Origin of the sequence: Paenibacillus sp. B-A-8, from assembly GCF_048572915.1 — a bacterium.
In the GTDB taxonomy this organism is placed as follows: Bacteria; Bacillota; Bacilli; order Paenibacillales; family Paenibacillaceae; genus Paenibacillus_AQ.
The window spans coordinates 4,844,407-4,900,511 of record NZ_CP183882.1 but is presented as its reverse complement, the minus strand read 5'-3'; the positions used below and the strand labels follow the sequence as shown (position 1 = coordinate 4,900,511).

At 50.7% G+C, this 56,105-nt stretch carries 72 protein-coding genes (2 of these 72 only partly in view); 66 read left to right on the top strand and 6 right to left on the bottom strand.

Annotation, left to right across the window (positions count from 1 at the left end; all coding sequences use genetic code 11):
* From ACN6MV_RS22195 to ACN6MV_RS22165, 7 genes are all read left to right on the top strand, one after another.
* Positions 1-214, top strand: partial view of a hypothetical protein gene (locus tag ACN6MV_RS22195; RefSeq protein ID WP_419884878.1) — the 3' portion only. 8 nt of this gene lie to the left of the window's left edge; 214 of the gene's 222 nt are visible here — the last part of the coding sequence; its start codon lies beyond the left edge, outside the window; the stop codon is at positions 212-214.
* Complete coding sequence (locus ACN6MV_RS22190; RefSeq protein WP_419884877.1) at positions 186-623, top strand: hypothetical protein; 438 nt, start codon at positions 186-188, stop codon at positions 621-623. Before ACN6MV_RS22195 ends, ACN6MV_RS22190 begins: the two co-directional genes overlap by 29 nt.
* Positions 624-668: 45 nt before the next feature.
* Positions 669-866 (top strand): hypothetical protein, encoded by a 198-nt coding sequence (locus ACN6MV_RS22185; protein ID WP_419884876.1) that lies wholly within the window; start codon positions 669-671, stop codon positions 864-866.
* Positions 867-910: 44 nt separating this feature from the next.
* On the top strand, positions 911-1,693 hold the full coding sequence (locus tag ACN6MV_RS22180; RefSeq protein WP_419884875.1) for a DNA replication protein: 783 nt from the start codon (positions 911-913) through the stop codon (positions 1,691-1,693).
* 427 nt (positions 1,694-2,120) lie between these two features.
* Positions 2,121-3,275 carry a DnaB-like helicase C-terminal domain-containing protein gene (locus tag ACN6MV_RS22175; protein WP_419884874.1) on the top strand — a complete coding sequence of 385 codons (1,155 nt, stop codon included), beginning with the start codon at positions 2,121-2,123 and terminating at the stop codon, positions 3,273-3,275.
* Positions 3,276-3,378: 103 nt separating this feature from the next.
* Positions 3,379-3,846 (top strand): helix-turn-helix domain-containing protein, encoded by a 468-nt coding sequence (locus ACN6MV_RS22170; protein ID WP_419884873.1) that lies wholly within the window; start codon positions 3,379-3,381, stop codon positions 3,844-3,846.
* 391 nt (positions 3,847-4,237) lie between these two features.
* On the top strand, positions 4,238-4,954 hold the full coding sequence (locus ACN6MV_RS22165) for a toprim domain-containing protein (protein WP_419884872.1): 717 nt from the start codon (positions 4,238-4,240) through the stop codon (positions 4,952-4,954).
* 42 nt (positions 4,955-4,996) lie between these two features.
* Here the strand turns inward: ACN6MV_RS22165 and ACN6MV_RS22160 are convergent, their stop codons facing one another.
* Complete coding sequence (locus ACN6MV_RS22160; protein WP_076179439.1) at positions 4,997-5,239, bottom strand: helix-turn-helix domain-containing protein; 243 nt, start codon at positions 5,237-5,239, stop codon at positions 4,997-4,999.
* 131 nt (positions 5,240-5,370) lie between these two features.
* On the opposite strand from ACN6MV_RS22160, the gene ACN6MV_RS22155 reads away from it, so the two are divergent.
* The 27 genes from ACN6MV_RS22155 (at position 5,371) to ACN6MV_RS22025 (ending at position 25,456) form a co-directional block, all read left to right on the top strand.
* Complete coding sequence (locus ACN6MV_RS22155) at positions 5,371-5,994, top strand: hypothetical protein (protein ID WP_419884871.1); 624 nt, start codon at positions 5,371-5,373, stop codon at positions 5,992-5,994.
* Between the two features lie 214 nt (positions 5,995-6,208).
* The gene (locus ACN6MV_RS22150) at positions 6,209-6,367 is read left to right on the top strand and encodes a hypothetical protein (protein WP_155986541.1); all 159 of its coding nucleotides are present in this window, start codon (positions 6,209-6,211) and stop codon (positions 6,365-6,367) included.
* Positions 6,364-6,930, top strand: coding sequence for a hypothetical protein (locus ACN6MV_RS22145; RefSeq protein WP_419884870.1), 567 nt, complete (start codon positions 6,364-6,366; stop codon positions 6,928-6,930). The genes ACN6MV_RS22150 and ACN6MV_RS22145 overlap by 4 nt, the downstream gene beginning before the upstream one ends.
* 133 nt (positions 6,931-7,063) lie before the next feature.
* On the top strand, positions 7,064-7,867 hold the full coding sequence (locus tag ACN6MV_RS22140) for a hypothetical protein (RefSeq protein WP_419884869.1): 804 nt from the start codon (positions 7,064-7,066) through the stop codon (positions 7,865-7,867).
* 123 nt (positions 7,868-7,990) lie between these two features.
* Positions 7,991-8,452, top strand: a complete 462-nt coding sequence (locus ACN6MV_RS22135) for a hypothetical protein (protein ID WP_419884868.1) — start codon at positions 7,991-7,993, stop codon at positions 8,450-8,452.
* 69 nt (positions 8,453-8,521) lie between these two features.
* Complete coding sequence (locus tag ACN6MV_RS22130) at positions 8,522-9,973, top strand: hypothetical protein (protein WP_419884867.1); 1,452 nt, start codon at positions 8,522-8,524, stop codon at positions 9,971-9,973.
* A gap of 216 nt (positions 9,974-10,189) precedes the next feature.
* Positions 10,190-12,262 (top strand): DNA polymerase, encoded by a 2,073-nt coding sequence (locus ACN6MV_RS22125; RefSeq protein ID WP_419884866.1) that lies wholly within the window; start codon positions 10,190-10,192, stop codon positions 12,260-12,262.
* Between the two features lie 2 nt (positions 12,263-12,264).
* On the top strand, positions 12,265-12,918 hold the full coding sequence (locus tag ACN6MV_RS22120; RefSeq protein WP_419884865.1) for a hypothetical protein: 654 nt from the start codon (positions 12,265-12,267) through the stop codon (positions 12,916-12,918).
* A gap of 198 nt (positions 12,919-13,116) precedes the next feature.
* Entirely contained in the window at positions 13,117-14,031 is a 915-nt protein-coding gene (locus tag ACN6MV_RS22115; protein WP_419884864.1) for an RNA ligase family protein, read from the top strand.
* A gap of 187 nt (positions 14,032-14,218) precedes the next feature.
* Positions 14,219-15,091 carry a hypothetical protein gene (locus ACN6MV_RS22110; protein ID WP_419884863.1) on the top strand — a complete coding sequence of 291 codons (873 nt, stop codon included), beginning with the start codon at positions 14,219-14,221 and terminating at the stop codon, positions 15,089-15,091.
* A gap of 267 nt (positions 15,092-15,358) precedes the next feature.
* On the top strand, positions 15,359-15,580 hold the full coding sequence (locus tag ACN6MV_RS22105; RefSeq protein ID WP_419884862.1) for a hypothetical protein: 222 nt from the start codon (positions 15,359-15,361) through the stop codon (positions 15,578-15,580).
* Positions 15,477-16,115: a crossover junction endodeoxyribonuclease RuvC gene (locus ACN6MV_RS22100; protein WP_419886793.1), complete on the top strand. Its 639-nt coding sequence runs from the start codon at positions 15,477-15,479 to the stop codon at positions 16,113-16,115. The genes ACN6MV_RS22105 and ACN6MV_RS22100 overlap by 104 nt, the downstream gene beginning before the upstream one ends.
* Positions 16,112-16,312, top strand: a complete 201-nt coding sequence (locus tag ACN6MV_RS22095; RefSeq protein WP_419884861.1) for a hypothetical protein — start codon at positions 16,112-16,114, stop codon at positions 16,310-16,312. The genes ACN6MV_RS22100 and ACN6MV_RS22095 overlap by 4 nt, the downstream gene beginning before the upstream one ends.
* 296 nt (positions 16,313-16,608) lie before the next feature.
* Entirely contained in the window at positions 16,609-17,532 is a 924-nt protein-coding gene (locus tag ACN6MV_RS22090) for a hypothetical protein (protein ID WP_419884860.1), read from the top strand.
* A complete protein-coding gene (locus tag ACN6MV_RS22085) occupies positions 17,532-17,849 on the top strand; it encodes a hypothetical protein (protein WP_419884859.1) in 318 nt (105 codons plus the stop codon). The genes ACN6MV_RS22090 and ACN6MV_RS22085 overlap by 1 nt, the downstream gene beginning before the upstream one ends.
* A gap of 98 nt (positions 17,850-17,947) precedes the next feature.
* Complete coding sequence (locus tag ACN6MV_RS22080; RefSeq protein WP_419886792.1) at positions 17,948-18,478, top strand: dUTP diphosphatase; 531 nt, start codon at positions 17,948-17,950, stop codon at positions 18,476-18,478.
* The gene (locus ACN6MV_RS22075) at positions 18,475-18,696 is read left to right on the top strand and encodes a hypothetical protein (RefSeq protein WP_419884858.1); all 222 of its coding nucleotides are present in this window, start codon (positions 18,475-18,477) and stop codon (positions 18,694-18,696) included. Before ACN6MV_RS22080 ends, ACN6MV_RS22075 begins: the two co-directional genes overlap by 4 nt.
* 82 nt (positions 18,697-18,778) lie before the next feature.
* On the top strand, positions 18,779-18,949 hold the full coding sequence (locus tag ACN6MV_RS22070) for a hypothetical protein (protein ID WP_419884857.1): 171 nt from the start codon (positions 18,779-18,781) through the stop codon (positions 18,947-18,949).
* Positions 18,946-19,200: a hypothetical protein gene (locus tag ACN6MV_RS22065; protein WP_419884856.1), complete on the top strand. Its 255-nt coding sequence runs from the start codon at positions 18,946-18,948 to the stop codon at positions 19,198-19,200. Before ACN6MV_RS22070 ends, ACN6MV_RS22065 begins: the two co-directional genes overlap by 4 nt.
* 124 nt (positions 19,201-19,324) lie before the next feature.
* Positions 19,325-20,857, top strand: coding sequence for a hypothetical protein (locus tag ACN6MV_RS22060; protein ID WP_419884855.1), 1,533 nt, complete (start codon positions 19,325-19,327; stop codon positions 20,855-20,857).
* Position 20,858: 1 nt separating this feature from the next.
* On the top strand, positions 20,859-21,071 hold the full coding sequence (locus ACN6MV_RS22055; RefSeq protein WP_419884854.1) for a hypothetical protein: 213 nt from the start codon (positions 20,859-20,861) through the stop codon (positions 21,069-21,071).
* Positions 21,071-21,643 (top strand): adenylate kinase, encoded by a 573-nt coding sequence (locus ACN6MV_RS22050; RefSeq protein ID WP_419884853.1) that lies wholly within the window; start codon positions 21,071-21,073, stop codon positions 21,641-21,643. Before ACN6MV_RS22055 ends, ACN6MV_RS22050 begins: the two co-directional genes overlap by 1 nt.
* Positions 21,643-22,422: a DNA-methyltransferase gene (locus ACN6MV_RS22045; RefSeq protein WP_419884852.1), complete on the top strand. Its 780-nt coding sequence runs from the start codon at positions 21,643-21,645 to the stop codon at positions 22,420-22,422. Before ACN6MV_RS22050 ends, ACN6MV_RS22045 begins: the two co-directional genes overlap by 1 nt.
* A 1-nt stretch (position 22,423) precedes the next feature.
* Complete coding sequence (locus ACN6MV_RS22040) at positions 22,424-22,591, top strand: hypothetical protein (RefSeq protein WP_419884851.1); 168 nt, start codon at positions 22,424-22,426, stop codon at positions 22,589-22,591.
* Between the two features lie 328 nt (positions 22,592-22,919).
* Positions 22,920-23,276 (top strand): sigma factor-like helix-turn-helix DNA-binding protein, encoded by a 357-nt coding sequence (locus tag ACN6MV_RS22035; RefSeq protein WP_419884850.1) that lies wholly within the window; start codon positions 22,920-22,922, stop codon positions 23,274-23,276.
* A gap of 3 nt (positions 23,277-23,279) precedes the next feature.
* A complete protein-coding gene (locus ACN6MV_RS22030) occupies positions 23,280-24,062 on the top strand; it encodes a hypothetical protein (RefSeq protein WP_419884849.1) in 783 nt (260 codons plus the stop codon).
* Positions 24,062-25,456, top strand: coding sequence for a DNA methyltransferase (locus ACN6MV_RS22025; protein ID WP_419884848.1), 1,395 nt, complete (start codon positions 24,062-24,064; stop codon positions 25,454-25,456). The genes ACN6MV_RS22030 and ACN6MV_RS22025 overlap by 1 nt, the downstream gene beginning before the upstream one ends.
* 7 nt (positions 25,457-25,463) lie before the next feature.
* Here the strand turns inward: ACN6MV_RS22025 and ACN6MV_RS22020 are convergent, their stop codons facing one another.
* Positions 25,464-25,658 carry a hypothetical protein gene (locus ACN6MV_RS22020; RefSeq protein ID WP_419884847.1) on the bottom strand — a complete coding sequence of 65 codons (195 nt, stop codon included), beginning with the start codon at positions 25,656-25,658 and terminating at the stop codon, positions 25,464-25,466.
* A 195-nt stretch (positions 25,659-25,853) separates the two neighbouring features.
* On the opposite strand from ACN6MV_RS22020, the gene ACN6MV_RS22015 reads away from it, so the two are divergent.
* The 4 genes from ACN6MV_RS22015 to ACN6MV_RS22000 all read left to right on the top strand — a co-directional run bounded on the left by ACN6MV_RS22015 (position 25,854) and on the right by ACN6MV_RS22000 (position 27,713).
* A complete protein-coding gene (locus tag ACN6MV_RS22015) occupies positions 25,854-26,012 on the top strand; it encodes a hypothetical protein (protein WP_419884846.1) in 159 nt (52 codons plus the stop codon).
* Complete coding sequence (locus tag ACN6MV_RS22010) at positions 26,009-26,893, top strand: hypothetical protein (protein ID WP_419884845.1); 885 nt, start codon at positions 26,009-26,011, stop codon at positions 26,891-26,893. The genes ACN6MV_RS22015 and ACN6MV_RS22010 overlap by 4 nt, the downstream gene beginning before the upstream one ends.
* 449 nt (positions 26,894-27,342) lie before the next feature.
* Positions 27,343-27,498: a hypothetical protein gene (locus tag ACN6MV_RS22005; protein ID WP_419884844.1), complete on the top strand. Its 156-nt coding sequence runs from the start codon at positions 27,343-27,345 to the stop codon at positions 27,496-27,498.
* A gap of 5 nt (positions 27,499-27,503) precedes the next feature.
* Entirely contained in the window at positions 27,504-27,713 is a 210-nt protein-coding gene (locus tag ACN6MV_RS22000; RefSeq protein WP_419884843.1) for a hypothetical protein, read from the top strand.
* A gap of 303 nt (positions 27,714-28,016) precedes the next feature.
* On the opposite strand, the gene ACN6MV_RS21995 is transcribed toward ACN6MV_RS22000, so the two are convergent.
* On the bottom strand, positions 28,017-28,574 hold the full coding sequence (locus ACN6MV_RS21995) for a recombinase family protein (RefSeq protein ID WP_419884842.1): 558 nt from the start codon (positions 28,572-28,574) through the stop codon (positions 28,017-28,019).
* Between the two features lie 443 nt (positions 28,575-29,017).
* Between ACN6MV_RS21995 and ACN6MV_RS21990 the strand changes: the two genes are divergently transcribed.
* The 16 genes from ACN6MV_RS21990 to ACN6MV_RS21915 all read left to right on the top strand — a co-directional run bounded on the left by ACN6MV_RS21990 (position 29,018) and on the right by ACN6MV_RS21915 (position 43,957).
* Entirely contained in the window at positions 29,018-29,452 is a 435-nt protein-coding gene (locus ACN6MV_RS21990) for a phBC6A51 family helix-turn-helix protein (protein WP_419884841.1), read from the top strand.
* A gap of 483 nt (positions 29,453-29,935) precedes the next feature.
* Complete coding sequence (gene terL / locus ACN6MV_RS21985) at positions 29,936-31,228, top strand: phage terminase large subunit (RefSeq protein ID WP_419884840.1); 1,293 nt, start codon at positions 29,936-29,938, stop codon at positions 31,226-31,228.
* Positions 31,229-31,246: 18 nt separating this feature from the next.
* Positions 31,247-32,806: a portal protein gene (locus tag ACN6MV_RS21980; RefSeq protein WP_419884839.1), complete on the top strand. Its 1,560-nt coding sequence runs from the start codon at positions 31,247-31,249 to the stop codon at positions 32,804-32,806.
* The gene (locus ACN6MV_RS21975; RefSeq protein ID WP_419884838.1) at positions 32,803-33,633 is read left to right on the top strand and encodes a phage minor capsid protein; all 831 of its coding nucleotides are present in this window, start codon (positions 32,803-32,805) and stop codon (positions 33,631-33,633) included. The genes ACN6MV_RS21980 and ACN6MV_RS21975 overlap by 4 nt, the downstream gene beginning before the upstream one ends.
* A gap of 104 nt (positions 33,634-33,737) precedes the next feature.
* Positions 33,738-34,700 carry a hypothetical protein gene (locus tag ACN6MV_RS21970; RefSeq protein ID WP_419884837.1) on the top strand — a complete coding sequence of 321 codons (963 nt, stop codon included), beginning with the start codon at positions 33,738-33,740 and terminating at the stop codon, positions 34,698-34,700.
* 287 nt (positions 34,701-34,987) lie between these two features.
* Complete coding sequence (locus tag ACN6MV_RS21965) at positions 34,988-35,476, top strand: hypothetical protein (protein ID WP_419884836.1); 489 nt, start codon at positions 34,988-34,990, stop codon at positions 35,474-35,476.
* A gap of 62 nt (positions 35,477-35,538) precedes the next feature.
* Positions 35,539-36,657 (top strand): SU10 major capsid protein, encoded by a 1,119-nt coding sequence (locus tag ACN6MV_RS21960; protein WP_341001371.1) that lies wholly within the window; start codon positions 35,539-35,541, stop codon positions 36,655-36,657.
* 49 nt (positions 36,658-36,706) lie between these two features.
* Positions 36,707-37,090 (top strand): hypothetical protein, encoded by a 384-nt coding sequence (locus tag ACN6MV_RS21955; protein ID WP_419884835.1) that lies wholly within the window; start codon positions 36,707-36,709, stop codon positions 37,088-37,090.
* A 253-nt stretch (positions 37,091-37,343) separates the two neighbouring features.
* Positions 37,344-37,694: a hypothetical protein gene (locus ACN6MV_RS21950; RefSeq protein ID WP_419884834.1), complete on the top strand. Its 351-nt coding sequence runs from the start codon at positions 37,344-37,346 to the stop codon at positions 37,692-37,694.
* On the top strand, positions 37,694-38,014 hold the full coding sequence (locus tag ACN6MV_RS21945; RefSeq protein WP_419884833.1) for a hypothetical protein: 321 nt from the start codon (positions 37,694-37,696) through the stop codon (positions 38,012-38,014). The genes ACN6MV_RS21950 and ACN6MV_RS21945 overlap by 1 nt, the downstream gene beginning before the upstream one ends.
* Complete coding sequence (locus ACN6MV_RS21940; RefSeq protein ID WP_419884832.1) at positions 38,014-38,394, top strand: minor capsid protein; 381 nt, start codon at positions 38,014-38,016, stop codon at positions 38,392-38,394. The genes ACN6MV_RS21945 and ACN6MV_RS21940 overlap by 1 nt, the downstream gene beginning before the upstream one ends.
* 64 nt (positions 38,395-38,458) lie before the next feature.
* The gene (locus ACN6MV_RS21935; RefSeq protein ID WP_076105275.1) at positions 38,459-38,986 is read left to right on the top strand and encodes a hypothetical protein; all 528 of its coding nucleotides are present in this window, start codon (positions 38,459-38,461) and stop codon (positions 38,984-38,986) included.
* 64 nt (positions 38,987-39,050) lie between these two features.
* The gene (locus tag ACN6MV_RS21930; protein WP_419884831.1) at positions 39,051-39,488 is read left to right on the top strand and encodes a hypothetical protein; all 438 of its coding nucleotides are present in this window, start codon (positions 39,051-39,053) and stop codon (positions 39,486-39,488) included.
* Between the two features lie 77 nt (positions 39,489-39,565).
* Entirely contained in the window at positions 39,566-39,790 is a 225-nt protein-coding gene (locus ACN6MV_RS21925) for a hypothetical protein (RefSeq protein ID WP_076315831.1), read from the top strand.
* Positions 39,791-39,797: 7 nt separating this feature from the next.
* Positions 39,798-40,199 carry a hypothetical protein gene (locus ACN6MV_RS21920; RefSeq protein ID WP_076315832.1) on the top strand — a complete coding sequence of 134 codons (402 nt, stop codon included), beginning with the start codon at positions 39,798-39,800 and terminating at the stop codon, positions 40,197-40,199.
* A complete protein-coding gene (locus ACN6MV_RS21915) occupies positions 40,196-43,957 on the top strand; it encodes a hypothetical protein (RefSeq protein WP_419884830.1) in 3,762 nt (1,253 codons plus the stop codon). The genes ACN6MV_RS21920 and ACN6MV_RS21915 overlap by 4 nt, the downstream gene beginning before the upstream one ends.
* 657 nt (positions 43,958-44,614) lie before the next feature.
* On the opposite strand, the gene ACN6MV_RS21910 is transcribed toward ACN6MV_RS21915, so the two are convergent.
* Positions 44,615-44,812, bottom strand: a complete 198-nt coding sequence (locus tag ACN6MV_RS21910; RefSeq protein ID WP_419884829.1) for a hypothetical protein — start codon at positions 44,810-44,812, stop codon at positions 44,615-44,617.
* A 146-nt stretch (positions 44,813-44,958) separates the two neighbouring features.
* Here ACN6MV_RS21910 and ACN6MV_RS21905 point away from each other — a divergent pair, with 146 nt between their 5' ends.
* From ACN6MV_RS21905 to ACN6MV_RS21850, 12 genes are all read left to right on the top strand, one after another.
* Complete coding sequence (locus ACN6MV_RS21905; RefSeq protein ID WP_419884828.1) at positions 44,959-45,510, top strand: phage tail domain-containing protein; 552 nt, start codon at positions 44,959-44,961, stop codon at positions 45,508-45,510.
* Between the two features lie 74 nt (positions 45,511-45,584).
* Positions 45,585-45,989 carry a phage tail fiber protein gene (locus ACN6MV_RS21900; RefSeq protein ID WP_076297448.1) on the top strand — a complete coding sequence of 135 codons (405 nt, stop codon included), beginning with the start codon at positions 45,585-45,587 and terminating at the stop codon, positions 45,987-45,989.
* A gap of 22 nt (positions 45,990-46,011) precedes the next feature.
* Positions 46,012-47,757 (top strand): hypothetical protein, encoded by a 1,746-nt coding sequence (locus ACN6MV_RS21895; protein ID WP_419884827.1) that lies wholly within the window; start codon positions 46,012-46,014, stop codon positions 47,755-47,757.
* Positions 47,758-47,830: 73 nt separating this feature from the next.
* Positions 47,831-49,027, top strand: coding sequence for an acyltransferase family protein (locus tag ACN6MV_RS21890; protein ID WP_419884826.1), 1,197 nt, complete (start codon positions 47,831-47,833; stop codon positions 49,025-49,027).
* 106 nt (positions 49,028-49,133) lie between these two features.
* Positions 49,134-49,655, top strand: a complete 522-nt coding sequence (locus ACN6MV_RS21885) for a phage distal tail protein (RefSeq protein WP_419884825.1) — start codon at positions 49,134-49,136, stop codon at positions 49,653-49,655.
* 33 nt (positions 49,656-49,688) lie between these two features.
* Positions 49,689-51,818 (top strand): phage tail protein, encoded by a 2,130-nt coding sequence (locus ACN6MV_RS21880; RefSeq protein ID WP_419884824.1) that lies wholly within the window; start codon positions 49,689-49,691, stop codon positions 51,816-51,818.
* 75 nt (positions 51,819-51,893) lie between these two features.
* Positions 51,894-52,454 (top strand): hypothetical protein, encoded by a 561-nt coding sequence (locus ACN6MV_RS21875; RefSeq protein WP_419884823.1) that lies wholly within the window; start codon positions 51,894-51,896, stop codon positions 52,452-52,454.
* Positions 52,455-52,527: 73 nt separating this feature from the next.
* Positions 52,528-52,722 carry a hypothetical protein gene (locus ACN6MV_RS21870; RefSeq protein ID WP_419884822.1) on the top strand — a complete coding sequence of 65 codons (195 nt, stop codon included), beginning with the start codon at positions 52,528-52,530 and terminating at the stop codon, positions 52,720-52,722.
* Complete coding sequence (locus ACN6MV_RS21865) at positions 52,722-53,033, top strand: hypothetical protein (RefSeq protein WP_419884821.1); 312 nt, start codon at positions 52,722-52,724, stop codon at positions 53,031-53,033. The genes ACN6MV_RS21870 and ACN6MV_RS21865 overlap by 1 nt, the downstream gene beginning before the upstream one ends.
* 2 nt (positions 53,034-53,035) lie before the next feature.
* Positions 53,036-53,761 carry an N-acetylmuramoyl-L-alanine amidase gene (locus ACN6MV_RS21860; protein ID WP_419884820.1) on the top strand — a complete coding sequence of 242 codons (726 nt, stop codon included), beginning with the start codon at positions 53,036-53,038 and terminating at the stop codon, positions 53,759-53,761.
* Position 53,762: 1 nt separating this feature from the next.
* Positions 53,763-53,972, top strand: a complete 210-nt coding sequence (locus tag ACN6MV_RS21855; RefSeq protein ID WP_419884819.1) for a hypothetical protein — start codon at positions 53,763-53,765, stop codon at positions 53,970-53,972.
* 73 nt (positions 53,973-54,045) lie between these two features.
* Positions 54,046-54,249, top strand: coding sequence for a hypothetical protein (locus ACN6MV_RS21850; protein WP_076106522.1), 204 nt, complete (start codon positions 54,046-54,048; stop codon positions 54,247-54,249).
* 381 nt (positions 54,250-54,630) lie between these two features.
* On the opposite strand, the gene ACN6MV_RS21845 is transcribed toward ACN6MV_RS21850, so the two are convergent.
* Both ACN6MV_RS21845 and ACN6MV_RS21840 read right to left on the bottom strand, forming a co-directional pair.
* Positions 54,631-55,008, bottom strand: coding sequence for a hypothetical protein (locus ACN6MV_RS21845; RefSeq protein ID WP_419884818.1), 378 nt, complete (start codon positions 55,006-55,008; stop codon positions 54,631-54,633).
* Between the two features lie 111 nt (positions 55,009-55,119).
* Positions 55,120-56,105: the 3' portion of a tyrosine-type recombinase/integrase gene (locus ACN6MV_RS21840; RefSeq protein ID WP_419884817.1), read on the bottom strand. It continues 46 nt past the right edge of the window; 986 of the gene's 1,032 nt are visible here — the last part of the coding sequence; its start codon lies off the right edge, out of view; it ends in the stop codon at positions 55,120-55,122.

Here is a 56,105-nt window from a genome sequence, read left to right as displayed (position 1 = left end):
GTGCGGGGATGACTGTATTGCAGCGTGTGATTACTGCGTGTTCTTTCATCGCTATATCGACGGAGACGGAGTTTTTAACAATCCGGACAATGACGGACGCTGCTTACGGACTTATGAAGAGATCGAGAGTTGCGCGGGATACTGCGAAGAGTTTGTATGCGTAGGATACGAGGAGGTGAACGCTGATGACTCCACGCAAGAAAGCGCCCGCTAAACCGAAGATTACCGCCGACCAACGCAAGGACTGGCGCAATCTACCTCTCGCGGATTGGAACGTTCTCACTTGCCACGCGATGATTATCGAATTGAACGCGGAGAGATTCGGCGTAGAGAAATACGTACCGATGCGCGGTTGGCAATTCGAACAAGGCGTACTCAAGCGCTCATTAGCGGATTATGGTGCGCCAGCTTTACGCGAAACTATCGAGCGTGCATTTACGGAGTATAAGCCGACGCGGGAATATCCGCAGCTTACCGCCGGATTCCTAGTAGCGTATCTCTTGCCGCGCATAATGCCGCAAGTCCTTGCGAACGGGCAACGTAAGGAACGGGTAAAGGCAGCGCAAGAGACAGCGGTAGTAAATGGCGGGATGACGGCGGAGGAATTGGCGGAGTTTTTATAAACGAGGGATAAATAGTAGACGTAAACTATGAAGGAGTGATGGATAATGGGGACGTTTAATTCAAAAAATGAAAATGCCGATGCGATAGTCTGCCCTCATTGTGAAAATGTGCATGGTAATTATGATGAGTACCTTGAGGTAGGGGACATGAGTGGAGAATTTGAGATGGAATGTGTGAAATGCGGTGAGAATTTTAAAGTCGATTTTTATAGCGTCGTTTGGTTCAAAACCGAAAAGGCCTGATGTGTAGTACGGAGAATACGTATATTACGTAAAGGAGGAACGCTATGTCACACAACGCGCATTCAAAAAACTGCATACTATCCGCGCAGTGTACGCTAGCCGACACCGCCAAGTGCAACGCACGTTGTCCGTCCTTCATTGCCGTACATGGCGCGAATATGAACGGCGGACGCGTAGGCGCAGCGAATATACCTGCGGACTATAAAGGCATCACGCTTGCCAATTCGCCAGCACGCGTAGGCCAGGAAGCAGCGTATAAACTGGCGGAGCCGTACGTAAAGACTTTTATGCGGCAATTCGGTGATGCTGCGGAGAATAAACGTATCAAGTCGCTGTATCTGTATAGCGAGTCGCCAGGCACCGGTAAGACCACGATGGCTGCCGCGCTGACTCACGAGTACATCGTGCGCCATTACATCGGAAGCATCCAACGGAACGGGCAACCGTTGGAACGTCCGGCATACTTTTGTGACGTAAACGCCTGGCAGACGCTATTCCTCGGATTCAACCGAGCGCATGTACCGCCTGCGACCGCCGAACCGTTAGCTGCCGAATACTACGCGATCGAACACCGCACAAAAGTCGCCCCATTCGCGGTCCTCGACGATATCGGCGTACGTAGCGCCAGCGAAGCCTTCCGTGCGGACTTGCATAGCGTCATTAATCATCGGGTGGCTAACGGATTGCCGACGGTGTACACGAGTAACGTGATGCTCGCGGATCTGGCGCAAGTGTTCGACGCGAGGTTGGCTGACCGCATACGCGAGCAGTGCGTAGAGATACGATTTGTCGGCGAGAGTAAGCGAGGTCTGCGCAAAACGGCGTAAATAGGCGTTAAGATGGGATTTCGGGAGAACGTATGGTATAGCGTAATAATCGCGGCTATATTCGACAAATTGCGCTATGATAACGCACTGAGAATACATTAACGTGCTTAATTATTTCCTAATGCTGTCCAATAATTTATAAATAATCCCAACTATGTCGAATGAATATCGTCTTATATGGGAGTTGGGTGTTAGGTTAAGCGAGAGTAAAATAGGAGGTGTACCTATGGCGGCGCACGGTCAGCAATTACTATCAAAGATCGTAGACACCGGCGATGTCCTGGCGTTAACGCGGCTCGGCATTAAGCGAACAGACTACGCCACGGAAGGCGAACAGCGCGCGCATGACTTCGTTGTTAAGTACGCGGCAGATAACGGCGGAGTAGCGCCATCGCTATCGACTTTCGTAGCGGAATTTCCGGACGAGGTGTGCGCATATATACCGGGCGTTACGGACTCATTCGATTACTTAGCGCGGGAGTTAAAGGATGCGGCGGGCAAACGTGCGACAGCGAAGCTACTAAGTGATCCAAATATGCAACGCGATTTCGACACGAAGACAACGGAAGAGTTTGTCGCATCATTGACGAAACAGCTCGAACGGATTAAACTGGAAACACGAACAAATATTCGTACATTTACAGACGTTTCCAGTGAAGCGGATAAGTTCCTGGCGGAGTATCGAGCGCGGAAAGCCGGTACGTCATTTCGTATCTGGCGCAGTAAATTCGCATCTATTAACGATCAAATTGGCGGTTATTTCTCCGGCAACACTTACGCTTGGTATGCGCGATCTGGCCGCGGTAAATCCGTTCTCGTAATGGAGGACGGCGCGATCGAAGCAGCGTTTCGGGGCGCAACCGTACTCGTATGGGCGCTAGAAATGTCGGAGTTCGAATGGATGGCGCGTGCATACTCGTCGATTAGCGCAAGACTCGGTCTAGTAACCGCTAAGATTGACGGAGTGGATTACGCGGCCGGCTTCGAGAATAAGGCGCTGCTTATGGGGCGCTTGACGGACGAGTTCGAGGCGGAGTTTGAAACGTTCCTGTGTACGCTTAACGAAATGATTCCGGGGCGCATTATACTCCGCGCTGCAGATAGCGAAGGCTTTACGGAACGCGGCATAGCGCAATTAGAGGCGGACATTCGCGAGACCGAGGCGGACGTTGTCGTAGTCGATCCGATATATCTTATGGATTACGAGGCGAACACGTCGCGTGTGGCTGGCGGTGATGTGGCGGCGACTAGCGTTAAGATTAAGAGACTCGCGGGTCAGACGAAGACCGTCATCCACATCGTGACGCAAGCGGATGAAGATGCGTCAGAAAAGGGCGAAGACGGCGTGCGCGAGCTGAAGCCGCCGAAGCGTGCGGAGATAAAGAAGTCGAAAGCGATTCTTGAGGATGCCGCGAATGTGTTCGGAATAGATACGTTGGCACACGAAGGGCGCGGCGTGATCGAGCTCGGTAAAGGGCGCAACGGTGGCGAGGATACGCGTGTCGAGATCGTGTACCTTCCGAATTGGGGCATCGTACAGGAAACGGATTTAGTGGATGAGGCTGCGAAGTTTGTGGCGTGATTTTAGTGTCTGTATTATTTTAATGAACAGTGTATTGACGTACTAAACAAGAAGGGGTATTATTGAGCCATAGCAGGATTTGGTAGAAAGGAGTAGTTAGGCTATGGCTGAGTTTTCCAATTTAATGCTAAGGGCCCGAGAGTCTGCCGATAAATCACTACGAGAACTTTCATCAATCGTAGGAGTGAGTGCGGGGCAACTTTCTAATTACGAGCGCGGAGTAAGCGTTCCGAAAAGAGAGGTAGTAATCGCAATCGCAGACGCACTTGATATTCCAACAGATTTCGCACTAATGGTTGCGGGTTACGCGCCTGTATATTACAACGCGGCGGACCAAGAGGCAGCACAGGTTGCAGAAGAACACTCTAATTATTTTACAAGAATTTCATCCTATGAGGACATAGTTAACTCAATCGACGACCTAGTAGGGAGTGTCCAATTTCGCGAAATTCAGGCAGCAGTGCTTAACGCAAAGGTACTACAGCCTAGACTGTCTGCTGAAAAAGTTGCTACCTTTACAAAATTAGAGATAGCAATAAAGTTGTTCAAAGAGGCTCAAAGCGAACTTTAGGATTGCTACCGTTTATCACTATCGCCGGGACTCTATTCGCTGAACCGATCGCATTTCCTTATATTCGAGTAAGCCGCGGAGTTCGCGCTGAGTAATTCCACGCTCTTCCTGAAGCTGTTTAATACGATGCCTTAAAACGTTTACATACGGAGGTTAATATATGAACGCTATTAATCACGAACTCTTTCTCGCGGCCATCGAGCGGTACCCCTGGCGCAGCCTATCGTATGTTCGCGGTCGCCTAATCGCATCGTCACCGTGGCGCATCGATAATACGCCGACATTCTCAGCGGTAATTGATCCACAGGACGAGGCGTTCGGTTGCTGGAATGACCCTGGCGCGATAGATCCGGAGTGGGCGCGCGGCAGCCCAGTTAAGTTATATGCGTTTTTGCGCAACATTACGCTGCGTGAAGCGTTTGAAGAGTTAACGGTTACTGACGTGGACGAGCGTCCGACGCTACGTATCCGACTTAACGCGCCCGAACCGCAAGCTGCCATACGTAAGCCGATCGATATGTCCCCGTACATACAACGAGAGATAGACTACTTAACTAATCGAGGGATATCGCCAGTCATACAGCGGCTTTACAGATGCGGCTATGACGTCGCGAAGAATGCGGTAGTTATGCCGTGGACAAGCCCGGTCGGAACGTTTCTTAACGCGAAGTGGCGGTCAACTTACGGTAAACAATTCTGGTATGCGCGTGGAGGGTCTCCGGTAAAGTCGATGATTTACGGAATAGATATCGCTTATCGGAGGAATATCAAACGCGCGGTCATCGGTGAGGCTGAGATCGACGCAATGACGGCGAGTACTGCGGGGACTTTCGGATTAGCGGTCGGCGGATCGGAGTTTACGGAGGAAAAGGCGAATCTACTGCGGCGTAGTCCGATCGAGGAGCTGCTGATTGCGGGGGACAACGATGCCGCCGGCGAAAAGCTGCGGTGGGAGATCGAAAAAAAGATGCGCGGGTACGTGCGATTATACAACGTAGAGATTCCGAACAGCGCGAAGGACTTTAACGCGGCGGGGATTGCGGCAACTAGAGAAGCATGCGAGGCAGCAAAGCGGATAGATGCGATTCGCGTGCGTTTGTGTACGTAGGTTGTCGTCAAATTTGACGACTTTGCGTCGGTACGAACGAAATTAATCGTCCGTTGCCTTATCGGGTGCGGTCTCCCAATGGTACAAGTCGTACGGGGAGTCAAGACCGAGAACTTCCGCAATCGTCCGCGCTTTGTCGAGGCCCATAACGCCCACACGTTTCCGGTCGTTTATCCAGTGACCGATTTGTGAACGGGAGTACCCGGTCCTACGGCTAAGCTCAGCCTGCGATAGCTTACGTTCCTTGAGTAGCGCCCGAAGTCGGCATTCACCGACAACGTACATTTATGCGCCTCCTACATTATTAGTGCAGTCAAAACATTTTAACATATTTTTCTTCAAAAAGTGTGCGGGGAATATACCTAGCACGTTGAAGTGTATGTAAGGCAAATAGAACAGAAAAGAAGGTGTAGCTTTTGAGCTTTGAACAATTGAATAAGGCAGCGGACACATACTATGCAACCCGCAGCCAAGACGCATTCCGAGCGCTTTATAGTGAAGCGCAGCGTGTGTTCCAAACGCAGAATCGCCGCAGAGTTTGCGCATCAGGTTATGGAGATCGTAACGACGCCGATTCTATCTTGGACGATGTTATCCTTAAGTTAATCGGAAAGGATGCGCTTAACGGCTTCGGACTATGGATGGCGACAGCACTTAAAAACGCTAGAATAGACTGGCTGCGTAAAGAACAGACACGCGGTAAGCGCTATGAACTAACCATCAATAAAGACGATGAGGATGCGCCAACATCCGAAATTGCGGACGAGCTTACAACGGAAGATATCGTTATACAACGTTACAAAAAGAAAGAAGCCGACCAGCGCCAACTGATCGACTTCCTCTCACGGTCCGCCAAGACCGATACTACGACGACCACAATCGTCACAGCATATTTGTTCGCGCCGCTAGACGCTAAACCCACGGAGATCGCAAGATCACTTGGGATACACCATGAGACAGTTAAACGTAAGCTTCGTAGACTTGCTCGCCGTTACGACGCCAATCGCTTTGGTGATGTCCACGAATACTTAGCTGTTTAACTAATTTATGAACGGGCTATCGGGCATGATGTCCGTTCCACTATCAATTATATCACAAAGATTTAAAGATATTTCGGTGGTATTAGTTACCTTATGTATGTTATTTCCTAAATATATCCAATCCATACTTCACGTTTTCAATATTACGCAAAAAATTTGCGGTTGTCAACGCTTATTTAACTGCGCCCACTTTTAATAACCGGAGGTTAACGCCATGAATCGTATAAAAAACGTTACTCATATAAATACACGCAATCCCCACGTTTCAAACAGATTGGTCGATCGCATCTATAACGGAGGCTTCGAAAACTACGAAGATACAGCGGATTATATCGATATTCGCAGCGTTATGAAGGGGCGTGTCATCGCATGAGTGTTGCGATTGATCCGCAAGCCGGCACGCATTTTATCGGAAAAATCTTCGTCAGCCCACACGCTTGCGACCGCGCCGTCGAGCATTTTGGTATCGACCGCTCGAAAGCGCCTATGTACGTAATGGATATGCTTCGCAAGGCTACGCTAGTTTCACCGCTAGTCGTCGATGAGGACGGTAAGCCTGCGCGTATGTTCGCTTATCGCCGGATTGCGTTTCTCGTACATCCGACGGAGGCTACGGTCTTCACATTATATCCGCAGCACAAAGCGTCCGAATCGCTGCGTAGTCCGATTGAGCGGATTATTCAACGGGCGGTCAGCGCAGCGGAGCGCAAGGAAAAACGCGAGTTAAAACGGATTAGCGTCCGTAAAGCGGAGTTGTCCGTAGAGCGTGCGCAACTTGATCTCCGCCGTGCTAAGTCGGAATCCACACGTGTAGCTGCGGAAATGACTGCGAAAATAGCCGGAATCGACGCGGAAATGGCGCGCCTGGAACGTGAGTTATTGGAAATTCAGCGTGAGAAAACGACGCTAATGAAGAGCGTTGTAGCGTATGTCTGACGATGAGCTGCGCGTATATCCTACGCCAGCAACGCGGTATTAACGGCGGATAACAACGATATAAGCTCGTTAGTGCCGTGTTGCGGACGTAGGAAACTATAGTCCGAAATAAACCGAAAAGGAACGTGATCGAATGTCGATGTTTACGAAGGTAGGCGCAGAGGCAGCGGCGGCAGGTAACAACGAAGGAGGCGCGAAGGAAAGTCCGATTACTTCGTTTAAATCCGGAACAACGCTTAAGGTTGGCGTCAAGTCGATTAACGACGTGGCGGAGTATTACGGATACAGCATCTTCAAAAAAGTTAACACGTTCGTTCCGAAGAATCCCGCAACACGTAATGCTCGCGGCTATATCGACGCTAATCCGACCGTATGGGATCAAGCGGCTGCGCTCCTTTATAAAGAGGCGGACACAGCGAAGAATGCCGGCGCCAGTGAAGACGCGGTTAAGAAGATTACGGATGAAGCGTATTTGTATCGCGGTAAGAAACGTTTTCTTCGCGCTTTCTTCGACTTAGCGACCGGTAAGGACGTAGTAGTCGATTTGAGTCCGAAGCAAGAGGAAACGCTCAAGGCCGTAATCAAGAAATACGAGAAGAAGCTCGGAACAATCGCGTTCGAACTCGCGAAGACCGGATCGAGCACAAACGCAGTCGTCGCGTTGTCTCCGATCATTGACATGGACGAAGACCTCACGCCGGAAGAACGCGCTAACTTCGCTAAGCTCGGGGCGGCTCCGTTCGAACTCGCGGACTTCGAAACGTGCTTATACGTAGCCGATGACGCGGAGCAAACGAAGAACCTCGTAGTCGCGGGCTTTGATATCGGACGACTCGGACTGTCTATCGGAGCGAGCGCGGGAAATAATACACAGACTCCTCCGCCAGCTGACGACGGGGCTCCTATTGATATATCCGAAGAGTATTTACCTTTTTGATCGTGTGTCCCGAACGGCCGCAATACGCATCTACACAGACGTTAATTTCCGGTAACAACGGTAATAAGCCGCCAGTCCGCGTGTTGGTTGCGCTGGCTGGCGAACATTATAACGAGAGAGGACGTGGTTCAGACGGCACATATTTCGGAAGTCGTAGGTAAGTATTCGGAGCTCGCCGCTAGATTAGCGTTATTGGCGAACGGATGGACTGTACATCAATCGGAGACGGACGAAGCTTACGACGTCCTGGCGCAAGATCCCGTAAGCGGAGATTATGCGCGGATTCAAGTGAAGACGATTAGGCAGCGGATGGATCGCGGTGGCGACCTCGTAGTCTACGCGAAGAAAGGCAACGGAACTATATACGACCTGGCCGACGCTGATTACATTATTGGCGTATGGGTGATCGAGGGCGAAGTGCCTCGCGTGTACATGTTCGAGAATCGTTGCCTTACGGAGTACTGGTGCGGAGAAGCACGTGCGGCTGAGCGTTGGGTGGAGTTGCCTCTAGCGCTTAACCGCGACATCTATACGGTTTCGACCGCTGTGATCGCGGAGGAATTACCGCTACCGACCGCTGTCTAAACGTAAGATTAACGCATTATCGGGGCGGAGGTTCCTCGCGAACAGTCCCAACGAAGGAGACCCGTATAAATGACGAAATTAAATGTAGTAATTCCGGCTGTAAACGTAACTGTTGACGGAGTGGAGTTCCGCAAAGTTGACCGGAAGGCGCAGGCGGGCGATATCGTTAGATTTAACGCGGAGTGCTGGCGGAGCTTTACCGAGGATGCTTTCTACGCAGTTATCAACCACGATGATGGTCTGTGCGTTGTTGATGACGACGGGGATAACCGTTTTCTCGTCCTCACACAGTATACTTACATGTTCGAAGTCTACGCGCCAGTATTCGCCGATCCCTCCGCTGAAATCACGTTCGACAACGCTAAGTACCGCAAGGTCGACCGCTCAGCCCGCGAAGGTGACGTTATCGTGTTTACGGACGAGGACGAAATTGAGCGCTTCCTTACGTTAGGGAAGCCGTACGTTGTGACCGAGATTGACTGGGCCGGCGATCCTCAGATTACGGATGACGACGGAGATGACTTCGATGCTTGCGGTTGTGACTTCGACGTGTACGAAAAGATCAGCGTAGAATATCGCGAAGTCAAGCGTAAGGCCGCCGTAGGTGAGCGGATTAAGATCGTTAATACGTCTGATCACCGCTGGACTAACGGTGAGGAGTTCCCGGTTATGGACGCCGATTCCGACGGAGATGTTTATGTCAAGCATCCGGAAGGAAAGCGTCACGGAGACGGATATGCGCTGGTGGGCTTACGTCAATACGTCGTACTCGAACCGGTCAACGCGCAAGTTAAAGCGCAGCCTGAACGTCTGACGGTCGGAGATTACGCGAAGATTATTGCAGACGCCGCAGGTCTTGCGAAAATTGGCGCGATCATTAAGATTACGAAGGACCGCGCAGATAATTCAGCGCCGTATGACGGTGAGTATGCGGACGGAATGGCAACTCCGGTATATTTCCGCGAGTCTGAGCTAGAGCCCGCAACCGAAGCGGAGTTCCTTGCGCAACGTAAGCCGGCGGAACCGAAGTTCAACGTAGGGGATAGCGTTAAGCTTACGATCGCCGACGGAGAAAAACCGTGCTACGGATGGGGCTCGGTAAGCAACGGAGATATCGGAAAAGTAACGCGGGTATTTGGCGCCTCTCTTCGCGTAGATTTCCCGAAACAACGTGGTTGGGACGCTAAGCCGGAAGAGTTGGCGAAAGTTACCGCGGAGGAAATCGCCGCTCTAGCTTCTATCGAGAAGGAAGCGCAGGAAATCGCTAAATGGGCGAAGCTCGGCCGTAAGGTCGGCGAGTTTAAGCGTGGGGATATCGTAGAGGCTAAGCGCGTTATGGACGATTGTTCGCGGGTTTACGGACAGGTAAAGGACGAGCCTATGCCGCAAGGTTCCGGAAGCGGTGCGTATATCGGCATGGGGTTACGCCTTCCAGACGGCGGTTACCGCGCCGTAACTACGGATGGTGCGACGCTCATCGTACCGGTCGAACAGCGCTTCGACACGCAGTCAGCCGCCTAATAACGAAAGGAGTGAGCGGATATAGACGTTAAATTAACGCTTAATCTACGCAGTCCGACCGTAACCGAAGCGCCGGAAGACGTAAGTGAGCGCATAGCCAGCGCGACCAAACGTAAGAAAGCGGCGGAGGAAACGATAGAGGACGCATGGGCGCGCATATTAGCGCTAAAGAATACGGATACCGATCGCGAAAAGTTAATCGCGGTAAAAGACGCAATGGATACGGGTGTGACGGGCAGACACCCGTCCAGCGTCGGCAAACGGTTCAGCAAGGCGGAGGCTATGCGGATTTACGAGGACTTGCGCGTTTCAATCCGCGAGGAGAGACTGCGGAGTATGGTCGCGTATACTCCGAAAAACTACTTCTTGATTAATAACGCGAAGCTACTGGCGCGACTCAACGAGAGACTACACAAAGAAACGGAAGTAGCGGTCGATACGGAAACTACGGGAGTTGACGTTTACACAGACGTGATAGTCGGACTGTCATTAACGTTGCCGTCCGTTAGTATTCCGCCATTAGCCGAAAAAGGAATGCACGTTTATATTCCGGTTAGTCACGATGACGGCGAACAGCTATCGCGGGATTACGTACTGCAGGAATTGCGTTGGTTTCTATATAGCGCGGATATCGGGAAAATCCTCCATAACGCCATATTCGATATCGCGATGTTCCGGAGACACGGTTCGGATCTACGCGGAGTAACGTGGGATACGATGGTAGCGATGCACCTACTAAACGAGAACGAACCGTCGTTCCGCTTAAAAGACCTGGCGCCTAAATATCTCGGAGTGGAGTCGGATACATTCGCGGAACTATTTGGTAAGACTCCGTTTAATGAAATGACGCTAGACATTGCGTTGGCATACGCGGCTAAGGATACCGATCTCACCTGGCGCTTATATCAGTTCCAGCGCGGTCACTTCGCTACATTACCGACGGTACTCGAATACTACCGAACGGTCGAGGTTCCGTTGCTTTACGTAATCGTAGATTTGGAGGCTAACGGATATATCCTCGATTTAGACTTCGCGAAGGAATACGGTGAGCAACTGAGCGCTCGCGCCAAAGAGCTGCACGCTAAGCTTATCGGAGTCCTCGCGAAACATCACGAAGGTGACGCGGAACTTAACCTTAACTCGACTCCGCAGATGAAGGCGGTGCTATCGAAAGAGATCGGCCGCGATATCCCGAATATGGACGCGAAGAAAACGTTAAAACCGCTAGGGCGCGAGTTTACCATTATCGCGGATCTACTTGAATATCGCAAGATAACGAAGCTCAGCGGAACCTATATCGACGCGCTTCCGCTAAAGCAGAATCCGACGACTAAGCGCTGGCACTCGCGGTTTAATCCGATGGGAACCGTAACCGGCCGATTCAGTTCCGGCAAGGACGAAGATGCTGCGGACTCAAACCAATTTAACGTTCAGAATCAGCCGGAAGACGCGCGTAAAATGTTCGTAGCACCGGCGGGGAAAGTACTAGTATCGGCGGACTTTAAGGCGCAGGAAATACGCTGTACCGCATACCTATCCGGCGAACCCGTCCTAATCGAAGCGTTCGAAAAGGGAATCGATCCGTACGCAAACATGGCGAGCATGTATTACAAGCGCCCATATCACGAAGTCTATAAGCTGCCGAACGGTGAGGATACGCCAGAACGTAAAGCGATGAAAGTCGTATGGCTCGCGACTCTATACGGTATGAGCGACTTCTCACTAGCGGACATGCTCGGATTAAAGAAACCGGAGGCGACCGCTTTTAAAGAAGAGCTATTCGGGAGCATGCCAAAATTATCCGCGTGGCTTAAAGCGAACGAAGAACACGTAGCCAAGTACGGTTTTGTATGGGCGGATAAACAGCAACGTAAACGGCGCTTGCCTGACGGGAAACTTAAGCGCAAAGAAATCCCGTTCGGTAAGTGGAGCGATCCTAAATACGAAGAGTGGCGCAAGCATAACGGTAAGATTAATCGGGCCATGCGCCAGGGTACTAACGCTCGCGTACAGGGAACTTCCGCAATCCAAACGAAAGTTACGATGATCGAGGCGGATAAGGAATGCAAGAAACACGAAGGGTGGGCGCTTTGGGCTCCTGTGCATGACGAAATTGTGTTCGAGCTACCGGAGGATTTTACGCGTGAGGACATCGCGATTATCGAACGGATTATGACGCAATCGTATATTTTCGGAGAAGTCGCCAACGGAACGGACATCGCGATTATGAGACGTTGGGGTAGGGGAACCGCGCCGGAAGACTGGTTTAAAAATAAGGAGGCTGCGTAACTATGGCGATATCACAAGCGAAGAAACTCGAACTTATCACGAAGCACGCGAAGAAATTTACGGTTAAGCCGGGCGGAGGAACTCCCGTATTAGAGGGCGTACGCTACCTTGAAGACGGTTCCGTAGTCGCAACGGACCGCCATACTTTGCTGCGGATTGGCGGAGCGCATAACTTTGCGGAGGCATTTACGTCTCACGCCAAGACCGGCGCGCCCGTTGACGGAACATATCCGGACACCTCGCGATTAATTCCACAGGAGTTTACGTCGCAACTTACGCTGATTGAATCGGTTCAGCGGGCGGATTTAAAGGACACGATTGCCTGCGTAAAGGTGGCGTTAGAGACCGCGAAACTATCAGCAGGCGATAAGCGTAACCTCGCACTACTTCGCTACGCGGGCAATACCGCCACACTCTCCGTTACGAGAGACACTCCTTCGCTGACATTTAACGCCGGAATCAACGCGGATTTAAGCGGGCCGGACATGGCGGTAGCGTTTAACGCGGAGTATCTGCTTAACGCGCTGAACGTATTCAAGGACGCGGGATCTCAGCGCGTAATTATCGGACTTAGCGGTAATCTGCAGCCGATCGTACTCCGCGATGAGGATAACGCTATTGACGTAATCGTGCTTCCGTATCGGATTGCGTCGTGAGGGCGCCTTTACTCACCGAAGACGACTACGCCGACCTCCACGCAGCCGTCCGCCAATACGTAAGTTGCGCGATTGAGAACGGAGATTACCCGGAATATCCGGATGAGGCAGCGGAAACATTCTGCGCAGACTACCGCGTGGATTACGCACGGCTCGGCGATATGGTCGAGCGTATTATAAACGAGGAGGTACGGAGATATGAGCGGAAATGACGTTAAGAAATATACGGATATTGTGCGTATGGGACACCGCGAAACAGTCGGCGTTGTTAAAGAGGGCGATTACATTACGGTATACGAAAAGCTCGACGGTGCTAACGCGTCATTCACGGCAGGCGCGGAAGTATTGGCGTTCTCTCGCAATACGCAACTCTCTGCGGAAAATAACCTGCGCGGATTCTATGAGTTTACACGTAAAATCGACCCACAAGCGTTGGTTCCGAACGCAATCTATTACGGAGAGTGGCTCGTTAAGCACAAAGTAGATTACGGCGATAAGGCCGGCGTTTTCTACCTCTTCGATATTTACGATAAGGTTACGGAAACCTATGCGCCGACACACGTCGTAGTACAGGAGGCTGCACGCTTAGGACTCGCTATTGCGCCGATTTTATACGCCGGCCCTTACGTTTCATTCGAGCATCTGCAGGCGTTCGTCGGACGCTCAGCTTACGCAACTAAGGCGGATTGCGGCGAAGGAATCGTAGTCAAGAACGTTAATTTCCGCGATCGCTTCGGCAAGCAAACGTTCATCAAACTGGTATCAGAGGGATTCCGCGAGATACAGCCGCAGAAAGCTCCGCGGGATCCCAATGCGCCAATATCCGCCGAAGCTGCGTTCGTGCAGACGTTTATGACTGAGGGCCGCGTCGATAAGTTATTACGTAAACTCGTAGATGAGGCGTTAATTCCGGAAGAGTTCGGACTCGAAGACATGGGCGCAATTTTACGGGAACTTGGCGGACGTGTTTACGAAGATATGCTCAAGGAGGAGCGCGAGTCGTTGCCAGAAGAGTTTGAAGAACGCGACATCCGTAAGTCTATCGGTAAGAAACTACCTCTTATTGTGCGCTCGATAATCACCGAATCATCCAATTTGAAGGAGGCGGCTTAATATTACGAGAGCAGAAACGCTAGTTAACGATTTCCTAACGCAGATGGATTCGTACTACTCCTCGCCGGATACGTCATTTTACGATAGCACTATTGAGCGCAAGTTCTACGAACAGAAGCTCCGCCACATCGGATACAAGCCGTACCCTAACGACGGACTCATAACGTTCGGCGCTTCCGGTACGAATATGTGCGATCGGCAACTCTACTTTAAGAACGATAAAGGAACCCGCGCAGAGAAGTCCGCAGATATCCCGTTCAGAGGACGCCAACGACGCCAGGGTACAGCGGTCGTCGATTACGTACAGCTCGATATCCTGCATACGCCGAAACGCCTCGGTAAGTCCGCGCTGCTTACGATGTCCGTCCGCGATGACGGCGATTGGGACTTCGAAGATGCGGCGCAGGAACGACGTGTGATCACGCACCCACATCCGGAGACAGGCGAGCTCATATCGTTCGCGATTACCGCTAAGCCGGACGGTAAATTCGATTATGCTCGGGACGGCTCCCGTATTATATTCGAGTATAAAACGAAGGCGAGCGGTCTGCGTCCGATGAACGGTAAACTCGACTTTAAAGGCGCGCAAGACGATCATAAACGCCAAGTCGTAGCGGAGTCCCTCGTATTCGGAATTGACGAAGCGCTCATCGTTTACGAGTCTACGCATAAGCCATCGTGGTTTTCGGATGAAGAATCGTCGTCTGTTACGAAGGGGCAGAAAACGTGGAAAGAAGGCGCTCCCCTCACGGACATGCGCGCATTCTACGTACGAATCACGGACACAATGAAGACGCAACTTCTCGATAGCCTAGCGCGTCAGGCTGCGCTTGTATACGCCGGCGAAGTACCGTCCGTTACCGTAGAGATGACGGATAAATGCGGATTCTGCGCATTCCGTGGGCATTGTGCGGCTACACTTAGCGCGGATAACTTAGCGCTACTACAGCGGGCGGAATCGGCGATGGCTCGCGGATCAATGGCGGGGAAAGCCGCGCATAAGAGTCTGCGGAATTATCTCGCAGGAGTGCCGGAAACTAACGAAGGGGAGGCCGCCTAACTTGCAGACACCGCAATCATACGTTATTGAATCCGTACGCAATCTCGACGGTAAACCGCACGAACGCGAGGTCCGACGTAAAGGTCAACGCGTAGAAATCTTACGCTGTGATATCGGCGCGCCCATGCTCGTATGTTACCGCGATGACGGCAATAAGATCCTGCGGACGTCGGCGGTCGCGAACGTAGGAGGTACGCGGAAGTATCCGGGCGGGCTCGTTGTTACTACGAATAATACCGTTTACACATTCGGAAAGGCGGCGGAATAATGGCTAAACGTATTGCTAACGGGATCCTCTACGTATTACTTATTGGCGCGTTTATGGTCGGCGGCATGGTGTGGTTCTCGCTATTAACGTGCGGACTATTGTACGTCAGCGTTATATCTGCGCTTCTCATCGTTTGGTCGTTCATACTCGGATTTATATCGGAAGGAGGCGGAAGCGATCGTAAAGAAGACGGAGTCAGCAAGGACGAAGACAACGCATAGCAAACCGCCTAACTTCCGCGTACTCGGACTCGACTTATCGCTAAGTCCCGGAATAGCTGCGGTAGAGGTGCGGAATAGAATCCCGTACCTAATCGCATGTGATTCCGTAGCGACTTCGACCGCCGATACGGACGCCGTACGCAACTATACGGTCGAAACGTTCACCGCCGCCTTCCTTCGTGAACATCGTCCGTTCGATATCGTAGTCCGCGAAGACTTTACGTCCGGACGGAATAAACGCGCGACTCAGACGATATTTAGCGCATGGGCAGCCGCAGACAAAGCGCTCGCGGCGTACGGTTACTACGCGGAGGATCTTAAACCAGCGCTCGCCCCTACGTCGGTTAAGAAATACGTAACCGGCAACGGGAAGGCGGAGAAAGACGCTGTAGCGGAAGGTGTGCGGAGATACTTGCGGCTAGATCCCGTGTTTAAATTCCGCACGGGTTACGATGACAGCGATGCGGCGGCGGTTTGCCTGGCGTATTTATTACGCGAGAATCTAATCGATGAAATCGGAGGGATTGCGGCATGAAATCGCTAAATAACGCAGAGTTAGCGGATATTATCGAGGACGAAGGAATCGGATACGCAGTAGAGGAATACGTGGATATTGAGCGGATTGCTGATCCGAGGACACGCGAGCTGTGGACGCAAGCTCGTTGGCTGCTTGGCGAAATATCACAGCGTTGTTTTCGCGCTAGAGCAGCGCTTGAGGATTCGCAGACATGACGCGCGAACCTCTCGCACATGACCGCCTAACCGCGCAACTCGAACGCGCCCAGCTTGCCGAGATCGCGGAACTTGAACGCGCGGTCGAAGCGTATCGCGGACTGGCGGCGAAGTATGAACGGAAACTAGCGGAGGCTAAACGGAGATATAAACGGAGTAGTTAGCGATTAATTTCGCCGACTCTCCGTTTTTTTTATTTTATTTACGTGAAAAGTGTGCGGGCGGCTATGCGGTCACGTTGAAGTGTATGTAAGGCGCGGTTGGAGCGCTTAAATCACGAAGGAGGCGGTTTAGTAATGGCAAACGTACAATATCGCGAAGTTAAACGTAAGGCAGCGGTGGGAGAGCGGATTAGAGTAGTTAAGGCGGGCTACACGATGGGACGTTACAACAACGGAGATGAGTTCGTGGTCAATCACGTAGATAGAGACGATGATGTATACGTAAGCATCGAAGGTAAAGACCGCCTTATCTGCTTGTCGGAGTTCGTAGTCCTCGAACCTATCGCATCCTCACCGCTAACATCCGATCCCCTCTACGCAGCCTTCCGCCAGTTCGTCGCGGACAATGCGGATGAATTGCGCAGGTTACTTCCGGAGATTGATCCGCCGGGAATTAGCGTAGGCGGCATCGTAGGCGCTCCGGTTACGGTCGCGGATTCCGGCGCAGTTGTAGCGCGCACTCCGAAGTTAACCCGCGCAAAGGTTATCACAAAGGCGACCGCTGACGTTGCGGAGTTGCTGCGGATTGGAAACACGCCTTTCACACGATTACCGGAACAGGGACCGTTCTTTAGCGACTTCTTCACGGTAAGGTTTCATGTTAACCGTACTAAACGGACGGTAACAACGCTAGTATACCGCGGTCTGGGCGAGACGCGTGTACCTGACGCTAAGTTCACAGCAAAGTGTTCGCCAGCCGACGTATTCCACGCGGAAATCGGCAAAGCGATCGCGCTGCGTAAGGCGCTTGGGCTGACGGTGCCGACCGAATATACGGACGCGCCGCAACCGGATAAACCGCGAGTAGGCGCACGTGTGTCCGATGATATGGGAACGGGCGTAGTCACGGAATTTGATGGATATCGCGGAATTGAAGTAAACGGAGGACCCTGCGGCGGCGGTTTCTGGACGTACACAGACGGGTATCACGGAGCAACAACGCTCGACGACACCGACGTTGACTATGGCGATGTCTCCGCGAAAGGAGTTGCCGCCTAATGGACGTACTGAATACGTATGGTGGCGGCGTTGATGCCGCGGGAGTAATCATCGGAATATTCGTGCTATGTGTCGCAGCATTTACTCTCTACGCTTTCTTGTTTGCGCTAAAAGAGCGTGTTTACTGGGCGGCGTTGCTCTTCGTACTATTCGTGGTGTTGCAGGGATGTCTCGCAGTCATCGCTTTTACCTCGCCGGAACCTATCCGCCACGAAGTCACACTCCGTCCGGGCGGCGTTATCGACGCGGTGAAATACGATATCATCGAACAGCGCGGCGCAATATTCGTAATTGAAGAACGGACGCCTGCGGAATGAGAGCGCAGCACATCATTGACCGCCCGCAAGCCGAAATCATGGCGGACAGAAAGCGTAAGCGTACGGAGTTACTCGATAGATTACGGAGGGGTGAGCGGATGGAGCGTAGTAACGAAGTTAACGTTAAGATAACGCTATTACCTGGCGCAGAGTTACCGCAATACGCTAAGCCAGGCGACAGCGGCTTCGATTTAGTGGCGCAAGAGGATTACGTAGTCGAACCGGGTCAAACGGTTAAGGTGCGCACGGGTATCTGCGTAGAGCTGCCGGTCGGCTACGAATTGCAGGTGCGTCCGCGTTCGGGAATCAGCGCTAACACGAAGCTGCGCGTAGCTAATTCGCCAGGCACCGGAGACAGTTCGTATCGCGGAGAGATTTGCGTATTGATTGATAATATAGCGCAAGCATTCCGATATGACAGCGTGCGGTTCTACGGACTTGACGGATATCTGACGTCGGATAAACGTATTGTCCCCGGAGCCGATAATACGTACCTCATCCGCAAAGGAGATCGCGTGGCCCAAGCGGTAATCGCGCCAGTCTACCGAGCATCATTCGAAGTTGTCTCGGAATTAGCGGAGAGTGAGCGTGGGGCTGGCGGATTCGGCTCGTCAGGAGTCCGCGTATGAGCCGCCCGAAGGAACATTACGCAATCTTACGCGACGGCTATCCGCTAGGGATTTCCGCTAACAACCGATTTATGCGTACGTTTAAAACGCGGAAGGATGCGGAGAGGTCAGCGCGTGATAAAGCGGCTGATGACGTTCGCCACGGACGGGAACCACGCACGTACGAAGTAGCGCGAATTATATTCGCAATTAAATCGGAAGGGGCGGACGCCGAATGAGACGCTTAACGTGGATCGCCGTTCTCGTCCTTTGCGCCGCGTTCTGGTTCACGGTCGGCTATTACGTAAAGGAGGCGTTGTTTTGACCGCGAAACCACCACTAGGACTCAGACCGCGTTACATTGCGGAAGCACAGCGCATGGACGAAATTAAAGACGCCGTTAAACGCTATATGGACGCCGGCTATCCGTTACCTGACGAATGGATCGCGGAGTATAACGAGATCGCTAAACGAAGGGAGGCGCTAACATGACCGAACCGCGCGTAGCAGAAATAATCCCGTTCCCATGCGTACAGAACGAAATCGCCGCCGCATTCGACGTAATGGCAGCGCAGGCACGCGCCGGCTTAATAACCGGAGTCATGTTCGCAGTTAGCGGACCAAAAACCGCAATTATGACGGGATGGCACGGCGTTGATATGGCGGAGCGCTCCGTAATGCTGACGCGTATGCAATTCGATTTGATCGACGCTTATATCGGAGAAAATTACGGAGATGAGTAACAACTAGCACAGGACTCACGGATGTAACGGGGCATTTGGACGAAACGGGCAATCGTCTAATAGCGCAAGTGGATTTCGGAAGGTGAGCGGTGCAAATACGGAATTATAAAGGAGACGGTTATTAATGGAGAAAACGACAAAGTATTTACGGTGTCACACGGCGGGAACAAAGCGTGATATCACGGAAGGCAAGCGTTATGAAATCGTTGATACTGCGGCTTTTCTCGGCAATGAATGTTACGTAATTATTGATGACGCCGGCGACCGTAGTGCTTGGCCGATCGAAATCGACGAAGACGGCGAAAGTTACCGCGATTGGTTCACGCTCGAAACGGACGCCGACAGCGCGCCCACTACGCTCCGCCCCGACGAATCGCTCGGCGGTGTCTTACGCGAATATCGCGAGGTTAAGCGGAAGGCGTGCGTAGGTGAACTCGTTAAGATTGTGGACGCTGGCTGTTCGTTCGGCCATTACGACGACGGCGACGTGATTACTATTACGGAAGTTATCGCAGGCGATCCGTACTTCCCCGTTAAAAAGAACGCGGATAATCCGGACGGCACGTTCTTCCTTAACGATGAGGAATACGTTGTCCTCGAACCTACGGAAATCCTCGTAATCAACACGTCAAAAGGCGACGGAGGAGCTGAGCGCTTCCGAATGGTCGACCGTAAGGCTGCGGTAGGAGAGCGCGTGATTATCATAAAGACTGACGATCTAAACGGCGATGGGTACGGAAATGGAGCGCTCTTTACCGCGGATGTTGATGACGGAAGTATGTGTATCGACACTACGGACGGCGTAACGTTATTTCACGAGGAGTATCGCGTACTCGAACCGCTAACCTCCGTGGAACTAGCGCCGACTCCTACGCCCCTATCCGAATTACCACTCGCCGACCAATACGCGGAGAACATTACGGTGCTCACACGTAAGATTGCGCAATTAGAAAAGCGCAATACCGCGCTTGAAGGGCGCATACTCGCGCTCGAAACGGACAGCGCACCGGCTATCGTCCCTTCTTACGCAAAAGTCGCGTCCGGTCCCGTTGATAATACGTATCCTTCGTACGTTAAGACTCCGCAAATGATCCGCGACGAAATCGTTGAGCGTGCGAAGGCTGACGTTAGCAATCCGTACAAATTCAGCGGTACGGAGATTCCGGGCGATCCTGACGGGATTTCATTCTGGCCCGAGGGTAGTCCGTCCAAAATGCACGAAGTCACGTACGTTGTCAATCGTGAGAAGCGCACAGTTGTCGCTCTTATTCGCTGCATAAACGACGGGTTTACGGTACGCGGAACCGCAAAATGTGCGCCAGGCGAAACGTTCAACGCGCATATCGGACGAGCTATCGCGTTATATAGAGCGCTCGGGTTAGACGTTCCGGCGGAGTATCTAACGTGTCCACAGCCGGAGGAAGTGCGCATCGGCGACGTTGTTGCTGGCGGAGTTGTGTACGCAGTCCGTCCGACTCACCGCACAGTTGGCGTGAGCGTACCACAGGCGTTCACAGGCGTCGAGTTAGGTTATACGTACATTGACAAATACGGACTAGAGATGTGGGCGCACATCCACCACGCGACTATTACGGACGACTCACGTGAGGACGGCGGAGTTTCCGCTGCTTCCTCCGCGCTGAAAGGAGCTGCGTAATATGCCGACGGAAGTATATGCGATTATACGTAAAGCTACCGGAGCGCTGGCGTGGAAACGCGCAGTTTATGCGGACGCTGGCGGTGCTAAACAAGCAGCGCGCAGGACCTGCGGTAATTGGATCAATGAGTACGCGATTGTACGGATCAGTGGTAGCGTAACCCCGGCTTGGGATACGGACGCTAACGGAAATTGGACGGAGGTGGGCGCCTAATGATGTTACCTAACATCGGATTAATCGGCAAGCTCCGTTCGGGCAAGTCCGCTGCAGGCGATTACCTCGCGTCAAAGTACGGATATACGCAGTTTGCGTTCGGCGACGAGCTCAAGCGTTATGCGCACGAACTCTTCGGAGAGCCTGCGCCGGGAACGAAGCCACGTGCGCTTTACCAGGCGTTTGGTCAGGCGTGCCGCGCGATAGATGACGGAATATGGATACGTAAATGTCTCGCGAAGACTGAGGAACCCGAGTTATTTCGTGCTAATGGTCGCGGATGGGAGCCGCCTCTTAGCGTCATTTCAGACGTCCGCCAGTTAAACGAGGCTGACGCGCTCCAATCCGCCGGCTACGTCCTTATCCGCGTAACTGCACCGGACGGCCTCCGCATCGAACGCGCCGTCAACTCGGGGGATACGTTCAATTACCGGGACCTCGCGCATGGAACGGAAACGGCGCTCGACGGATACACAGCGGATTTTACCGTAACGAATGATAAGAGCCTCGCGGAGTTGTATGCGCAGATTGACGAGATTATGGCAGAGTTGAACGCGAAGGAGGCGGCTTAGTGATCGAATTGAATCGGATATATAACGATGAGTGTCTCGTAGGGATGCATAAGATTCCAGATAAGAGCGTCGATATGATACTCTGCGATTTACCGTACGGGACTACCGCATGCAAGTGGGATACGATAATTCCTCTCGAACCCATGTGGGCAGAGTATGAGCGCGTTATTAAAGATAACGGAGCTATAGTACTAACCGCCGCGCAGCCCTTTACGAGCGCGTTGATCATGAGTAATGTAAAGCTATTTCGGTACTGTTGGATATGGGAGAAGGATAATGCGAGCAACTTCTTTGCCGCTAAGTTCCAGCCACTAAACAATACCGAAGATATTGTAGTCTTTGGAAAAGGTGGTTGTAATAACGGAACAAAAAAACCACTTAGATATACACCTCAAGGGATTACCGTAATTGACAGAGAGGTAACAAACGGAAAGAGTGTGGGGGGTCAGCTAGGTAAGGCGCACAAAACATCTATGTCAGAGGGGAGGAAATATAAACAAACTCAGACTGGATATCCGTTTAAAACGCTAAAGTTTAAACGGGACGGTAGCCACGTGCATCCAACGCAAAAGCCCGTTGATCTATTCCGCTACCTTATCCGCACATACACGAATCTCGGCGAAACTGTTCTCGATAACTGTATAGGCTCCGGAACAACCGCAGTCGCTGCGCTACTTGAAGGACGTAACTTTATCGGATTTGAAACGGACGCCGGTTACGTAGACATCGCTAATCAGCGTATCGCGGCGTTATCAATCACCGAAACGGAGGCGGCGTAATATGAGCGTTGACGATTACCGCGCAGGTTATACCGCGGGCTATATGTACGGACGCATTGACGCGATTAATGCGCTTCCTTATGACGATAGGACTCCGCTGGCGAAACGGGAGGGTACGGAGGTGACTGCGGACAATGACGGACTTCGATCGCTTTCTACCGCCGAATGAACCGCGCGTATCCGCTAACTGCGCGTGGTGTAACGACGCTATTTACGTAGGCGATGCGGTAACTATATTCGCGGACGGCGAGCGCACACATGACGGAGATTGCGAAGATGCGCATATGGCGGCGGAACTCGGGCGTGTGCGGACGATTGCGGAATAAAGCGCTGGACTGCGCTGTAGTATGTGCGAGTTTCAACGTTAGAAAAGTTCACAATAGCGGCGGTTACTACGTGTGGCATCGTGCGGATAACGTAGGGCTAGCGCTCAAATAACGATAAAGGGGCGGATTATTATCGGATCTGTGAAGATAGACGTCGACAAGGGCGCACGCATGTACGAAGTTAAATACGCATTGAACGATGTGGCCGGCATTAAAAAGTTATTACGCGATCGCCACCACATCAGCAGCGCGCAATTTCTCGGCGATTATAACGCAGTCGATACGCTCGTTGACTTAAATAGCGCTATTGCATCCGCATGGTTAACGGAGCGCCAGGCGGAATCAGTCGCGTGGGTTTATGGCGTTGACCTTACGCAAGCAGAGGCGGCGAAAGCGATGGGCATCTCACAGCCGACCGTTAAGCAATCCGTAGACGAGGCGGCGGAGAAGATAGCGGTTGTTTATCGCAAATGGGAATACGGAGAGATAACGGTAGAATATGCGCTAGATGAAGAGGAGGCGGCTTAATTTATGTCAACGTACATTGAACGCACGACCACCGCAATCGAGGCGCTAGAATCCGGACTGCGCAGACTATTTAAAGCGGAGGATTCCCCGCCGATTCCTTACGTATATAGTGGCGCCACGTACGATATCCGCGACCGTGAATCGCGTATGCTCGTGATTGCCGCGATACAAGACGCATATTACCGCGACCACGGCGAGCATAACCAGTACGCACTCGACGCGTGGTATACGACAGGATCGCCGGGCCAGCGTCCGACTCCGGTTCCGTCTAATACGGCGCTACTTGACCGTCTGACTAACGTCGCGCTATACGAAGAACTAACGGACGCTAATCCGTATAAGGCGCAGCACAACGAGTATCCGTTCTACTCAGACACGCAGCTTGATCGTATACGTAATGGTCGCCGCGGTAGTGATCCGACGAATATGCGCGGGGAAACGCCGGTACGTGAAGACGGTGATCTCGGACCTGGCGTAATCTTATCCGCAGACGGGCGCGATCACGGCGAGCCTCGGCGTAGGAACCGTACTAAGCGCGAGAATGTGAGCGTAGATGCCGGCGCTAAAATACGTAATAAGGTGAGGGCCGCGCAATATAAACGTGATACAGCGGACGGTGCGGTGACGTCGTGTAATCTGCGGGATACTGGCGGGGAGCTCACGGAAGAGTTTACGCAACGGTGTGGAATAGGTGCGCGGTGGCTGGCGGATATGAGTGCGGTGAATGAAGTGATCGTAGAACCGGTGGAAGAAGTTGCGGATGTTTACGTAAAGGAGGCGGCATAATGAGCGGACAACAAAACGAAATTAACGTAGTTTTATGCGGCGATAGCACGGAGGTTTTGCGCGGATATCCCGACGCGTTCTTTGATAGCGTTGTGTGCGATCCGCCATACGGACTATCGAAGGAACCGGACATTGCGGAAGTGTTAACGAAGTGGCTTGCGGGCGAACCGTACGACCACGGACACGGCGGATTCATGGGGAAAGCGTGGGACTCGTTCGTGCCGCATCCGGATTTATGGCGCGAGGTATTCCGCGTATTGAAGCCGGGGGGCCATGCGTTGGTATTTGCGGGGACTCGTACGCAGGACTTAATGACGATCGCGCTGCGGCTCGGTGGGTTTGAAATACGCGACGTTATCGAGTGGCTTTATTTTAGCGGATTCCCTAAATCGACGGATGTTTCCAAACAGTTTGATAAGCGCAAGGGTGGAGCCTCCTTCGTCGGAGAGTTCTCCGCGCTGATTAAACGAATACGGGTAGAAAAGGGGATCACAGTCGGTTTTATGGATCGAGAGGTATGTGGCGGTTCGACTAATTACTCATGGTTTGAAGGACGGCCGAAAGGAACGAGACTCCCACAACTTTCCGAATACATCAAGATAAAAGAACTACTCGGGCTTGATGACACCTATGATGAGATGATGGAAGAGGCGGAAAGAGAGGTAGTCGGTAAAGCGAAGTGGGCAACACTAAAGGAGGCACCAATGCCTGGCGCGGACTGCTCTGCAGATAACCGTATAGTCCGCGACATCACCGCACCCACAACCGAACTCGCCCGCAAATGGGACGGATGGGGAACAGCACTCAAACCCGCACACGAACCCATCATCGTCGCACGTAAACCGCTGGCTGGAACCGTAGTAGCTAACGTTGAGGCGCACGGAACAGGCGCGATAAATATCGACGCTTGCCGGATTGGGCGCTCTGAAGGAGACCGCACGGAATACGGCGTAACTGGTGACGAAGGAAATCCGACAGTTAATACGTTCGGTCAGCGTGAGCGAGTCGCGTATATACCTGACGATGCCGGTCGCTTTCCTGCTAACGCGATCACTACGGACGCCGACGCGTTTTACTCTCCGTATTTTAACGTTAGTCCGGCGGAGCTCTCAAAGAAAGCGTCGAAGCGCGACCGCAATACCTGCGCTGATGGCTCCGTATTAACCGGTATCAACGTACACCCGACCGTTAAACCGATCGACCTTATGCGCTGGTTGATTACACTCGTGACACCTCCGGGCGGGATTACGCTCGATCCGTTCGCCGGCTCTGGCACGACGCTAGTAGCCGCGGCACAGGACGGATTTAACTACGTTGGCATCGAACAAGCACCGGAACATGTCGCGATTATCAACGCGAGACTGAACGTAAGCGCTGAAACGGAGGCGGCGTAAATACCGCCTAACTCGCATATTTAAATGTACAGGCAGCGCGCATATAATACTCGCCGCGCACCTTAACGGAGTCCTGCGTAATTTCTTCGATAACTCCGGCGCCAGTTAATTCGTTATCTACGAATATGACGATAGGTGCGCGTTCGAGTTGCGCGGTATAAAAGTGTACGTTAGAGGTTAGCGTCTTCATAAATCGGCTCATTTGCGTAGTCCTTTCGTGAGTTAATACGTACAATTTCGACAAAATAGCGCCATTTCCTTCCGGGGAGGTGGCGTTTTTATTTGCGGAAAGTTACGAGAGTAACGCAATGATACCTATTAAAAGTGGGATCTGCGGACTTAGGTTATATAGGGCGACCGCCCTTTTCGTTTTAAAATCGAATAGGAGGCGTTATACATGGCCGGAACAATTGGCGAATTAAGCGTTAAGGTAAACGTAGTCGACATCGCGGAAACAATCCGCGGTTTGAAGAGTATCCAGCGCGAGGCGAAGAAAGCTACGCAGGCGTTGCGTGACTTAGAGAGTGCGCAATTGAAGGCGGGTGAGCGCGAATGACTAACGCAGGCATCCACGTTTATTACGACGAAGCGCTCGGCCAATACCGCGAGAGCTATCCGGTTGATGGCTACGTACACGAAACGGTCGAAGAACGCCAGCGCAAGCGTGATTATGCGCAGAAGACCGCCGCTATTGGACGTGATCAGCGCCATTACGTGCAGGCGTATCACGAGCCCGTCCGTAAGCTGACGTCACTACTCGGACTCAGCGAGCTTGGCGCGGTTATGAAGTTGCTTCCGTATATGCGGATGGATCACGCAGGCGACTTATACTACGGTAGTACGCGGATGAGTTCCGCAGAGATAGCGAAGGCGATCGGCAAGGCTGCGCGCTGGACGTCTACGCTGATTAGTACGCTCGTTGGCTGCGACATCTTAACGGAAAGTCGCGAGGGCAAGCGTAAGGTATACGGAGTCAATCCGGAATACCACGCGATCGGACGTACGCTGAATGACGGGCGCTATACGAAGGTTTATCAGACGAAATTGCGGTCGGACGTGCGGGACTTAACGGTCCAGGCGGCCGGCCTTTTATATTGCATGATACCGTATATCCACTATAAGATGCTCTACTTATGTACGAATCCGGACGATCAGAACGAGAACGCGTTGGATCATATTACGCAGGTGGCATTCGCCAGGATCGTTGGCGTGGACGAGCAGACAGCGCGCAGGGGATTGCGGGAGTTGAGTAAGCACGGTTTTATTATGCGGGCGGAGGCGTTTGGTGCGGTGGTCATCCGCATGAATCCTGACGTGATGTACCGTAAGGAAGCGTGTGACGATGAACATACGCAGGTTGTACGTTATGCGTTTGCGCAGAATAAACGCGCGATGGAGGCGGCTTTTGACGGGGATGATTCTGAACTTCCTTTCTAGGGGGGTATCAAATACTGCAATCGAAAGGCCAAAAGGGTATCAAATACTGCATAGTTGAAAAGTGGCTTAAGCCTTAGAGCGGCGCGGGTTACAGCCGTTTTGGGGCTTGAGCTCCTCTTATCTTATAAGCTTACGCATAAGAAACGTGTAAAAGCACGGAGAAGAACACTCCGACACTGCGGCTAAAATCGTGCCTTGTGTAACTATTATCTAACCTCGCTGATCTTTAATAAAAGCTTGGGCGCAGTTAAATAACAGGTTCCGAAGGCGCGTCAGCGACAAGGTGTGAAGCCTGCTTTTGGCTGAACAGGCACTTAAGCTCAAACCTTTGTCTGATAGATACAGGAAGCTTACTCATCGAAGTATCTCATGTAGTCCAACCCATAGAATAACGCGGATACTAAGCGCAGTTAAGCGGTAGCGAACGCACAGTGAGCGGAGGGATAGCGTTGAGTAAAGCGCGGATACTCGGAATAGGAAGCGCAAGTTTATGCGTTAAGGATGCGGAAGGTAGCGTAGTTGATACGAGTACTAACGCTGAGGTTACGATTACACTTACGCGTCCTTTTATGCGTGTTATTACGGTAAGAGTAACGGAGGGATAACGTATATGAAAGCGATAATTAACGGAGTAACTGTCGAAGGAACAGCGCAGGAAATAGCGGAGTATATGCGTTTAATTAGCGGACAGGATAGCGCTAAGAAACACGTTCCACTTGCGCCTTGGATTCCGTATAGACCGGAGATAACATGCGCAGATGGACGTATAGAACCGTATACATCTACGGTTCCTATCGCAGGTAAGTACGATATGTATTAACGTATAACGAGCGCTATTTGTACGCCTTGCCTGAGCGTATGAGTAGCGCTTATTTAGGCACTTATATAGTACGGAGGTATAAACGTTAGGGTAGCGTACACGACCGCTAATACGCGCTAATAACAAGCGTAGAACAGACGGACGTGTAACGTGTCATTAAGTATAGCGTTTATACTTGCGCATTATATAGAAGGAACGCGATTGGCGGAGGATTGCGTAAGGGTTCCGAATGGTGGCGGAGGTTACGGAGGATAGCGCCGATTACGCTTGTTGGTCGCCTCCGGCCGGAAGCCCTCCGAAATCTCACGGGGTCGGACGTTCCTTTAACGCACGGTACAGCGTCGCCTTAGTCACGCCAGTAAGCGCGGTTATCTCCGCTACTGTATGCGCCTTGGTATCGTATAGCTTAACGGCTTGCGCTACCTTGCGCCCGTCCGTCTTCGGGCGTCCACCGTTACGGCCACGCGCTCGGCTAGCGGCTAAGCCTGCGCGAGTACGTTCGACGATTACATTACGCTCGAACTCGGCGAATACCGCGAGCATTCCGAATAGCGCTTTACCTGCAGCGGTTGTCGTATCGATCTTATCCGATAGGCTGACGAACTCGGCGCCTTTAGCGGTGATCTCGTTAAGTGTAGAGATAAGCTTAAGCGTTGAACGCGCTAGGCGATCGAGCTTATATACGACGAGCACGTCACCAGGACGCAGGTTATCGAGTGCCTTCGCTAGCTCAGCGCGGTCGTCCTTCGCGCCTGACGCTACTTCCGTATATATGCGGTCGCAGCCTTCCGCATTGAGCGCGTCTAACTGTAAGTTTAACGATTGGTCAGCGGTTGATATCCGCGCGTATCCGATCTTCATAACGAATCGCCTCCGTTCCATTTGTTACCATCGTATCATAAACACGTACGACAATGCAACGTAGTTATTGATACCGGAATTGGAACGATTATAGTGCTTAATGGCACGCTATACAGGCGTGTTTCTTTACGTTGCATAAACACTCGTATTTGGAACGGTCGAAACGCGTGTCGATGGCATATTTAGGCGGGACCCCCAACGTCCCATGCGGACAGGCCTGCGTCTGCTGTTATGAATTTGCTAGCAGATTTTTAACCTCGACCCGTATAAAATTTGCGCAATATTTTTAAATCTCGGACGGTCGCACGTATAGCACGCAATATTCCCGTAGATTCACCGTCAAATTAGCGCGTTTCGTACGTTTCGGGACTATTCGTATTCCCACGTACGGAAGACGGTAATTTCACGCTTAGATCACGCTAATAAACGAAGGAGGAATCGCAATGTCCGATAAACGAAAGGCCGCGCTTGAATCGCAACTCGACGGCCGCCAAATTAAAGCCGCGCTAATGTGCGTCGAACGCGAATTTGCTGCGGAGGAAGACCGCTTAACATTCGATACCCTCGCGGAAGAAATCGGCGTATCTCGTAAGACGCTACACCAATGGCGTACGCAGAAGCGCGCCTTTATTGATTACGTAAATTACCTCGCGGACGACTTCTTATCCGCTGACCGGGCGAAAGTGTACCGCCAGCTAATGCGCGCGATTGACGGAAGCCAGCCGAGTATTAAAGCGATCGACTTATTCTTCCGCAGATTCGGGCTCATTACGCAGCAGGTCGCGGTTGAAACGAAGGATGCCGGATCCGCACGCAGTAATGACGAATTGGCGGCGGAAATAGACGAGCTGGACGGACTATTAGCGGAGGAAAAATAACGGAGGAGGTGCGTTCGCATCGCTTGGATAAACGGAGAATGGTACGGTAAGCAAGCGCGTGCCGAACGCATCAAACTCGTAGGTGAGCGCGCGGTTAAACTACGCGAACTCGTACGGACAGGCCGCGCGACAACGTATCACGAAGAATCATTACGCGCGGATATCGCTGAATTACGCAGGCTCAGGCGGATTGAACGCGCAGAGGATGACGTTGCGTACTTCACGTACGAATACTTGTCCGACGCCGGCAATCCGGATAACGAAGACAACATTATAGCGCACGCCGACGACGGAACTCCGCATGATCCGCTAGAACAAATAGCGCCGATCCATACGGAGTTTTTTACGTTATGCAATCACGTTGACCACGTAAATAGAAGCGCCAGGCTTGCGATAGCGGCTGCGCGGGGACACTCGAAGTCCGGTATGTTTTCTAACGCGTTTCCGTTGCATCAAACGGCGTATCGAAAACGGCGCTATATATTGGAGATATCCGAGACTGACGCGTTATCGAAAAAGCTCATCGGCTGGATCAATAAGCAGCTTAAATATAACGAGAAACTACGCGCGGACTTCGGACCGTTGCTGCATGAGCGCAATAACCAAAACGAAAAAGATAACGAAGAGGCGTTTATTACAACGTCAGGCACTCGCATCGAAGCGTCATCCTCCGGCAAGCAACTACGGGGCATGCGTCACGGATCCAAGCGGCCGGATCTCGTTATCGTCGATGATCCATCGTCCATAAACAACGAAGGCACGAAGGAAGCGCGGGAGAAACTTGTACATTGGTTTAACTCCGTTGTGGTCCCGATCGGATCGAAGTCGACCGCGATTATACTCGTCGGTACGATGGTTAGCGCGACCGGCCTTTTGAATCACGTACTCAAGCGGAAGGACTTCGAATCATCGTTTCATGGCGCGGTAGTAAACGAGCCGGACAGTCCGCAACTATGGGAGCAGTATTGCGAAATATACGCGCGTTCTGACGATGCTTCAACGGACGCCGACGATTTCTATAAAGAACATCGCGCCGAACTTGAAGCTGGCGTTATTTTGGCGTGGCCTTGGCGTTGGACTTATCGCGCGCTAATGCACGAAAAAGTCAATATGGGAACACGCGCATATAACTCGGAGTTTCGTAACCTTGCGTTCAGTGAGGACGAGCAGTTTTTCTTCCCGGATCAATACGGATATTACCGCTATGAATACGAACATAATCGGCGCTTCATTCGATACGGAGATTTACGCATACCACTTTCGGAGCTAACGATAAGCGGCGCTTGGGACATAGCGCAAGGGAAGAACGCGCGATCTTGTTATAACGCGGTGCTGACCGTTGGACGCCACGATAAGACCGGATATATCTTTGTACTCGACGAATATGCGACGAAAGAGCAACCGCATAAGATACTCGACGTGATTATCGAACGTATCCGCGAATATAAGCACGATGTATTTAGCGTAGAGACGATTAACGCGCAACACGAATTTTATCGGCAGCTACAGGAACGTTTACGTTTCGAAGGGCTATCTCGTACACGGCTGAACGATGTAAAGGCGCATAAGACCGGAAAAGAAGAACGGATAGAAGCGCTGGAACCGCTATTCCACAATAAAACGTTGATAATAAACGCCGGTCATACAATGCTTATCGACCAGTTATCGCAATACCCTCACGGGGATTATGTAGACTCCGCGGACGCATTGTCTATGTCGGTCGAGAATGTCTCGAAGGCTAAACGGAGACTTCAAAATAAGCCGAAATGGATGTAAACGAAAGGAGGGCGTAATTTGACGAAGATTTTCTATACCGGAGAGCAGTTTCCACCGGAAAAAGATATTCCGCGTCTCGCAGAATATAAGCGCGGTCAACGTATTTACGAAGGGCGACACGCCGAGATATATGATCGCGCGTCTTCGCTACTAAAGGAAACTCCATTCGCTCCGCAGCTTGAAACGTTGTTTATTGCGGTTAATGTTGTCGACGTGCTTATGACGAAGCCGGCTGATTTACTTATTGGCGAACCGCCTACGTACGATAGCGGAAAAGGTAAGGATTCGCGCGAACAGGAACGCCTCGACTCGATCACGGAAGAGAACGACGTTAACCGGTTAATATACGAATCTACTATCGGAGCAGGTTATCGGGGAGATGCGTGGTTCAAAACGTATTACGCGCAGCGAGCAGACTTCTCCGAAACAGAAGCGCTTGGGTTGCCGGCGCCAGAAGCACCGTTAGAGCCGATTATCGAGAACGTTCCGGCTAACTTAGTATTTCCGGAGTTAACAACAGGCTCGCGTAAGAAGTTTAAGGCGATAAACATCGCGTGGATTGATTGGGTCGAGGAGCCCGGCGGAAGAGTTATCCGCTGGATTACGGGAAACACGGCATCATACGTACCTTATCTCGTGATCGAGCGCCATGTTCCCGGATATATAACGTACGAACGCTACCGTCTAAGCGAAAAGAGCGTTAACGCGGAATGGGGCGTACCTATATCGACGTATACGATCGGAGATCAAGTCGCTACCGGCCGCGAGTCAGACGTTATAGAAACGGGAACGCCGCAACTACTCGTACACCATGCGCCTTATAAAACTACGGACGATTCATGGCGCGGGGAAAGCGCAGTAAGCAAGATGGAGAGCGTCTTAGCTGCGATAAATGACCGGCTAGTTCAAGTGGATTACATCCTCTTTAGACACTCGGACCCAACGGCGTACGGTCCGGAAATAGATGGAGTAGAGGACTCATCCGGCCAGTCAGTACGATGGGGAGGGAAATACATCCCATTAAGTAAAGATGATCCGACGCCGGGCTACATGGTGTGGAACTCACAACTCGAAGGCGCGTTTAGGGAGCTAGACTACCTACTCGGTCTCGTCTTCTTGATGGCGGAGACACCGCAGTGGCTTTTCGGTACGACGATTACGGCGGATAAGGGCGGAACGGGTACATCTCATACGGACGGAGCTTCGATCGGTATGCGTATGATGCCGATACTCAAAAAGGTCGAGCGCATACGGGCGCATATGGATCGCGCTATTCGTGACGCGATATGGACCGCGATGCAACTCGAAAACTTCGCGAATAAGGACGTAACCGGATTTATCCCGTATGAACCCGTCTATCCGACGATAGAATGGCGCGACGGACTCCCTAAGGACGCCAAAGCGGAAGCCGAAACGATGCAAATACGTACCGGCGGAAAGGCTACGATCGATGTAGCAACCGCGATTAAGCGTATGGACGCGATTAGTGACGCACAAGCAGCGCAGATTATAACGCAGATTGACGAAGATGAAACGCGGACGCTCGGCACCGTCGAATCAACGGTATTTAACGAATGATCGCGCCCACATACGATTACAGCGTCGATCTCCTAGTCCGCACGTATAAAACCGCCATCCTCGCGATATCCAACGAACTATCACGCTTAGATTTATCCGCTATGTCTCGCGCTAATTCACGCGCCGCCCTCGCCGAGGTTGCGGCTATTTTGCGTGGGCTGAATACGGAATCGGCCGCGTGGGTTGACCGCTATATTCCGTTAGCTGCTACGGATGGCGTTGCGCTCGCTATCGTTCAGCTCGGCGCGGCGGAAACGTTAGAAGAGGCGCGGAAGATCGTTAAGTTTAACCGGATCAATCGCGAGTTTGTAGCGTCAGCCGTTGCGGATACTCAAGCGGAATTACTCGCGGTAACAAATAACGTAAGCCGCCGTGTTAAGCAAGTCATCCGCCAGGTAACCGCCGATTCGATGCGTGCGAATTTGACGCGAGGCATTAACGGTAATGGTACGCTTAACGCCGATATTTTGCAGCGCATGAAGAAGACGCTAGGTAGCGCGATTGATACCGGAATAGTGGATGCGGCCTCAAGGCGCTGGCGACCGGAAAAATATGTTGAGATGCTAACGCGTACGAAGATGGCGGCAACACAGCGCGAGTCAACGATTAACGAAGCGGTAGGTCGCGGTGCTTATTACGGAGTCATATCAAAGCATAACGCAGTCGATAAATGCCGCGGATACGAGGGAATGATCGTTAAACTTACGCCGGATGCGCCCGGTAATTACCGTTATATCGGCGACTTACCGCGGGGCTCTATTTTTCACCCAAATTGCCGACATTCTGTTACTGCAATACGCGATCCGAAACTACTGACCGCCGAATAGGGCGGTTTTTCTTTTGCCGCGATAGGCTGATCACTGAAAAGGCGTGACCTTGACGCTCTGCGCGGCCTTTACCCAAGGAATCGAACCGAAGGGGTTTGGTGCTATTGATGTATGGAGACAAGTCGCTTCCTGAGTGGAACACTGGAACTGGGCCGAAGGGGCAGTTAATTCCGAAGCACTCCGTTAATCTTTCCTTTTATGTGACGAGAGAAGAGTTTGAGAAGATGCTGTACCAAGAGCGCCTACCCTACAGGGAAATCGTCGAGCGGATAGAGTACCCGTATGACTTATCAAATTTTAGTCGTATTGTACGCAGGTTAGGGTGGAAGCGCGAGACCGGACCTATAAACAACTATGAAGTAGACGCAGACGTATTTTGCAAGTGGGAGCGAAACACCGCATGGATGTATGGGTGGATTATAACGGACGGACACGTTAGCGATAAGTATGTTGGAGTTCGCCTCCAATCGGCAGATATAGATGTAGTGGAAAAGATTAAGAAACACGCGAAGTTTTCCGGGCCCTTATATGAGTATCCGGGAAAGTGTGAGGTCCGCATGTATAGTCCTATTATGGTTAGGTCATTGCGATCTTTAGGGATACCAAAACGAGGAAAGACATTTGATTGCGAATACCCTGAATCACTACCCGCGCACCTACAGTGGGATTTTATTAGAGGGGCATTTGAGGGCGATGGTTGTGTTTCAACAGGGTTGACAAATAATCTGCAAGTGTCTTTCTGTGGAGCGTCTGAGAATTTCCTCACTAAAATGGGCGATCAGCTACGAAGCCAGGGCATTAATGTGCGGGTATCACGCACTGGTTCGGTTTTTGTTCTAACCGCATCGTCTATCTCGGACGGACTGTGTTGGCTCCTCTACATGTATAGAAACACAGACGCAAGCATCCGTATGGACCGCAAGTTTAACAAATTCGTTGAGTTCGTGCGGACGTACTACGATCGGAAGCGCAAGAGTCCAGAAGCGGCCGAGCTTATCGAACTCATCCGCAAGTCAATTCCGGAATGCGCCGTAACTACGCAAACACCGGAACTACTCGCAGCTTAATAGGAGCGCTAGGCTCCGCGTCCAGACGTGAATAGACGTGATAAACTTTACGGTCAGACACTCTATGCGCTACGCGGCGCTAAAACGCGGGAGGGTACGATATGAGACAACTATTTAACGGTTTTATGCCTTTCTATAACGCTGATAACGGCGGAGGTAATGGTGGCGAAGAGGGCGACGGTAAGCCGCCGAAAGTCGAATTTACCGCGGAGCAACAGGCTGAGTTAAACCGCGTTATTGCAGATCGAGTCGACCGAGAACGCAAGAAATTCGCAGATTACGACGAATTGAAAACGAAGTTGACTGCGCTAGAGCAGGCGGAAGCCGAACGTGCTAAAGCGGACTTGACGGAGGCGGAGCGCTTAACTGCCGATCTCGAAGCCGCACGCATAAAAGCGCAGGAAGCGGAGGAACGCGGAGCCGCCGCAATTACAACCGCTAATAAACGTTTGATTAATGCGGAGTTTAAGGCGTTGGCGCGCGAGATGAACGTACCGGCTGACCGTTTAGCGGCAGCATTGAAACTGGCGGACTTAGGCGCCGCATCCGTTGATGACGAAGGTAATCCGGTTGGCGTAAAAGAAGCGGTCGAGGCGCTTATAGCGGCGGAGCCATACTTAGTTGCGGAGACAAAGCCGAAGCCTATCGGCGGCGGTGGCGGAGGCAATCCGGACGAGGACGAGAGGAGGACGCTTGAGGCGCAGCTCTCAGAAGCACGAAAGGCGAAGGACTTCTCAAAGGTTATCGAAATCTCAAACAAACTAAACAAGAAGTAAGCCAAGGCTACGGATAATTCCGGGCCTTTTTATTTTAACCAAACTCAAGGGGGAACTCATTAATGTTAAAATCTTATGACTTTCAGGATCAGGTACGTCAGCTTGAAGCAGGTATTTCGCTTATTATCGACGATGCTCCAACGTTGCTCGGTCTTATCGGAATCGGCACCACTCCGCTATACCAAACGAAATACGAATGGATGTCGGATAACCTGAACTCTAACCGTGCTACAGCGGCTGCAGCGGCGTTAGTCGGCGCAACCTCGATTACGGTAGCGGAAGGCGATGGACTGAAATTCCGCGTCAACGCAATCGTAGTTATCGGCGAAGAGTATCTCCGTGTAACAGCCGTAGTGGGTGATGTAATCACGGTAGTACGTGGGTATGACGGAACAACCGCAGCAGCGGTAGCTAATGGCGCAGAAATCCGCATCGTTTCCCGTCCGCAACTTGAAGGGGCGCTACCAGGCGTTGACGAAGGACATGACCGTCTGGTTGATTTCAACTACGCGCAGATTATCGAGCGTTATGCTGCCGTTTCTGGTACGCAGCAAAATGTCCGCACTTATAACGTTACCAACGAGCTCGACTACCAGGTGCAGCTTCGCTTGAAAGAGATCGCACGTGAACAAAATGACTGGTTGATTTACGGCCGTCGTATTGACGCAGGCGCAGGAACTCCGCGTACAACTGGCGGATTGCTTTACTTCGCGGATAAGAAGGGTGCAGCTAAACAGAACGCGAACGGCGGCGAAATCAGCCCGAAGATGCTGAACGATCTCGCTGAAAAAGTGTACCAACGCGGTGGTTCCGTTAATACGATTCTGACTAATACTGCAGGTGCTCGTCAGATTACGAAATTCGCTTCGGACACTATCCGCACGGAGCGTACCGACACTGCGACTGGACATAAGATTCAAACGTTCGTGTCCGATATCGTAGGCGGTTCCGTTGCGACTGTCATCGTCGATCCGAACTTTCCGAAAAATAAGATCGCGTTGTTCGACCGTGATATCTTGTCGATTAATCCGCTGAGTGGTCGCGGTCTATTTGACATGGATGCAACCGTTCCGGGAGCTGACTTTGTAGCGCGTCAGATTCGTGGAGAGTACGGCGTAACGGTGAAAAATGCGGCTGAAAAAATCGCAATCCTTGAGAATATCTCTACGTCAGTATCTTAATAACGCGGGGAGCTTCGGCTCCCTTTAATCTTACGGAGGTGAACGAATAGTGGCAATATCAGACCGCGACAGAGAGCGCCTAAACCTCGTTAGCCCCGCAGCTAATGACTTAGGACTTGGCGATATCATCCAAGATTTGCAGGAAGGTACGGGAGGCGGCGCTAGTACTGTAACGGCTGCGAATATCACAGATGCAACTACAGTCGGACGTAACGTTATCAAAGCAGTAGATGCAGCAGCCGCTCGTACAGCGATTGGCGCAGGGACGTCCTCACTAGCACTCGGTGTTACCGCAGCAACAGCGGCCGCCGGGAACCACGTACACGCGGCGAACACGATAACCGCAACGGCGATCGGGCCAGGAACCGCGACCAATGTACAGGGTATTCTCGCGGAATTGGCTGCGCGAATTGTGGCGTTGGAGGCGAAGTAATGGCTAAGTACAGCGCAAGCCCATTATACTCCGTTGCTAGCGGAATTGAATTTAACGCGGACGGCACATATGAAACGGAAGTCGCGGAGGAGATAGCGTTGTTAGACTCGCTGGCCCCAACGTGGATAAAACGAGAAGACCCGGAGGAACCCGTTAAGCCAGCGCCTAAACCGCGAAAGGCTGCGAATACCTCCGCAAAATAATGGGAGGTGGGCGTATGGTTTCGGTAGAAGACGCAACAGCGTATATCAACGTGAACTGCATTAGTATTGACGACTGGACGGACGCAGACGACGCCAAAAAACTACGGATAGTTAACGTGGCAGGACGGACGCTGACGAACAAATACGCTCAATATACGATACCAGACGCGGCTGTATACGAATATGCGAACGAACTCGCGATCGCGTTTAATGATACGAACGCGCTGCAGCAACAAGGCGTAGCGAGCTTCGGATTAACAGGCGTCGCGAATTTTACGTTTAAAGATTGGGCGAAAACGGGCCTCGACGCATGGATACCGGACATCGCGCTTGAACTCATTAGCTCAGAAAATGGCGGCGTTAAACTCGGACGTAAGACCGCGAAGTGGGTGACGATGTAATGGCGCTCATACCGCTGAGGCAAACGGTCACAATTACGCCGTTTACTGGATATGATCCGGATTATAACGAGCCGGAATACGGTACTCCTTACACGCAGAAATGTCGCTTTAGCGAGGCGGTAAAACTTGTACGCAATCAACACGGCGCGGAAGTCGTGAGCGTCGGCACGTTTTACTTCGATAAGCTCGCGGACATATCGCTCGACGACCTCCTTACGTACACCAACGAACTATTAGCAGAGACAACGTACACGCCAATCGCAATCAGCGTAAAACGGGCGCTCAACGGGAAGCCGCTAATAACGGAGGTAGACGTATAATGGCGCTTTTAACAGTCGCAGATATTAACGCAACCATCCGCTTAATCGTTCCGGGGTTTACCGTAGTCGGCAACGATTTTACAACGGCTAATCCGGACGATTGCGCTTATACGCGGATAACGGGCGGACCACCACCGAGCGAATGGTCATCCGTTGCTTATCCGTCATTTCAAGTCGTGATTCGCGCGAAGTCATCCGCAACGGCAGAAACGAAGGCTAACGCAATATTCGAAGCGCTACACGGAAAGGCGGAGTTTATAATCGGAACTACGCGCGTCGTAATATGCCTGGCGGATCAGAGCGCGCCTTGGTATCTCGGACCTGACGCGAATAACCGAGCGCTATATTCTATTAACTTTACGCTAACAACATCGTTATAAACGCAGGGCTGTCCGTTTTCGGGCGGCTCTTTTTAGTACGTTCAAAATAAGGGGGAAATAACGAATGGCTCAAGATTTCAAAAAAATCGAAATAGGACCGGCTATCGTTGAGTACGGTACGGGCGCTGATAAGATCACGTTTGAAACTACGATCGGCGGCGTTGTGCTCAATACGGAAACAACATACCGTGAGCAAAAGACAGATCAGACGGGTGAGACGGTCGTAGATAAGCGCATAACGGGGCGTAATGTCAGCGTGCAAATTCCGTTTGCTGAGTATCAAATTGACATTGTCCCGAAGATTATGACGGGTGCGGAGATCGTTACAGGTACGGGCGGCTCTAAGGTGTTAATCAAGACTGGCGTAGGATTAAGCCTACTTAGCACTGCCAAGATCGCAGTTATTAAACCTCTCGCGCACAAAAACGATCCGGATTTCTGGACAACACTACCACTAGCGTATAGTGAGACGGATATTTCTTACTCGTATAACAACGAAAATGAACGCATCACGAATGTTACTCTCCGGTCAACCCCGGATGAAGATGGCGTAGTCCTTATTCTCGGCGACGATCTTATTACCGCAGTTTAAACGAATACTTACGTTGAAAGGGGCGCTTAATTGCGCCTCTATTTCTTTATAAGGAGCGAATATAATGCCTATTTTTAAGCGTTCAGATAAAGCGGAAACAGCCGCGCCAGAAGAGATCGTAATTGACCCAAACGTAATCAAGCTCGGAGATAGAACAGTAAAGGTGCGGAAGGTTCCGGTCGGTCAATGGCGCGAATTATTTGCCGCTGTTAATATGCTGCCGGAATTGATTATGGGCGTTATGTCAGCGCCAGCCGAAAACCGCGCAGCATACTTATTCGCGTTTATCGAGCACGCGCTAAATGACGTCGTTCAAGTAGTCAGCGTTTTGACCGGATTTGAGCCAGAATGGATCGAGGCAAACGTAGCGCCTGACGAATTGATGGCGTATTTTACAGCCGTTGCGCGCGTTAATAACTTCGGTGGTCTCTTAAAAAACGTGCAAGGCGCTCTGCAACTAGCGAACCTACAAACGGGGACAGCGGAAGCGAGCGCCGAGTAACGATAGATGAGTTTTTCATAGACGCAGCCGTCCGCCTCGGTAAAACGCAGGTCGAGTTCGAACGCGGTTATTACGTTATGGATTTACTCGACGTATTGGATGCGGACAAGCGGCGTAAAGCTGGCGAAACACTTGACGCGCTAAACGTTAACGTCATGTCGCACACGACTAACGTAGAGGATTACCGCAAGTTTACAACGGGGCTGCAACGTGAAGCCGGATTCGCAACGCAGAGTAAGCCGGTATTTGATGAGGCCGGATTTAAACTACTGAAAGATCAGATGAGCGCGGGGAGGGGGTGACGGACGTATGGATTTTCGTATGGAAACGGCGGCGCTACGTCAGTTTTTAGAGCGTCAGAAAACGAGAGTACTCGACGGAGCGACTATCGGATTACATGACGCTACCGATCACCTACTCGCGGCATCGCGTAATGAGGCTCCGTTAGATACTGGCACATTGCGGATGACAGCCGGTAAGGAAGTCGTAAATAGGGACGGACGGATATACGGTGAGGTATTTTACTCCGCAACGGAAACGGGTTCCTCTGGTGCGCGCTTTAATTATGCGCTACGTGTACACGAGATGGGCGAGTATAAGAATCCGACAACGCCCGGCACTCGTCCGAAGTTCTTATCGCGACCACTCCGAACGAATGAACGGATATACAAACAGTTTATCGCGGATGCAGTAAGGAGGGCGCTAAGATGAGTACGGGCGGTACAAACGTAGGTGAAATTCAGGCGCGGATTACGCTTGATATAGCGGAGTTTCGGCGTAACTTAGACGAAGCGAGGCGGCGGATACAGGAACTCGAAGATCAAAGCAGACGCGGTGCGGACGGCATGCGGAACTTAGGCTCCGCGCTTGCTGGGCTAGGTGCTGGCGCAGCTTTGACGAAACTTGTACGCGAGATGCAATCGGTCGTCGCGGAGAGTACAAAATTGTATAACGCGTTCCAGGGACTTAACGCCGTTGCGAAAGGCTTCGGTATCCAAACGGGAGACGCACAACAAGCCGCGCAGGATTTAGCCAAGCGCGGTTTTTTAACGCTCACTGAATCGGTGCTGGCGTTTAAGACTGCGATGTCAACTGGACTTGATCTCGAAGAGTCTACGAAGCTAATCAATTCACTCGCGGACTCAGCCGCATATAACCGCCAGTCCTTTTATACGATGGGCGGCGCTATCCAAGCGTCCCTCGACGGTATCAAAAACGGTAACTCCGTACTGTCCGATGCGGTCGGTGTAACGAAGAACCTATCTGTTATGCAAAAGGAATACGCGGCATCAATCGGAACAACAGCCGGTAGATTAACGGATGCTGAAAAGATTCAAGCGGCGTACTACGGATTTATGCGTGAGGGTGCGATATTTACCGGAAACGCAGACGAGGCGATGCAGGGATTCACCGGTACGCAGAACCGTTTCGCTCAAGCTACGAATGAAGCGCGCGTCGCACTCGGCGAGTCGTTTACTCCCGTTGTGCAAAAAACGCTTGAGTCGCTGACTCCTACGATAATCGCACTCGCGGACTTTGTAACGGAACATAAAGCGCTCGTAGCTGGACTTGCAACGGGAACCGCCGGTATGCTTGCGTTTGTTACCGTATTAGCTACAGTTCCTCCAGCATTGGCGCTTATTAAAGCGGGCATAGTCGCGCTAGGAGCTTCTGCAGGACCAGTCGGATTGGCGATCGTTGCTATCGGAGCATTGGCGGGCGGAATAGGTGCGTTGGTTGCGAAAAAGGGAGAAGACGCAAGAGCTACACAGGACATGCTTAAAGCACAGAAGGAACTTAACGCACTACTCGATAAAGCGCCAGTCGACCAATCGGCCGCAGATATCGAGACGCTAACCGCCAAAACGAAGGATCTTACGGAAGCCCTTAACGAACGCGCAACTATGGAAAAGCGGCTTAATGAAATACAAGCGGCGGGCGAACAAGGGTTAGGAAATCCGGCGATGATGTCGGAAGCGATGGACATTAACGAAGCGCTCGGTGAGATGGACGATAAGCTGCGCAATATGGGATTTGACGGCGTTGAGGCCGCAACGTCTAAACTCGAAGAGATGAACAAAGCGCTCAAGTATTCGGTGGACTCAATATCCTCGCAGGATAAAGCGGAGTATTCCGCACTAGCAACGAAGAAGGCAACGCTCGTACAAATGAGCGCATTGGCGACGCAGTTTAAGGAGTTATCCGGTTCTCAAACGCTGGACGCTACGCAAAAAGGACGCCTCGTTGATATAACGGAAAAGTTGATCGAACAGTATCCGGAGTTAAACGCGCGCCAAGGCGAAGATGGCCGTATTCGTGCGGATAATATCGACGTGATTATCGACCAAATCGCCGCAGATCGAAAATTTACGGATCTCGCCGCCGATCAAGCTGCGCAACGTATTCGAAACTTCGCGAAGGAAAATAAGGCGCAAGAGGAATCGGTTAAGACGCAGATTAAGAACTATACGCTGCTGATCGAAGCTATGGCGAAAGTATCCGGAGCAAAGGCGGAGACATTTGCGGAGTCTGTAGCGCAAGGCGAATCGCGAATGAACGGTAAGACGCCGAACGTTATGGATATCGTAAACAACGACTACCTGACGAATAAAGTTTCGGAGGATGCGAAGAAGGGGCGGGACTTAGCTCTCGCACAACAGCAGAAGTATTCGGACGCAGCACGCGAGATGGAAAAGTTAGCGGCGGAAGTTGAATCCGGAGCGCAGGCGTTTACTAAGGATATTATTCCAGAGGACGCGCCGAAAGCTAAGAAGGAGAAGACCGGTAAAACAGCCGCCGAACTCGCCGCCGAAGCGCGTAAAGCAGCGTATGATGCCGATATGAAAACCGTCCAGTTTCAAGCGGACTTTTACGATATGACGGCTGATGCGCAGATTAAGAAATACGAAGAATTGCGCAAGAAGCACGCTACCTTTTTAAAGGAATCCGTAGATGATGCGCGCACACTAGCGCTACAGCTTAAGCGGCTCGGCGAAGACAGCGCCCAATCACGCTATGACTTTTCGGTTACGTGGATTGATGCGGAGTCGAAACGGATGGAAGACAGCGGTAAGTCGGAGCTAAAGATAGCGGAAATGAAACTCGCAAGCTGGACGCGATTACGTAATCGTTACGCCAAGGACAGCGCAGAGTATATTGCCGCCGACGATCAAGTCCGCCAATCGCGCAAGAACGTAGCCACCGCAACCGAAGCGGAGGCGCGCGCGCAGTACAACGCATCGTCGAAGTGGATTAGCGCAGAGGAACGCCGCATGTCTGACGCGGGTAAATCGGAGACAGAGATCGCGCAAATGAAGATCGACGCGTGGACTCGCGTACGGGATCGCTACGCCAAGGATTCGGAGTATTACGCGCAGGCGGACGAACAACTCTATAACCTCCGCAAGTCACTAACGAAGCTGACGCAGGATCTCGCGACCGATCTCGTTAAGACGCAGAAAGCCGCAATTAAGGACGCGAAGGATGCGGAGATTAAAGCGATTGAAGAGCGTAAGCAAGCGGCACTCGACGATTATGACGCGCGGATTGACGCTATTCAGCGCTTACGTGACGCCAACAAAGAGCTTAATGTTGACGCCGATTACGCGACGCAATTAGCGGAGAAGCAATCGCGCTTAGCGGAGTTATCGAGCGCAGTCGGTCCGGAAGGAATAGCGGAACGTGACGCGCTGCTTAAAGAGATCGCGCGCATGCAACTCGAACACGACCGCGAATTAACTGACCGTACGCTCGCGGATCAGCAAGATGCGCTTAAGGACGAAAAGGATGCGCAGACGAAAGCGTACGAAGCGGAGAAGACCGCAGCCGAAGCGCAATACAGCGTATTAACGGCGGCATTTGATGCGTACTCAGGCGACATCAAATCGATAGAGGACGGAATCGCGGCGTATCGTGTTAGCGCAAGTGGTTCCGCGAATACTGCGATCCTTACGGAGCTTGACGGCTTTCTTACGCAATATCGCGCGAAGATGGCGTCAATAACGCAGATCAATGCGGAGTCGAAGAAGGCAGCAGATTTGGCGCGCTACAACTCGAATAAGGACGCATATGACGTGGCGAAGAAGTCCGGTAATACAACGGAGATGTCGCGTTTGCAAACGGAGAATCAAGCGATTCGCGATCTGTACGGAATAGGCGTAGATACCGGTAAACTGCAGGCGTTTAAGGTCGGGGGCATCGTCCAAGGCGCGGTAGGTGAGGCGGTTCCTACGATAGTACACGGAGGCGAAATGGTGTTGACCGCCGCAATGCAAGCTACGTTATGGGACGCCGTATCAAATCCGCGGATGGTTGCGCAATCTCCGGCAGCCCCGACTTATATTACGAATAACATTGATATGGGGGCGGAGAATGTGACGCTGACAGATAAGGCAGATATCGGTATGTATTATGATGAAAAAGCGCGCGCAGTCAGCCGATTAGCATCGATGGGCATTAAGAGCGATTAAGCGAAAAGGGGAGTCCGGCTATTGTGCGGGCTCCTTTTTATGTGGGTGTTTAATGTCTCACGAGTAGAGAGAAGGGAGATGTGCATTATCGGAGAAAAGACTTGTAGCGCCTGTGGTAAGGAGAAGGCATTGACGGAGTTTAGCCCAGATAAGCGTGCCCGCGATGGGAAACAGTCTGCGTGTAGGCTATGTGGAAACTTCCGTAAGCGTAAGCGTCTTGAAGCGCGCAACCCTGGAGCGAGAAAATCAATGCGTTGGACCACAGAAGCGTTTGCGGAAGCTGTAAATGTCCGAACAAATGGGGAATACACACTCATTAGCGATTACCTTGGCGCTTTGATACACGTAAGTATCCTCCATACTTGTTGTAACAACACCTACTCAGTAGCACCAAACAACTTTCTAAACGGAACACGTTGCCCTCACTGCGCTACTGAAATTAAACGGAAAACCTCTGCGCAATTTAAAGAGGAAGTGGCCTTGCTTGTGGGTGACGAATATAGCGTTGTTGGAGAATACACGAGTGCCAGGGCATATATAGACATGCGCCATAACATTTGTGGTGGTTCATACCTTGTGTACCCTAACAACTTTCTTTCTGGCAAACGCTGCCCACACTGCGTTGAGTCTCACGGAGAAACCACTGTTCGAAGGTACTTAATTGAGCATAAATATGCCTTTACCCCGCAGTATAGATTCAATGACTGCCGAAACGACCGACCACTGCCGTTCGATTTTGCTGTTCACTTTCCCAGCCTCGACGTTCTTATTGAGTACGACGGTGTGCAGCATTTTCAGCCAGTATCCTTCGGTCGCGGTGATGGTGATATGCTTCTCGAGTATAAGAGTATTCAACGCAGAGACCGCATTAAAACCACGTATTGTAAGGCGCACGGCATTCCGTTAATCCGAATCTCTTACGAGGAGTTCGACCGGATAGACGCTATTTTAGACGAAGCCTTAGCGCGTTATAGTGAGATACCGCCGGAGGTGAGCGCCGCATGAGTACGTACGATGTAGCGGTAAATGGCGTTTGGTTATCGGAGCATGGAGCCGCGCTATATGAACGTAACTTGCCGGTCTTGCCGGAGACCGAAGACAATACGGTCAAGCTCGCGAATACGGACGGCGTCGTTGATTTCGGTGCTTCCTACGGTCCGCGTACGATCGGACTAACGTTCGAGATTACGTCGAGCGCCGCGGAGTTTCACAGGACATTGGCGTATTTAGCGCGGACGTTTAACGCTAAGCGCGGAGAGATTACGCTAGAGTTTGCGGACATGCCCGGCAAGTATTACGTAGCGACTTACGCAGGTACGCTCGCGCTCGGTGCGACAGGATCACGTTTGATTGACGTCAATCTGCGCATGAATGATCCGTGGCCGACCGGTAGTGAAGTTCTAACGGAGTATACGATAGATGCGCCATTGCAAGCGGTGGCGATCGAGTCGGAAGCGGAGGTAAGAGCGCGGCCGGTTATTACGATGGCGAATACGGGATCGTCGACGGTTAACGGATTTACGATAACTAACGAATATACGCTCGAAGATTAAACGAAGGAAACGCGAGGGTTCGGCAATTATGCCGGGCCTTTTTGCGTTGTCCAAAAAATAGGAGGAAACGAATAATGGCGATGCAAATTTCGAACTACTTGAGCGCGGCGCTTCTTAACGCGGCTTTACGCAATACGGCGTTTACCGGACCAGCTACCGTTTACATTGCGCTATATAAATCGGACCCGACAGCAGCGGATACAGGCACGGAAGTAAGCGGAGGCTCATACGCACGGCAGGCGGTAACATTCGGAGCGCCGACGCTCGTTAGCGGACAACAAACCGTAGCGAACACCGCAGAAGTAGTATTCCCCGTTGCTACTGCGGATTGGGGACTCGTAACGCATATCGGATTACGTACGGCGGCAACTGGCGGAAGTCTATTATGGACGAAACCGCTCGATAATCCGCGTACATTACTCGTCGGCGACCGTCCACGTTTCGCGGTATCAAGTACGTCGGTTAAATTCACGCAATAATAGCGGAGAGGGGATTTTATAGATGGCGCAGGTAGAAATGTTCGCAGCAAAAGCGAATAGTCCGGTAACGGAATTGACCGCAGCAATCACGGACGTAGCAACGACTGTCTCCGTATTGGATGCGTCGAAATTACCGGACGCTCCGAATATTGCGACGATTGGCGTAGATGAGACGGCGGAGACGATTAAGTATACGGGAAAAAGCGGAAATACGCTGACGGGAGTAACGCGTGGATTTAGCGGGACGGCGGCGAAGGCGTGGGCGATCGGCGTAGGAGTGGCGCGTTACTTTACGGCATACGATGCGGATGCGCTGCGGCAGAATGTGGCGGATACTGCGTCGAAATTAGAAGTGGCGGGTGTTGCTAACGCACAAACGCCTTTATTTATCCCAACGTACGATGGAAGCAATCAAAGTACACATCCCAAAGTTTTGAAATTGGATACTGCATTCGGTGGTTGGAAATGGTGGTTATCTTATACGCCATATCCGGCAGGGGATGATGATTACGAAAATCCATCAGTTGCGTATTCATCAGACGGTGTTACTTGGTATGCAATTAACGGAAATCCCATAGATCAGCCGACGGCAGGAGAAATTGCAATTGGTGGATTTATGAGTGACGGGCATATTTTTATTAAAAATGGAGTAATGGAGCTTTGGTATAGGTATGCTACCAATTCTAATGATGTTAAGATATTCAGAAAAACATCAACGAATGGGACGGTGTGGACTGAGCGAGAGCTAATGATAGATTGTGCTTTAACCGGTGAAAGGGTAGTAGCCCCAGCATTAATATATGAGAATAATCTGTATAAAATGTGGTACATCAATCAAGATAGATTTATCATGTATGATGAAAGTGTTGATGGGTTCACTTGGAATAAAAAAAGAAAATTGAACGTGCCTAATGTCATTGATGGTTATACGGCATGGCATTTAGATATAACTAAAACGGATTTAGGGTATGAATTTGTTTGTAACTACACAAAAGGTTCGTCGGGTGATTTGTATTATTGGAATTCTGTCGATAACATTTCCTTCACAGTACCAGAAAAAATATTAAGCCCCAGTACTGATACTCTTGCGTGGGATAATGGGATGATTTACCGTTCTAGCTTAATTAAAGAAGGCGGCCTCTATAAAGTTTATTATTCAGCAGTTGGTAGAAATGGAAGATGGTTTATCGGTCTGACAAGTGGGAGTGACATAAAAAACTTAAAAGGAACTTCAAACATTCAATATCTTGGCATGACAACTGATCTGTACCTCCAGAATGGTTTGGTATTGCCTGAAATAAAGGCACTATCTATCGGCAGTGCTAGATTTAGACGAAATAAAATCGAATTAAAATCAGGAAGCTCCGGAGCTACAATTGAAATTTCTAACGCTGACGAAATATCATTTAGAAATAATGCAGGATCAGACTACGGAGATGTGAAAGTGAAAAAAATCGGGGCATCTGGTGACATTACCACCCCTACGAACGTAGATTGCAGAAAATTAGTAACAGATTTTATCCAAATGGATTTAGCGACTGTTGGGTTAGCTTCTTCTGCTGGAATTATTCAATATGATAACACTTCTAAGATACTAAGTTTCCATGATGGTAATAGCCTATATCACTTAAACTCATACGTAAGAAATGTGCCGGTATCACCGTCAAGCGTAGGAATTAGAGGAACGTGGACATCAGATGCTTCTTATTTGTATGTCTGCCATAACACAAATCAGTGGATAAGAGTTGCTAAGGATTCAACTTGGTAGAACAAATGAGTATTTACGCTTCTTATGTCGAATGGTAGTATTAACTAATGTTTCTACATAAAGGAGCGTAAATGTGAATCACACAAATCGAATAGAATCACTGGATGCACTTAGAGGAATATCCTCTCTCATTGTTGTTATCTTTCACTGTCTGCTATCTTTTAATATTTTTTACTATGCTAATTACCACCTTGAATTCTCAAATACGTTTGTAGAGATTTTAACCATCAGTCCACTTCACACTTTTTGGGCGGGAAATGAGGCTGTTTTACTATTCTTCGTCCTAAGTGGATTTGTTTTAACCATCCCATTCATGGGCGATAGACCTCCGATTTATCATGTGTATATCGTGCGCAGATTTTTCCGGATATATATGCCGTATATCGTTGTCATGATATTATCCGTTGTTCTTGTAACATTGTTTGCAGGGGTCAAAGATGTGGACGGATTAAGTAGTACTTATGAAAATCGCTGGGATCATGCGGTTTCATTAAAAGCAATCGTGGCTTATTTCTTAATGCTAGACACAGACACGGCAAATGTTAATGGGGTTGTATGGTCATTGTTTCATGAAATGCGAATATCGATTGTATTTCCTTTGTTTTTAGTGATAATTTTAAAATATAGGTTTATTAAAGCTTTATTAATATCCTTGTGTTTGAATTTAGCTTTTTATCTAGCATTACATTTAGCATCAACAATGCTGGGGGATAATTCGATAACAGGGATAATGGGTGGGTTTAAAGATAGCGTTTATTATTGTACCTTCTTTATATTCGGAGCTTTTCTTTCTAAATATCGAGAGAACCTATCTTCCTTGAAAACCATGAGCAATATTAAAAAGTTGGGATTAATTTGTTTGGCCTTAATCTTAATTAATTGCCGGTGGATATACCCTGTTTTTAATGTTCAAAATAAAATTCTTCAAGATTTTGTATCTGTTTTGGGAATACTGTTATTGTTTGTATTCATTCTAACTTCAGGCACAACTAGTAAATTCCTTACAAAAAAGCCGCTACTATGGTTAGGGAAGGTTTCCTATAGTCTGTATTTAATACACATTCCAGTTATGATGTTAACTACAATCTTCTTAGGAAAAATAATGCCGATAGAAATAGCTTTTATTTTCGTCCCAATATTGAGTTTACCAGTTGCGCATTTTACCCACAAATATATAGAGGTGCCTTCAAATGCACTAGGCAAAAAAGCCGTAAGTATTATGCACAGCAGTGTTTTTAGTAAGAAAGTTGTAGCTGAAACAAAAAGGTAAGTGTCATAGTAGGACCATACCGCGAACTAACCGAATTCACACGCACGTGCCTCCGCAATCACAAGCGGGGGCTTTTCGCATTCCACACGAAAGGAGACGCACGCCTATGTCGTTTCTCGGCGCATTCAATCGCGCTTCCTTTAATCGCCCTTACGTTATCCAAACGTTCTTTAACGTTACGATCGCCTCGGACTCGTCCGTATCCGCAAGCTTAAACGCTGACTTCGCGGTCGGTATCATATTTGACACCGAAACGAAGTTCGACGGAGCCCCAACTCGCGACATACCGTCCGCCGCAGTATTCGAATCGGCTACGGAGTTGATCACGTCAATGATCCGCGAACGCCTACACACGGCGGGCATCCGTTCAGCCACGCAATTTAACGCAAAAGTCCGCTATATGCACGTTGATAAGCTCGCGTTTACTGGCGGGTTTAGCCCGGGCGATAAACTCGTCATCGACGTTAAGAAGCAGACGATCACGCTGAACGGAGTTAACGCAATCCATTTACTCGACGGAGACTTCTTCGAGCTCGGACTCGGACTGAACGAAGTCACCTACGCAGACAACGAAGCAGCTCGCGAAATCCTAACGCGCATTACGCATCGTGACCGCTATCTATATTAACGCGCAATTGCGCTAGCAAAAGGAGGTGCGCCTTTGATTAACGCTTTGCAATCGTACGACCGTTTCCGTAAGCGCATCGGTATTCTGCGCGATGCTTACGACATCACACGAACGCGGCGGACCAACGCAGATTATACGCTGACCTTTACCGTTCCGATGACGTCCGATGATTTCCGCGATAAGTTGCCGCTAAAAGGGCACGTAATGGACGAGCGCGGTCAATACTACGTAATTAACAAACGCGAACGATCACGTGAAGACCGTAAGCTTACCGCACAAATATCGTGTTCACACGTCATGTTTAAACTGGCGGATTATAAATTTCCGTACGCTTCGTATATAAAGGAAGGCTACGGAATCCATATTACGCAATTAACAGCGCTCATCTCGGCGGCAACCGGTGGGCGCTTTTCTATTGCGGTCGATGATACGTTCGACCTCGCGGATGTTAAAGCGTTCGGCGGCGGCAACTGTCTTGAAGCGCTCAACGCGGTCATAAATCTGTATGGCGCGGAGGTTGAGCCGGATAACTTCACGCTTCATCTACGTAAGAAGGTCGGCAATCCCGCGTCAGACTATCGGATTCAAGTAACGCGCAATTTAATCGCGGCATCCTTTACGGACAGCGCATCGTCATTATGTACGCGACTTTATGCGGAAATGAAAGACTCGCGGACATGGATCGGTCAGCCTGCGTCGATATTAACCGCGGACGAACAAGCGCGTCTTAGCGTGATACCTGGCGCAATCACAGACGGAATCCTCCGCGTCAATTACCTCGTGTCACCGTATGCTGACGCGTGGGCATCGGATAGTGTGCCGTTTTACGACGATCTATTAACGGAGCAGGACGTAACCGATCCGCTTAAGCTCGTAGCTGCCGCGAGATTGCGCTTGGCTGAACGTGAGGTGCCGGCGCTTGAAGTATCCGTTAGTGCTGCGGATTTATTTAAGATCGATAAGCAAGAAGCGCGGCCCGGCCTCGGCGATACGGTTACGCTCGTTGATCCGGCGCTCGGCTTAACGGGCATCAGCGCACGAATTACGGAGATGACGGAGTATCCGTATGCGCCCGATAAACATACGCAGCTAACCGTTGCTAACGTAATGAAACGTGACTATACGCAAATACTCGCGGACTTGGAGGCGGGGCGGCGTGCGATAGAGAACGTGTTTAGTGGCGGGCGAATCAGAGCGGAAGTATTCGAAGAGTTCGCGCGGCTGGCGGTAAACGAGATCAACGCGAGTAAGACGGAGATTAAATACGATGAACGCGGAATCGTCCTGCAGTCGAAAACGGACCCCTCCGATCAAGTCATATTAACGTCAAACGGACTTATCTTAACGACGGATGGCGGAGCGACTGCGCGGACAGCGATAACGGCGACCGGAATTGCGGCGGAGGTAATCGCGGGGCAACTCGGTAGTTTCGTATCGATGGTTATCGGCAGCGGAAACAACGTAGTCAAGATTAATACTAACGGTATCAGCGCAGGTCATGACGATTTCAACTCCGCGCCCTTCCGGTTAGATATGGCGGGTAACGTCGTACTCAATAAACTGACCGCAAATAGCGCGTATATCAGTACGTCAAATTTAAACGCCTCAACATGGAAGGATGGGTACTTCACCGGAAATATTACGGCTAACGGCGAGATCACAGGCGGAACGATAACTGGCGCATTGATTCGAACTGGAATATCCGGAGCGCGCTTCGAAGTAGACTCGTCGGGTTGGCGAACATATGACGCATCAGGGACGCGGAGAATCGGGATATACGCGGACTCTGGCTATGGAATGAGCGCGATTACTTTCGATAAAACTGGCGGAGGGCGCAGCGGTTATATAAACGGGGGCGACGGGTTGTTTGCTATTGCTTCATCCGTTGATATGCAGATATCCGCAATGGCGGGCAGTATATATTTTCAAGGTCAACTTGATTTTAACTCAGCTTATAGTATCAAAGGTCTGCAGATGACGCATATCAGCGGACTATCCTCTGCATTGTCCAACAAAGCTGATAAAGGAACGTCCACAAGTTCCGTTAATGCCGGCGGACACAACCACGGTATCCCAAATGGTACACAATTTAAAGATGTTAACGGGGCTGTTTACACATGGTCCTCCTACGCAGGCTTTACGCACGACCACGCTCAACAATAAACTTATTGAAACTTTAGCGCCGGTATGACGATAATACTAATGTAGGAAAATATCGGAAATCGGGAGCGTGGTGTAATGAAGAAGTTCGTGACAGGTATATTAGTAGGTCTTACTCTTTTCGCCGGAACCTCAGCATTAGCAGGTCCAGTAAACAAACTTATAGGCGCTAAAGTACAAGGAGTATACTCTCTTGAGAAGAACGGAAAATCAATCGGAGATGCTATCATTATTGACGGAAAAGCATACGCGCCCGTCCGCACTATATCCGAAGCGGCGGGCGTTGGACTGACAGTAGAGGGGAAGACGATAAAAATGTCAGACATAACGGTAAACGAGACAGGAGATTACGTACTCGGACCAGACTCTCTAGCACTAGCTAATGAACAAGCTCAGCTTCGCGGTACCATATCCAGTGCAAAGGGGTTACTAAAGGCATCGCAGGAAGCTTTAAAAACATATGAGGATGCCCTTACTGCGGACGCAGCTCGTGCAGAGCCTTTACCCGGTGCTGCGGATGCCTTAAAGACCAACATCACGAAAACTAAAGCGGAAATAACGAAACTTGAAACGGAGATTAAAGCTGCCGAAGCACGTGTCGCAGAGCTACAAACGCAGCTCGACGCAATGAAACCGTAATCGAATATGTGAAAATAACGAAGAGTCGCGCCTTGAACTGGCGGGGCTCTTTTTTACGTAAAGGAGACGTTATATGAAAGTGCGCACGTTACTCGAATGTACGATAGATACATCTAATCCCGCACCAGAACTTAATGCGACTATTGGTGTAGTTTTGGCCGGACTCCCTAACGCAGAGGCACGTTTAGCGGTACTTCAAACGTTATATGACGAAATCGTCAACGCGCTAGAGGAGTATACAACGCCTGAAACGGAGGCGGCTTCGTAATGGAAACGGTATGGTCCGAAATCGCAAAGAACGGAATATTTGCGCTCGCTGCCGCCATTATTGGATACGCGCTATGGAAGCAGATGCAGCGCATATCCGACGAAGCCAAAGCGCGCGAAGAACGCATTACTGCGGAGTCGAAAACGGAACGCGAACGGATGCACAGCGAAGCAATCGCGCGGGAAGACCGCTTGATGAAGCTGGCGGAAGGACTGACGGATCGATTCGAAGCGCTGGCCGGTCAATACGAGAACCTAGCGCTCGATGTCCGCGATATTAAAACGATAGTACACGGAAAGGATGTTGCGTAAATATGGGTGACTTTAATTACCGCAAGGATTATATACCGAAAACGACCGCGTGCAATCGGCGGCCTGGATACGCTATGAGCGCGACTACAATTACGATTCACAATACGGGCAACCCGACGTCCTCGGCAGCGAATGAACGCGCATGGCTAACGAATCCAACGAACGCGCGCCAAGCGTCATTCCATATCGTAGTCGATGAGCGTGAGGCAATCGAATGTTTACCGCTGAATGAGAACGCATGGCATAGCGGAGACGGAAGCGCAGCTAAATCCGGCAACCGTACGTCGATCGGCGTAGAGATATGCGAAAGGGGTAACTATGCGAAGACGCTCGATAACGCAGCGAGTCTCGTAGCGTCGATGCTTAAGGAACGCGGATGGGGTACGGAACGCCTGCGCCGGCATTACGATTGGTCCGGCAAAATATGCCCGCGCTTAATGTACGATAGCGGTAAATGGACCGGATGGACGGCATTTAAAGCGCTAGTAGAGGCGCACCTATCGGCACGCGTAAGTGAGCCGAAGTTAAATCCGATTAAACAGGAGGATAACGATATGATCGTATATAAAGCGAACGTAGTAGTGAACGGATGTAAAGCGAAGGATGGCGTATTGATTGACGGAGCAGTATACGTTCCATTGCGCGAGATGTCCGACCAGTTTGGCGCTGTAATCGCGTGGGATAACGTTACGAAGACCGCGAGTGTTACGATTAAGGAGGCGAAATAATATGAGTAAAAACGATATCATGCGTAAATTATCCTCGCGGAAGTTATGGGCGCTACTCGCTGCGTTAGCTACTTCGGTACTTACGGCTTCGGGCGCGGGTGATAATACGGTACTGCACGTAACCGGCGTCATCGGCGCGGTCGGTGCGTGTGTTGCGTATATGCTGGCGGAGGGCATTTCTGACGCAGCGAACAAAGATAAGTCGGAATAGTCTACGCATATTTACAAAATGCGGAAACTCTCCGATAATAAGAGTAACGTAAATTAACGGAGGTCGAGCGTATATGTTATTAGGCGTAATCGTACTCGGAGTTGTAGTCGGGATAATCATCGCGGTAGTAATCGCTATTAAACAGACCGCAACTGCGGAGAAAGTCGATTGCCCTACGTGCGGACGTACGACTCTGTTACCGGGCGGAAGCGCGAAATGTCCGAAGTGTAAAACACTAATTGTGCGGACGTCTAGCGGTGAATTAATAACGAAGTAGTTACGTAATATAAGGCGCAGTCTTTGCGGAGTAATATCCGTAGGGGCTGCGCCTTTTTTTCGTTTATTTTCGCGAGTTCGTCCGGCATAACGTACAAGCCCGCCGTCATACGCTAGGGGTAAAGCGGTCGCCTACGCGATCCGCGCTTTGGGAGCGAGGGTGTTCTCTCGAAAACGTTCGACGATCCGCAGCAGGCTTTCGAAGCTACGCGCCAGTATCAGTTTATCGCGTGTTGGCTGCGGGAAGGTGAGTACGAAGCGCCATTCGTAGCGGATGCGTTAGTTCCCGTCGGCAAGCGCTATGCGTCCGTAGATAACGAGGCGCTCACGGCGGCACACTCGCGGAAATACGGCCGCCCGATTGCGGAAGTGTTGGCGGAGATTAAGGCGCGGGAACGGAGTTATCGAAAAGCGTAAGATACGCGCGCATAACGTCCATGCCGCCATTTATGTCGACCGTGACTTCTCCACTGTGACCGCGACAGAGATAGTGCGCTACGATATTTGCGCCAACACGCTCGGTAGAAACTACGCGTAAACCTCGCCGATAGACTTCGCGTTTAGCAGCGTCGAGATCCGTAGTCGCGCGAGCAATGGCGGTGTCGATAACGTCGGTATACGGGGACGGCGTTTTTAGGAGTCCGGGTTCCATAAATACGAGGCGATCCCGTTTAAGCGCGGCGATAACTAACGGAAGAGTGACGGCCGGTGCGATTAAAGCGAGGTCATCCGGAGTTGGTGGTGCGGGCATTGTTTTCATAGCGAATACCTCCGTTTAGCTTGCGAATGTATGTTCGTATATTATAACGCTTCTATTATATATGCGCAACAATCAACCCGCCAATAACTGACGGGCTGATTATACTTTCTTTTATTTAAACATTCTCTTTCCACGCTTTTTCTCAGTACCACTATCTATTAACTGCGTTACTGGTGAAGCTTTACGGTGCTGCTCTTGTAAGTCTGTTCCTGTAAATCTAACATATACTTGAGTCATTTCTAGAGAGACATGTCCTAGGATACGCGCGAGAGCGATAGGATCACCCGTACCTCGCAGAAACTTCACGGCGAAATAATGACGGAAAGTATGTGGTGAGACTCGCGGACCAACAACCCCAACTCTTTTAGCGTAGAGTTTAAGCATCTTCCCGAAAGTGTCACCTAAATACCGCTCACCAAATTGAGTTAACCATAGATAGTCTGCCCCATCAACATCCATATATGATATCAACTTTTCCAATTCTTTTAGTGTGCGCTGTGAAACAGGAACAACCCGCGTAGTATTTGACTTAGCTATCTCTGCACGAACTACTATTTGGCGAAGTTTGAAGTCTACGTCTGAGACACGCAACCCAGTTAGTTCTTTTATACGTAACCCACAATCACAAAGAACTAGCATCATGCAATAATCGCGGAGACCTGTGTAAACTCGTCGGTTAGGGGCGCTGAGAAGTCGAAGTACATCATCATCAGAGAATACTTCGAAGGTATCCTTTTCCTCGCGTTGGTAGGATACAGCGTCCATAGGAGAATGCGTAATTATCCTCTCCTTGACAAGATAATTAAAAAAGATGCGCATATTTCTTATAACGTTGTTTACCGTTCGAGGCGACAATCCCACACTTCCGCTAGGACTTGTAGGATGGTCGTCCCATTTCGTTTTACTAAACGTGAGATACTCGATATATTCACGCAGAATTTCCGTAGTAAAGTCGGCATACTCCGTACCATCGTACCATTTACGGAATTGATCAAGCACCTGCTTATACGCTAATATGGTCTTAGGTGAGCGATTTTCTAACCGTTTGGAATCGAGAAATTGCGTAATATGCTTAGAGAGCGATAGTTTAACGCCCT

Bases quoted from the DNA above. Each gene is read 5' to 3' on its own strand.
- ACN6MV_RS22150 (WP_155986541.1), top strand. From the start codon at position 6,209: ATGAATCGTATAAAAAACGTTACTCATATAAATACACGCAATCCCCAC.
- ACN6MV_RS21995 (WP_419884842.1), bottom strand. From the start codon at position 28,574: ATGAAGATCGGATACGCGCGGATATCAACCGCTGACCAATCGTTAAAC.
- ACN6MV_RS21850 (WP_076106522.1), top strand. From the start codon at position 54,046: ATGTTATTAGGCGTAATCGTACTCGGAGTTGTAGTCGGGATAATCATC.
- ACN6MV_RS21905 (WP_419884828.1), top strand. From the start codon at position 44,959: ATGAGTACGTACGATGTAGCGGTAAATGGCGTTTGGTTATCGGAGCAT.
- ACN6MV_RS21915 (WP_419884830.1), top strand. From the start codon at position 40,196: ATGAGTACGGGCGGTACAAACGTAGGTGAAATTCAGGCGCGGATTACG.
- ACN6MV_RS22170 (WP_419884873.1), top strand. From the start codon at position 3,379: ATGGCTGAGTTTTCCAATTTAATGCTAAGGGCCCGAGAGTCTGCCGAT.
- ACN6MV_RS22065 (WP_419884856.1), top strand. From the start codon at position 18,946: ATGACCGAACCGCGCGTAGCAGAAATAATCCCGTTCCCATGCGTACAG.
- ACN6MV_RS22015 (WP_419884846.1), top strand. From the start codon at position 25,854: ATGGCCGGAACAATTGGCGAATTAAGCGTTAAGGTAAACGTAGTCGAC.
- ACN6MV_RS21860 (WP_419884820.1), top strand. From the start codon at position 53,036: ATGGGTGACTTTAATTACCGCAAGGATTATATACCGAAAACGACCGCG.
- ACN6MV_RS21920 (WP_076315832.1), top strand. From the start codon at position 39,798: ATGGATTTTCGTATGGAAACGGCGGCGCTACGTCAGTTTTTAGAGCGT.
- ACN6MV_RS22160 (WP_076179439.1), bottom strand. From the start codon at position 5,239: ATGTACGTTGTCGGTGAATGCCGACTTCGGGCGCTACTCAAGGAACGT.
- ACN6MV_RS22125 (WP_419884866.1), top strand. From the start codon at position 10,190: ATGGATACGGGTGTGACGGGCAGACACCCGTCCAGCGTCGGCAAACGG.
- ACN6MV_RS22090 (WP_419884860.1), top strand. From the start codon at position 16,609: ATGGCAAACGTACAATATCGCGAAGTTAAACGTAAGGCAGCGGTGGGA.
- ACN6MV_RS21895 (WP_419884827.1), top strand. From the start codon at position 46,012: ATGGCGCAGGTAGAAATGTTCGCAGCAAAAGCGAATAGTCCGGTAACG.
- ACN6MV_RS21940 (WP_419884832.1), top strand. From the start codon at position 38,014: ATGGCGCTTTTAACAGTCGCAGATATTAACGCAACCATCCGCTTAATC.
- ACN6MV_RS22035 (WP_419884850.1), top strand. From the start codon at position 22,920: ATGTACGAAGTTAAATACGCATTGAACGATGTGGCCGGCATTAAAAAG.
- ACN6MV_RS22180 (WP_419884875.1), top strand. From the start codon at position 911: ATGTCACACAACGCGCATTCAAAAAACTGCATACTATCCGCGCAGTGT.
- ACN6MV_RS22040 (WP_419884851.1), top strand. From the start codon at position 22,424: ATGAGCGTTGACGATTACCGCGCAGGTTATACCGCGGGCTATATGTAC.
- ACN6MV_RS22020 (WP_419884847.1), bottom strand. From the start codon at position 25,658: ATGAGCCGATTTATGAAGACGCTAACCTCTAACGTACACTTTTATACC.
- ACN6MV_RS21975 (WP_419884838.1), top strand. From the start codon at position 32,803: ATGATCGCGCCCACATACGATTACAGCGTCGATCTCCTAGTCCGCACG.
- ACN6MV_RS21845 (WP_419884818.1), bottom strand. From the start codon at position 55,008: ATGAAAACAATGCCCGCACCACCAACTCCGGATGACCTCGCTTTAATC.
- ACN6MV_RS21870 (WP_419884822.1), top strand. From the start codon at position 52,528: ATGAAAGTGCGCACGTTACTCGAATGTACGATAGATACATCTAATCCC.
- ACN6MV_RS22075 (WP_419884858.1), top strand. From the start codon at position 18,475: ATGAGCCGCCCGAAGGAACATTACGCAATCTTACGCGACGGCTATCCG.
- ACN6MV_RS22105 (WP_419884862.1), top strand. From the start codon at position 15,359: ATGGCTAAACGTATTGCTAACGGGATCCTCTACGTATTACTTATTGGC.
- ACN6MV_RS21930 (WP_419884831.1), top strand. From the start codon at position 39,051: ATGCCTATTTTTAAGCGTTCAGATAAAGCGGAAACAGCCGCGCCAGAA.
- ACN6MV_RS22030 (WP_419884849.1), top strand. From the start codon at position 23,280: ATGTCAACGTACATTGAACGCACGACCACCGCAATCGAGGCGCTAGAA.
- ACN6MV_RS22130 (WP_419884867.1), top strand. From the start codon at position 8,522: ATGACGAAATTAAATGTAGTAATTCCGGCTGTAAACGTAACTGTTGAC.
- ACN6MV_RS21885 (WP_419884825.1), top strand. From the start codon at position 49,134: ATGTCGTTTCTCGGCGCATTCAATCGCGCTTCCTTTAATCGCCCTTAC.
- ACN6MV_RS22140 (WP_419884869.1), top strand. From the start codon at position 7,064: ATGTCGATGTTTACGAAGGTAGGCGCAGAGGCAGCGGCGGCAGGTAAC.
- ACN6MV_RS22025 (WP_419884848.1), top strand. From the start codon at position 24,062: ATGAGCGGACAACAAAACGAAATTAACGTAGTTTTATGCGGCGATAGC.
- ACN6MV_RS22185 (WP_419884876.1), top strand. From the start codon at position 669: ATGGGGACGTTTAATTCAAAAAATGAAAATGCCGATGCGATAGTCTGC.
- ACN6MV_RS22060 (WP_419884855.1), top strand. From the start codon at position 19,325: ATGGAGAAAACGACAAAGTATTTACGGTGTCACACGGCGGGAACAAAG.
- ACN6MV_RS21865 (WP_419884821.1), top strand. From the start codon at position 52,722: ATGGAAACGGTATGGTCCGAAATCGCAAAGAACGGAATATTTGCGCTC.
- ACN6MV_RS21990 (WP_419884841.1), top strand. From the start codon at position 29,018: ATGTCCGATAAACGAAAGGCCGCGCTTGAATCGCAACTCGACGGCCGC.
- ACN6MV_RS22000 (WP_419884843.1), top strand. From the start codon at position 27,504: ATGAAAGCGATAATTAACGGAGTAACTGTCGAAGGAACAGCGCAGGAA.
- ACN6MV_RS21855 (WP_419884819.1), top strand. From the start codon at position 53,763: ATGAGTAAAAACGATATCATGCGTAAATTATCCTCGCGGAAGTTATGG.
- ACN6MV_RS21935 (WP_076105275.1), top strand. From the start codon at position 38,459: ATGGCTCAAGATTTCAAAAAAATCGAAATAGGACCGGCTATCGTTGAG.
- ACN6MV_RS22145 (WP_419884870.1), top strand. From the start codon at position 6,364: ATGAGTGTTGCGATTGATCCGCAAGCCGGCACGCATTTTATCGGAAAA.
- ACN6MV_RS21875 (WP_419884823.1), top strand. From the start codon at position 51,894: ATGAAGAAGTTCGTGACAGGTATATTAGTAGGTCTTACTCTTTTCGCC.
- ACN6MV_RS21900 (WP_076297448.1), top strand. From the start codon at position 45,585: ATGGCGATGCAAATTTCGAACTACTTGAGCGCGGCGCTTCTTAACGCG.
- ACN6MV_RS21960 (WP_341001371.1), top strand. From the start codon at position 35,539: ATGTTAAAATCTTATGACTTTCAGGATCAGGTACGTCAGCTTGAAGCA.
- ACN6MV_RS22085 (WP_419884859.1), top strand. From the start codon at position 17,532: ATGGACGTACTGAATACGTATGGTGGCGGCGTTGATGCCGCGGGAGTA.
- ACN6MV_RS22095 (WP_419884861.1), top strand. From the start codon at position 16,112: ATGAAATCGCTAAATAACGCAGAGTTAGCGGATATTATCGAGGACGAA.
- ACN6MV_RS22010 (WP_419884845.1), top strand. From the start codon at position 26,009: ATGACTAACGCAGGCATCCACGTTTATTACGACGAAGCGCTCGGCCAA.
- ACN6MV_RS22190 (WP_419884877.1), top strand. From the start codon at position 186: ATGACTCCACGCAAGAAAGCGCCCGCTAAACCGAAGATTACCGCCGAC.
- ACN6MV_RS22080 (WP_419886792.1), top strand. From the start codon at position 17,948: ATGGAGCGTAGTAACGAAGTTAACGTTAAGATAACGCTATTACCTGGC.
- ACN6MV_RS21945 (WP_419884833.1), top strand. From the start codon at position 37,694: ATGGCGCTCATACCGCTGAGGCAAACGGTCACAATTACGCCGTTTACT.
- ACN6MV_RS22120 (WP_419884865.1), top strand. From the start codon at position 12,265: ATGGCGATATCACAAGCGAAGAAACTCGAACTTATCACGAAGCACGCG.
- ACN6MV_RS22055 (WP_419884854.1), top strand. From the start codon at position 20,859: ATGCCGACGGAAGTATATGCGATTATACGTAAAGCTACCGGAGCGCTG.
- ACN6MV_RS21925 (WP_076315831.1), top strand. From the start codon at position 39,566: ATGGATTTACTCGACGTATTGGATGCGGACAAGCGGCGTAAAGCTGGC.
- ACN6MV_RS22115 (WP_419884864.1), top strand. From the start codon at position 13,117: ATGAGCGGAAATGACGTTAAGAAATATACGGATATTGTGCGTATGGGA.
- ACN6MV_RS22050 (WP_419884853.1), top strand. From the start codon at position 21,071: ATGATGTTACCTAACATCGGATTAATCGGCAAGCTCCGTTCGGGCAAG.
- ACN6MV_RS22110 (WP_419884863.1), top strand. From the start codon at position 14,219: ATGTGCGATCGGCAACTCTACTTTAAGAACGATAAAGGAACCCGCGCA.